Here is a 57,671-nt window from a genome sequence, read left to right on the forward strand (position 1 = left end):
AAACAATTTCGAGCAGACCGGCGAGCACGAGCCAAACCCAGGCTAGTTGATCTTGTTTCATGTCCAACCGACTCCCTTCTTGAAAATCGTGAATGCGGCCCGTTGCCGTTTGACGCGATTCGTCTCAAGCGTGAAGAGCGAAAGAAGCGCCCCGTCTAGAAAACAATAGTACGCGTCATACACGTTCTCGAGTGACTGTTCGGGTAAGGCCCCTTGCTCCATCGCCAATCGAAACTGTTCTTTCTCGAACGCTTGCAGTTCCGTCTCGACCGAACCGAGCGTCGTCTCGATGAATGATCGCAACTCGGGCGGTGGGACGAGCAACATCCGCTTCGTCAGCATCCATGTCTCCTCTTCTTCAAAGAAGCGAATCAACGCCTCGACGATCGCCTCGATCCGCTCGAGCGGCGCAGCGTCAACGGAAGCGTCCCGTGCCTCCTGCCAGATGTGTGCATAACGGTTCCCCATGTCCTCGACGACTTGCTTGAACAGTTGTTCTTTCCCTTCGATATGGGCGTATAGCGACGCCTTTTTGATGCCGACATCCTCAGCGAGAGAGGCGAGCGACAAGCCTTCATATCCTTCAAGCGCAAACCGGCGCCGCGCCGCCAGTTCGATTCGTTGTTTCGTATTCATCACAGATCGTCCCCTTTCTCTCTCACCACCTTACCTAACGAACGGTAGGTAGTCAAGTGCGCGGATTGCATTCCCCGGTTCCACCCGGCAAAATGGAGACAGTTGATGGGAAAGGAGCGCTTTATATGCTTGAGCAATTCAGCTTTACGTTACCGACCGAGACGACACGCGGACGGAAACGAATCGTCCGTGTCTATCGTCCCGACTTCGTGTCGGCTGACGAGCGGATCCCGGTCCTCTATATGCACGACGGTCAAAACGTGTTCGACGGCAAGACCGCCACGATCGGCGAAGGTTGGTCAATCGACCGCCACATCGAGGACTTGCAATTGCCGCTCATGGTCGTCGCCATCGCGAGTGCCCCGGACTGGCTCGACCGCTACGATGAGTATTCGTTTTATGAGGATGAGATGCTATACCGGCGGATTGGACCGGAACTCGCCAAGACACGGCCTACGCTCGGGGGTAAAGGGCGTGCTTACGCCGACTGGCTCATGCAAGAGTTGAAGCCGTGGATTGATGAACGCTACGCGACCGACCCGGACGACGTCGGCGTGATGGGCAGCTCGATGGGCGGGGTCATCTCGCTCCATATGATGACGGCCTATCCGTCCATCCGGCGCGTCGGCTCGCTCTCGACAGCCGCTTGGGCCAATCTCGACTCCCTCATTCGGGATGTGAAGCAGGCCGATGTGACGGCGCGTCTCTATATGGACATCGGGACGAACGAGACGAGCGGACCGATCACGCCCGAGGATTACCTCTATACGAACGCGAAACTCGTCGAGACGGTCGCGCGAACAGGGATCGCCTTCCGCTATGAAGTCGAGCCCGGTGCCGTCCACAATGAAATCGCGTGGCGGCGTCGGCTACCGAACGCCCTCGCCTTCCTCTATGAATTGACATAAAAAAGAGACGAATTCCACAAAGGGATTCGTCTCTTGCTTGATTAAATGACCCAGTTGCCGTCACGCATGATGGCTTCGCGTGAACCGTCTTCGAGTTCGCCGTCGATGTTCATCTCGGCCGAGCCGATCATGAAGTCGACATGTGTCATCGAGTCGTTCGCACCGTTCTCGGCGAGCTCTTCGGCTGACATTTGCGGTCCGCCTTCGAGACATGTCGAGTACGCGCGTCCGAGCGCCAAGTGACACGATGCGTTTTCGTCGAACAACGTGTTATAGAAAAGGAGACCCGAGTTCGAGATTGGTGAGTCGTCCGGCACGAGCGCGACTTCTCCGATACGACGCGCCCCTTCATCGAGGTTCAACAACTCATCGAGTGCCTGTTGGCCTTGTTTCGCTTCCGCCTTCACGACTTTCCCGCCTTCGAACCAGAGCGTGAATCCATCGATCAAGTTGCCGCTATAGCTGAGCGGTTTCGTGCTCGACACGTGTCCTTCGACCGAATCTTTATCGGCGAGCGTGAACACTTCTTCGGTCGGCATGTTGGCGATGAAATCGACACCGTCGATGTTCGGACCGCCGCCGCCAAGGAAGACGTGCTTCTTCGGCAAGCCGATCGTCAATTCCGTGCCCGGTGCTTTGTAATGGAGCTTCGTGTACTTCTTGTTCGTGAGTAACGTCGCGCGTTCACGGAGCGATGCGTCATGCGTATCCCACGCTGCGACGACATCCGGTTGGTCCATGCGCGTCGCTTCGAAAATCGCTTTCCAAAGGGCTGGTACGGCGTCTTCACGGTCTGGGAAGACTTTCTTCGCCCATGCTTCCGAAGCGCCAGCAACGATTGACCAGCTGACATTGTCGCTCATGACATATTTGCGCCATTTCGCGAGCGCCACGCCGGCAGCACGGTTCGAGTCCGCGATGCGTGACGACTCAACGCCGTTCAGTGCGTCCGGGTCGTCGCTGACGATCGATAGGAACGCCGTCTTCTCTTCGGCCAATTGCTCAAAGCGGGCCTTGAGCCATTCCGGGTATTCTTTGAAAGCATCCGCCGGGGCGTTGAAGTAACGGACTTTCGTCGTCTCTTCGTCGCTCCAGTTGACATATACTTGTTTCGCGCCAGCTGCGTAAGCTGCTTTCACGATTTGACGGACGAGCGGTGCTTGGCTAATATCAGCTCGGACTTCGAGCTGTTGGCCCGGCTGAATGTTGACGCCTTTTTTGACGGCAAGCTCAGCGTAGCGGGCAAATTCTGCCTCAGTCGGCATGGTTACAGTAGACATATGTACAGTTCCTCCTTTTTCACTTATTTCTATTTTCTTAAATTTTCGGAAAAGTTGCAACCAAATCGCAAAAACGGGCATATTAGTAGATGAAGACAGAAGGAGGAATATACATGTCAGATTGGAAAACAACGTACACACACTTTTTAACGAGCGCGACCGAGGACTATACCGACAATGAAACATTAGGTGACCTTTTGGTCCAAGGCGAACTCGCTCTCGCTAAAGTGACGGTCGACGTCGCTTCAAACGAGATTAGCAATATCGAGCGAGAAGAAGAACTGACGCTCTACTTCCAAATGAAACAGTTACTCAACATGTTGCGTGCCGTCTATAATCACCAGTTCGAGATGCAGCCGGACAAACAACATGCCCTCGTTGCGGCCGTCTTATACTTCGTATCCCCATTCGATGCGATTCCGGACGACGCCCCACTCGGCTTATTCGATGACGCTCAAGTCATCGATTACGTGCATGAACAGCTCGCAAGCGATATCGACCGCTTCCACAACGAATTGTAATCGTTCGGCGCTTGAAATTCCTCCACCATCGGAGTACGCTTGAGTGAGTTTATTTCAAAGGGGGCGTATGGCGCCTAGCCATCATCTATGTACGCAAAATCAAGAAAACGAATCGCCGTCGAGACGACTTTGTTCATCATCGCCGGAACGATTCTACAATCGATCTTTGTCGGCTTATTGCTCAAACCAAACGAGATCGGGACCGGGGGCATCGTCGGGATCACCTTGATCATCAACGAGCTGTTCGGCACACCGATCGGATTCACGCAACTCGTGTTGAATATCCCACTCTTTATCGTCGGGATTAAATATCTGGGGAAACGGTTCATTCTCATGACCGGGCTCGTCGTCGTCTTATCATCTATCTTGATCGATACGTTGCCCGTGCTCATCCCGCCGACCCCGCTCGATGACCCGCTCGTCGCCTCGGTGTTCAGTGGGATCGTTTCCGGCCTCGGGCTCGCCCTGCTGTTATTCGCAGGCGCTTCGACCGGAGGACTCGACATTCTCGGGAAAGTCATTTATACGAACAACCGGAACTTATCACTCCCGAAAATCTTTTTGACACAAGATATCATCGTCTATATCCTCGTGTTCATCACGTTCGACATTAAAGCGGTCATGTATGCGCTCGTCCTCAGTTTCGTCCGGTCGCGGACGTTGTTGACGATTCACCGGTTCTTCTCGGCGCAAAAGCAGTGTTTCATCATCTGTAAGAAAGCCGATGAAATCAACCTCGTCATCAAGCAGAACTTGAAACGCGGCGTCACGATTATGGACGCGACCGGCGGTTACTCGAACGACTCGAAGAAGATGTTGTATGTCGTCATCCAAAACAACGAAATACCAAAACTGCGTCAAATCGTCTCAGAGATTGATTCAGAAGCGTTCGTCACCGTCTCCGAAATCGATTCGGTCGTCGGTAACTTCAAAGAGCATTCGTATACACTTTAATCGACAGCAACTTGCTGTCGATTTTTTGTGTAACAAACGCATGAACAATCCGATAATAATGGTGGGCCTCTTAGACATATACAGAAGGAGGTGCATGAGTTGACCAACCACTCGTTGCGCCAAACAGTCCCCGCTTTGCTCGTCGGGACCTTTTTTCTCGGACTTTTATTGATTCTGTTCACCCCTTACGCCTTGAGGGAGACGAGTTTGTTCGTCTATTTCACGGCGGTCACTCTCATCGCGACCGTCTTTAGCGCGACGGCCGTGTTTCAAAATCGCGGGATGCGACGCTACATCCATTTACTGATTAGCGCCGGCAATGTCTGCTTCATCGCTTATTTGGTCGGACACCATTTTGGCGCATCGACAACAATCAACCATATGCCGTTCATTCAGAACTTTTTTTATTTGATTATGTCGCTGATTGTCATCACGCAATCGATTGAAATTCGGACATTGAAACTGCGAACGTTCGACATTTTCGCCTTGTTCAGCTTCCTGTTGATTGGGGCGTTGCATCTGTTCGTTTATTCGAACGACGGAGCACGTTATGCGGCTCATTTGAACGGGTTTGAAGAACAGATGGTGTTGATTAGTCTCTACATGATGCTCGGCTTCCTGTACTTGAATCGCATCACCTCGGTCGGCCAAACGTTCCGTGTGCTCTTGTTGATCGGCATTCTCGGCTTCACGACTGCCTCGATTTTGAACCAATTGCTCATCTTCAACGGCATCGGCCATGAGTTGGTGCACCTGCTTCAAGTGAGTAGCATCTTTATCATTTCAATCAGCTACGTGTTCGATGAATCGAGAGAAGATGCCCTCGTCTATGACTCCGTGTTCGACTACGTCGTCTATAGCGCAATCGTCATGCTGTTCATGCTCGCCTCGGATCGTTTGCTCGGCACATCTGTGCTCGACTCGATGACGGCGAACGCCGTCTTGTTGCTGCTCATCCGTCAGTTCGTCGTCGCCAAACAAAACGCATTGATCAGTCACCGTTTACATACCGTCAATACCGACCTCGAAGTCGCAGTGACGACGAAAGCACATGAACTTGAAATTCGGGAGCAACAGTATCGGTCCCTGTTCGCCTATCATGCCGAACCGATTTTCTTGTTCGACCTTCACGGTGAAGTGTTGTCCGTAAACGAGGCCGGCAGCTCGGTGCTCGGTCATGACACAGAGACACTCATCGGTTCCAACATATTAGATATCATCGAACAAAAAGACCGGTCCGCCTATGCGACCGTATTGCATGATTTGAAGAACGGTCGCCCGCGTACGCTCGACGTCGATGTCGTCACCGAGGACGGGGCGAAGCGAGTTTGGCAGCTGATGAACATCCCGATGATTATCGACGGGGAAGTCGAAGGCATTTATGCCATCGTCAAAGACATCACCCAAATGATCGTGCAACAAGAACAAATCTACTATCAAGCAAATCATGACAGTTTGACGGGACTACACAACCGTTACGCGTTGCAAGAACAAATCGAACGGCTCATCGCCGAAGGACGACGATTCTCGCTCATGTTCTCCGACCTGGACGGCTTCAAAGAGATCAACGACCAGTTCGGCCATCATATGGGCGATGAATTGCTGCAACACATCGGCAAACGACTAAGAGGTGCCTTATTGCCGAACGAGTACGCGGGACGGCTCGGCGGTGACGAGTTCATCGTCGTCGCCGAACATGATGATGATGAGATGTTAGTCGAACGGTTGCGACGCTTCGTCTATCGCCCGCCTTACTTTATGGGCGGAACGCTCGTCGAGATCCATGCGTCGATTGGCATCGTCCGCTATCCCGACCACGGATCGACGCTCAAGCACTTGCTCTCAAACGCAGACCTCGCGATGTACAAGGCAAAGGACAAGGGACGTAATGAGACCGTCCTGTTCGCGCCAGAGCTGCGTGCGGATAAAGAAGAACGCAAGCTGTTGATGGAAGGGCTCGACACCGCCCTTGAAAAAGGCGAGATCTCGCTTTACCTTCAGCCTCAAGTCGACGCCTCGACGAAAGCCATCATCGGGGCCGAGGCGCTCATGCGCTGGCAACGCGATGGGGTCTTCATCCCGCCGAGCCAATTCATCCCGATCGCCGAGGAGACGGGCCACATCCATGATCTCGGTCGCTGGATGATCCATGAGACGTTCCAATTGATGTACGCCTTCGAGCAAGGAGAAATCAATTTGCCGAAATTGTCGGTCAACCTCTCCGTCCGTCAATTGTTCGATGAACATTTAATCGAGTATTTGACGACTTTGTTTGAGCGGTTTCCAATCGAACCGAGCCGACTCAACTTCGAATTGACCGAGACCGTCGCCGCCCACCATTCCGACCGGGTGTTGACACGGATCCTCGAACTCAAGGCGCTCGGCATCAAACTGTCGATCGATGACTTCGGGACCGGCTACAGCTCACTCGCCTACCTCGTCCGCTATCCGATTGACGAGTTAAAGATTCCGCGCGAGTTCACGATGCAACTCGAAGAGAACCGGGAGTATCAAACCGTTACCGCGACGATCGTCGCCATGGCCCGACAACTTGGGATGGCACTCGTCGCCGAAGGGGTCGAGACAGAATATCAAGAGAATTTCTTACGAAAGATCGGCTGTGATTCGATGCAAGGGTATCGCTATGCGAAGCCGATGCCGCTCGATGAGTTTGTCATCTACTACATGAAGCAGACGATGTGACAAAAAATGCCCCGAACCGGTAAACCGATTCGGGGCATTTGCTTATTTCATCTCATAAATTTTGACTTCGCCCGGCTTCAAATCGACCCACAGGTCCCAATTCTCATCGAACGAGTGCTCGGCATACGGCCATGACGTCGGTGAGTAGACCATCTCGGCGAAACGGCTTGCGTTCCAGTTACGGCGGCGCACCCCGTCGAGCGGGACTTTCCCCTGCAGCGGATGATGCATGCTCGTGTTGGCAACGACAAGGAGCGTCTCGTTCGTATCCGGACGCAGCCAAGCGAGGCCGATGAACGGCGCATCCATGTGCGTCATCGCGAGCGGTTCGAAATGACTCGGGTTGACGAGGACGTCCAACCAACGACGACGCACTTCGGCAACTTGATGCATGAGTTCGATCATCTCGTCTCGTTCCGGGTGATCCCAATGGAACTGATACGCGTCGAAGAAGGCGAGCTTACCAAAGTACGGATCGGTCGGGAAGAGTTGGTACGCTTCTTCCGGGCGGCAGTCGAGCCCGGTGTTCATCGGTTGCGTCTCATACAGTTCGAGCCCCGAGTTCGTCATCGGGACCCCGTTCGGCACGAAGCCGTTCAACACAGTGAGCAAGCGACTCGCTTGCCGTCCCCCGTCCCGTGTCGCCACGCGGCGCGTGTCCGCTGTCTCTCCGGCCGCGAACACCGGCAACGGTAAGAAACGTGAGTCATAAATGAACTGGTGTGTCTCATGCGTATCGAATCGAGGTTCTTTATAGAACCCGTAGCCGATAATCATGTTATAGCCCGCTTCTTTCGCTGCCCACGCTCCGATTTCGATCAATTCTTCAGCGATGAAACTGAAGTTGGCGTCGAGTGCGCGTGGCTGTTGAAGGATCCGTTGTGCCAAATCGACCGGCAAGGCGTGACCCATATCGATGCGGGCCCCATCGATTCCAAATTCGCGCTGGTAGTGCGGGATGATATCGGCGAGCATCGCCCATAGCGGCTCATTGATTTGATCGCCCCGGAATTGATTCGACTTGATCGAATCGAACAGAATGTACGGAGCCAAGTTCGCCTCGCTGACGTAAGGCGCTGCCGCTGTCGGATGATCGAGGAACAGACGGAAGTATGTGACGTCCGACCATGGCGGTTGCGGGTCATTGATACAATCCGAAAAAGCTGGAGCGGTCGTCAAACCGAACTCACGCTCGATGACCGCGAGCAAGTTCTCTTCCGGGTGCTCGAGCAAGTACGTCTTCACCGTCTCCCACTTGTCCGCGTCAACGAGGTTCGGCGCCATCGAGAAGCGACGCAAATGCGCCCAGACGTCTTCCGACCCGTAAATCATTGGCAAGAAAGCGTGCTCTGGTTTTACGTTCTCTCCGATACCGGGCACGTGCGGCGGGTGATAGTAGTCAAGTTCCGTCACCGGGATCCAATAAAACCATTCCGGGTTTTCTAGAATGAGACGGTTGTCACGGGCGCATGTGCGTGGGATGACATCGATGACGACACGAATTCCGACCATATGGCATGCCTCGACGAACGCGGCGAACTCTTCTTCGACCGTCAAGCCGTCTCCCGTCAACGTCTCTTTCAGTTCTTCATCGATTCCAAAGAAGTCTTGCACGGCATAAGGAGAACCAAATTCGCCTTTTTTATTTTTGTGGCTATGTTGCGAGATCGGCAATAGGAACAACGTGTCAATTCCCATATAAAGCAAGTGCGGGATTAGCGCGAGCGTTTTGACGAACGTTCCCGTGTCCTTCATCCCGACCGAGTTTTCCATCTCGACATAACCTGAACCGTCATGATCCCATGACGTCGAGGTCCGGACTTGCATCGAATAGACGGAGGCACGCTTGATCCAATCGCCGCCCGTTTGAAGATATCCATCCGCTTGGGCGACCGATTGATGATAATCCCGTCCGTCGACCGCATGCGGGAGAATCGCTTTTTCAATCGTCTCGATTAAAAAATCGTAAGGATTGACCCGTTCGACGCCATCTCGGACAGGCTCTGAAGGGAATTGCAGGCGGTTCCACAAGGCCGGAATGTCGTATTCCATGTTCGTTCGTTTTTCTTTCAAGACCTGGTGTAACTTGCGTAACGATGAGTTCTCTGGCATGTGTATTCTCCTTATAAATGAAATCGTTCCTCATTTCATTGTAAACGATAACAAGAAACGCTTTACTATGTTTTTATACCTTTACCCGAAATTTTCCTTTTCCAAAAAAATATTTTGCGACGAAATCGGTAAATATTGTACGATTGTATGGAAGGAGGGATGACCGTGTCCCAACAGAAATGGCTGACCTTACTCATCTTGTTGTCACTTTTATCCGTGCTGATCCTTGCGGGTTTTGGGTTTCAACTTCGAGACACGAGACATCAACTCGAGTCGATTCATAGTCAACGCCTCGATTCCTATGATGCCATCGAAGAGATCATGTATTTTAACATTGAACGAGCCAACGCCATTCGCGGGTTGCTCGCCTACGAAGACCGGCGTTTTTTAGAATCGTATTACAGTATGTCCCAGCAAGCTGAAGAGTTGAAGACGTCGATCACGAACGACCCGCACACACCGAGCTCGCTGATTGATTTGCTTTACCGTGACGGAATATGGGAGCAAGGCGCCGCCGAAGTGCTTGTCTTTTATGAGCGCGGCGATCTCGAGGCCGCGACCGAGCTAGCCGAGACGATGACCGATCAGCGCCAAACGATCCTCGAAGATTTGCGCGCATTGAAGAAACTACAGTATGAAGACATCCGCAAACAACTCGTCGCGACCGAGAATCAAATCGATGTGTTGATTCAAGCCCTCACGTCGATTGCCATCTTGCTCATCGCCGCACTGCTCGTTTTGCTGTTTCTCCTCTTCAAAACACGAAAAAAAGACCGTCTCCAATGAGACGATCCCTCGACCTCAATTTCCATTGTGAGGTCTTTTTATTTGGAATGAATGAGACGTGCGGCGTTCCCGATGGCGAGCAAGGCAACCCCGACGTCAGCAAACACGGCTTCCCACATCGAGGCTAGTCCGAAGAGACCGAGCAAGAGGAAGAGCGCCTTCATACCGAACGCGAACGTGATGTTTTGCCAAACAATCCGCCGTGTCCGCTTACTTAATTCAATCGCTGCCACGACGTCTCGCGGAGCGTCGTTCATCAGCACGAGGTCGGCTGCCGTGACCGCTGCATCACTCCCGACGCCGCCCATCACGAGTCCGACATCGGCTCGTGCGAGCGCCGCCGCATCGTTCAATCCGTCACCGACAAAAGCGACCTTGCCAGTTGCCGCCAACCGTTCGACTTCTGCGACTTTTTGATGCGGAAGCAATTCGCTTCTCACTTCATCGATTCCAATTGCCGAACCGACGGCGGCTGCGACTTCTTGCCGGTCCCCGGTCAACATGACCGTCTGATAACCATAGCGCTTCAAAGCTTGAATCGTTTCTTGCGCATCTGGCTTCACTTGGTCTCTCAACTCGATTCGGCCGAGCCAACGGTCATTTTTGACGATATGGACGATCGTCCCCGATGTCTCCGCCGGGGTTGGATAACCCAATTTTTGAACATAGCGGGCGCTGCCGACGTAAATGCGGTTTTCACCGTCGATCGCCATCAACCCGTATCCCGGTTCTTCTTGAATCATCGAGAACGGTGCGACTGGACCCGCATGCTCGACGATTGCTTTTGCGAGCGGATGCGTGGAGGCCATCTCAACACGGGCGGCAAGCTGAAGCAACTCGTCTGTCGTCAGCTCCCCGTTTGTCACGACATCGGTCACTTCAAAGCGGCCGGTCGTGAGCGTACCGGTCTTATCGAATACGACCGTATCGACTTCGGCGAGCACATCTAAATATTCGCCGCCTTTCACTAGGATGCCCCGCCGTGAACCTGCTCCAATCCCACCGAAATAGCCGAGTGGAATCGAGATCACCAAGGCGCATGGACAACTGATGACGAGGAAAATCAAGGCCCGGTATACCCATTCCTCGAGATTTCCGACAAACAGTGGTGGAACAAATGCGACGACCGCCGCGAGCACGACGACGACCGGCGTGTATACTTTCGCCAACCGCGTGATCATCTGTTCCGTTCTCGCCTTGTTCATGCTCGCTTGTTCGACGAGGGCAATCATTTTTTGCAGGCTCGATTCAGTCGCCGGGCGTTCGACTCGTATTTCGAGCCGCCCGTCAAGGTTGACCATTCCCGCAAGGACGTCTTCCTCGGGACCGATTGGGCGTGGTAACGACTCACCTGTCAGCGACGCCGTATCCAATGAGCTCGAGCCTCGCAGCACACGACCGTCCATCGGGATCTGTTCGCCTGCTCGAACGATGATGATGCTACCGGTTGCGACCTCTTCAGGACGTTTTTCTACTTCTCGTCCATCTTCGAACACGCGCGCAATCGTCGGTTTCATGTTCAACAGCGATTGAATCGACCGTCGCGAGGCGTGGACGGCCCGCGCTTGGAAGTATTCACCGAGCTGGTAGAACAGCATGACGGCGACCGCTTCCGGATACTCCGCAATCGCAATCGCACCGATCGTCGCAATCGACATTAAAAATTTTTCATCAAACCATTCCCGATGCCATACGTTGCGAATTGCGGCATAGACGACGTCATAGCCTGCGACCACATAGGCAATCGCGTACACAAAGAGCAAATCGGTGTACAGACCGACGAGCAGCAGGGCGAACGCGACGCCAAACCGCCACAATAAGCGACCCGACATCGGCACTTCCGCCTCGTCTTTGACAAAATGTGCTCCCGGTTCAATTCGCCCCATCGTCGCTTCGATGGCGCGGAGCGTCTTCGTGTGATCCTTCGAATCATCCCATTCGATAATCATTCGACTTGTCGCAAAATCGATTTGACAAGCGGCGACACCGTCCTCTCCCGTCACGCTTTTCTCGATTTTGGCGGCACAGTTCGTACATGTGATCCCTTCGACAGGTAATACATCCCGTTTCATAATTATCTCGCCCCTTTACATTCAAATGTTCATTTGAATATATCGTAACGCTGTTCCATCACAATTACAACCGAAAAAAGAGCCGACTGGAATCCCAGCTGGCTCTTTGTCACGCATCAATTTGTTCGGCACTGTGGGCCATCGCGATCTCGACGAGTAGCCGGACGTGATCATCGTCGAGTGAGTAGTAGACGACTTTTCCTTCTTTTCGATATTTGACAAGCCCTTGCTCGAGCAACGTCCGTAAATGATGCGACGCCGTCGCGTTTGAATGTCCGATCACGGCCGCCACGTCACAGACGCACAGTTCCCGTTCTAACGTCAGGACGTACAACACTTTGAGCCGGGTCGGATCGGCGAACGCCTTGAACAATCGGCTGACTCGAACCGCATCTAGGTCTGTCAGTGCCCGTTGTAACACCGTCACATCTTCACTTTGAATGGCGATTGTTTCACACTGGGGTGCTTTCATCCGTCTCACCTCGTTTTCTGTACTCTCATTCTAACAAAATCCGATTTATAAATCTGTTATATATTATTATTGACTTATACACCACTGTTATAATACAATCAAAACAACATAACAGCTACGTTACTTAAATAAAGGGGGCAGTTACAATGAATGAATGGGCAAGCCGACTTGAATCTTCCGTCGAATTTTATCGGAAGTTACCGGACAAGACATGTCAAGAATGCGGGAAACAGATGGATGAGCAGTGCGAGTCTTACGAGAACACGTGCCCATCCTGTGCTGAAAAACTGCAACTTAGCGAATAAAGCAAATCCCTCGGAACAAGTTTCCGAGGGATTTTTCATGGCAGATGATAACCGAGATAGGCAGCAAACAGACCAAGTACATAGGTCGCAAGCAAATACATCCCGAAACGAAGCCAGTCTTTGGCGACGAACCGCATCACTTCGAGCTTGAACGTCGAGAACGTCGTGAACGAACCGAGAAAGCCGACACCGATACCGAGCATGAGCGTTTGGTGAACACTCGCCCCGTATAAATACCCAAGTCCAAACGAACCAGTCACATTGACGATGAGCGTTGCCCACGGAAACGCCGATGTCGTCCGGGTTTTGACGAACTGACCGACCCCGAATCGCGCCATCGCCCCGAAGAACGCGCCGATCATGATGACGAGAAGCGTCATCGTACTCCCCCCTCTCGCATGACAGCCCGATCGAACCGTCGCCGCCCAAACCAAAATCCGAGCCATGAACTGAACAGCCCAAGTCCGAGACTGAGCGTCACATAAAGCAGAGCTGAACCGAATGCGTCAGCCTCTAACAATTCAATCGTCTCCACACTGAATGTCGAGAACGTCGTAAACGAGCCGATGAACCCTGTCCCGACCGCGGTGACGACACTCGGGGAGAGACGTCCGGACCGAAACAGAAAGTGTGTCAGCCAACCGAGCGCGAAACTTCCTGATAAATTGATGAGCAGCGTCCCGAGCGGAAACAGACCGATCCAAAACGTCTCGATGCCTGTCCCGATCCCATAACGTGCCAAGGCACCGAGCGCTCCCGCCAAGCCGACGTATACATAGAGCATGGCCCCGTCTCCCTTCAAAAAAACACCTGCCGCGAGCACGTCGCGAGACAGGTGTTTAAGTCTGTATTCATTATAACAAGCGATGCGCAATCACGAAATAGCGGCTGGTGCGAACACGGCTGAAATCGCCTCGAACGCCTCATCGAGCTCTTCTTTCGTGATGACGAGTGGTGGCGCCAAACGAATCACCGTCTCATGCGTCTCTTTGCAGAGCAGACCGCGCTCTTTGAGCGCTTCACAATAAGGACGTGCCGCTTCTGTCAATTCGATTCCGATGAACAGACCGCGTCCACGTACATCTTTGATGAGCGGATTGTCGATCAATTTCAATCGGTCCATGAAGTACGTCCCGAGTTCAAGTGAACGTTGTGGCAGTTGTTCTTCCTCTAACACTTCAAGCGACGCGATCGACACGGCTGCCGCGAGCGGGTTCCCGCCGAACGTCGACCCGTGCGACCCTGGATTGAATACGCTCAAGACGCTCTCATTGGCTGCGACACATGATACCGGGAATACGCCGCCCCCGAGCGCTTTTCCGAGAATATACATATCCGGCTCCACATCTTCCCATTCGATGGCGAACCATTTGCCTGAGCGACCGAGCCCCGATTGAATCTCATCGGCCACGAACAAGACATTATGCTGCTGGCAGAGCTCACTGGCACGTTTCAAGTAACCAGCCGGTGGGATGATGATCCCGGCTTCGCCTTGAATCGGTTCGACAATGAACGCCGCCGTATTTTCAGTGATAGCCGCCTCGAACGCATCGATGTCACCGTACGGCACGACTTTAAACCCTGGCAATAGCGGCCCGAATCCGCGTTGATATTCCGCTTCTGTCGACATCGACACCGCCGCCATCGTCCGGCCGTGGAAGTTGCCCGAGCAGACGATGATTTCCGCTTGGCCTGGGATTTGTTTCACTTCATACGCCCAGCGACGTGATGCTTTGACAGCCGTTTCGACTGCTTCCGCACCCGTGTTCATCGGCAACACCATCTGTTTGTTTGTAAGCGCTGCCACTTTTTTGTAAAAACGACCGAGTTGATCATTGTAAAATGCCCGTGACGTCAGCGTAATTTTATCCGCTTGATCCTTGAGCGCTTGAATGATTTTTGGATGACAATGACCTTGGTTGACGGCCGAATAGGCACTCAACATATCCATGTAGCGGTTCCCCTCTGGATCCGTCACCCAGATCCCTTTCGCTTCCGAGATGACGATTGGAAGTGGATGATAGTTGTGCGCCCCGAACTTCTCTGTCAATTCAATCACTTCTTGTGTCTTTGACATTTGATTTCCCCCTTATCAAAAAAACTATCTTACTCCTTCAGTATATGATGACCGTCTTTCTTTTGACAACGACCAACTTGCCCATTCCTCGGGTTGGGAAAATAAGGTACACTGAACGTAGAGTACGATTCATTTGATGTAGATTGGAGGAAATGCTGTGGCTTCATTGCGCGATTTGCCGATTGACGAGTTCATCGATGCTTTATCTGTCCCATGCTGTTACATCAATCTCGATGGCAACGTCCTGCTGTGGAACGAATATGCGGAAACGCTGTTCGGATGGGGACGAGACGAGGTGCTTCACCATCCGCTCCCTGTTGTCCAACACTTACAGGATGCGCTTGAATCCTGGTCACCGATGCTCCTTCAATATCCGTTCTCGACGACGGCGATGACGCCGTTCAAACATAAAAACGGATCAGTCGTCTATGCGACTGCTTATTTACAATCTTTTTCCATCAACAACTATACGGGCTACTTCCTTGCGTTTCTGCCGAAAGGATTTAGTCCGCTCATCAGCACGGAACAGTTCAACTTACTCCATCATTTTCAGGCGATGATTGAGCAGTCGACTTATTATCTGGCTGCGAACGCGTATGGGGAAATCACCGAGGTCAACCCGTTGTTATGCGGATTGATCGGGGCCCCCGACCACCAATTTATCGGTCGTAATTGGTTCGAGCTCATCCATCCGTCATTCGAGAATGACCCGATCGCCGAGGACGTGCTTCAAGCGCTTACGACCGACCGTATTTGGAACGGCGAGATGCCCATCCGCTCGGAACGTCATACGGCGAACACGTGCTGGCTCAATTTGACGGTCGTCCCAATCTTGAGCGAAGAAGGCGAAGTCGTGCAATATACCGCCTTCGGATTTGACGTCTCGGATAAAAAACGGCTCGAGCAAGAGGTCAACTACCTCGCCTATCATAACGATTTGACCGGTCTATTAAATAAAAAAGGGTGGCTTCGCCAATATGCCCACGTCTTGAAAACTGTCGATCAAAGGGATGGTTTGGTCCATGTCGCCTTGTTCGACATCGATCGCTTTAAAATCATCAACGAATCGTTCGGCTCCCGTGTCGGCAACGAACTACTCGTCCAAATCAAAGACCGGGCCACTCAGTTCATGCCTGAGACGAGCGTCATGTTCCATCCGTCGGGCGGCTTGTTTGGACTTCTGTTCTTTGAAGAGTCGAAAGAGGAAGTGTTCCAGTTGTTGCGTCAATTGCAACATGAACTGCAACGACCGTTCCGGATTTATCATCACTCGATCATGGTGTCGATTTCCATCGGTTGTGTCTTCTATCCATCGGCCACATCTTCATTAGAAGAACTTTATACGCGTGCCGAGAGCGCCTTGTTCAAAGGGAAACGGATTGGCGTCGGCACGATTCAGTTCGTCACGAAAGACATGGACGACGCGTTCTCACGTCAAATCCATATCGAAAAAGCGCTCTATCAAGCGCTCGAGGAAAAACACTTTTATTTGGAATATCAACCAAAGTTCGAGTTGAAGACCGACCGGCTCATCGGGTTCGAGGCACTTCTCCGTTGGCATCACGATGAGCTCGGTCAAATCCCGCCGTCGGAGTTCATCCCGCTCGCCGAGGAGATGGCGCTGATCGTCCCGATTAATAACTGGGTCATCCTTGAGGCCGCCAAACAGTTGAAAGCATGGCAACGACTCGTCGATTATCCGTTGTCGATGGCTGTCAACATTTCACCGAACCAATTCCGGAGCGACAGCTTCATCAATACGCTCCGAAATATCAAGCAACAGCTCAATTTAAACCCGTCCGACATCATTCTCGAAATCACGGAAAGTCTCGTCATGCAACAAACGGATGAAATCATCGCCCGGATGAATCAAATCAAGCGGCTCGACTATCGCCTGTCGATTGACGACTTTGGAACTGGATTCTCTTCACTCCAATACTTGAAGTCGTTCCCGGTCGACGAGCTGAAAATCGATAAAGTCTTTTTAGACGATTGGCTCGCCTCGAAGTCGCACTTGCTCGATGTCATCGTCCATCTCGGCAAGAGCCTACATCTGCACGTCGTCGCCGAAGGCGTCGAGGACCAAGAGATGCTCGATCATTTGAAGCAAACTGCCTGCGATTCGTTCCAAGGCTTCTTGTACGCCAAGCCGATGCCTCCGATTGAAGTCGTTCGCCTGTTAACGGGCGGAAAGCAATAAAAAAGTCATCGGACGTCTTCACGACGTTCGATGACTTTTTTTATAGGCTGATCGTGGCCGTCCATAGTCCATAGACGCCGTACGTGGCCGCCAACAGGATGACGACCGCAATCATATATTGCAGACGGCTCAGGAACGGACGGCCCTGTTCACGTTCGGCTAGCATGAAGACGAACACGCCCGGCGCGTAAAGAATCATCGCGATGAGCATATATTCGACACCCGACGCATAGAGGAGCCATGCCGCGTAAACGGTCGCGATGCCCGACATGACAAGCATCGAGCGCGTCCCTGTGCGTCGTGCCTCTTTCCAACCGAACAAGGCGGAAAACAAGTACGGGACGAGGGCCGCGATCCCGGCAATGCTCGAGAGCACCAAATAGGTCTGTTCGGAGAAGAGTGCAATGATAGTGACGAGTTGTGTGAAGACTTGCGTGATGAACAAGGCACTCACCGGCGTCTCATTCCGATTGAGCCGATTGAACAATTTCGGGAACACCCCGTCGCGACTTGCCACATAAGAAATCTCTGTCGCGAGAATCGTCCACCCGAGCAACGCACCTGAGAGCGAGACGAGGAGGCCGATATTGATGAGTGTCGCACCGACGGGACCGACGACCGCCTCAAGCACATACGCCATCGACGGTTCCGCCAGTGACGCGAGTTGCTCTTGGGTCATCACCCCGAACGATAGGATTGAGATCATCATATAAATGACGAGTGTCCCAACCAGTCCGATCACCGTCGCTCGTCCGACATCTCGTTTATGACGGGCCCGTGATGATAAGACGACCGCTCCTTCGATGCCGACGAACGCCCATAACGTTACGAGCATCGTCGATTTCACTTGCGGGAACACCTGTGACCAGCTGAAGCCCGACTGACCCCAAAAGTCGATTTGGAACGTGTCGATCCGGAAAGCGAACAAGATAAGGATGATAAATAAAAAGATTGGGACGAGCTTCGCGATTGTCGTGACGATATTGAGGAGTGCCGCTTCTCTCATCCCTCGCGAGATGATCCAGAACAGCCCCCAAATCACGATCACGCTCATAATCAATCGAAACGCCCGATGCTCTACCGAAAAGATCGGGAAGAAATAACTGAGCGTGCTAAAGATCAACGTGATGTTCGCCACCGTCCCGATCCACGCGGACATCCAATAACCCCACCCGCTGTTGAAACCGACGAACTTGCCGAACCCTTCCTTTGCATAGGCATAAATCCCGCCTTCAAGCTCAGGACGCGTATTCGCTAAAAATTGAAACACGAACGCGAGCATGACCATGCCGATGCCCGTGATCGTCCAACCGATCAATACCGAACCGACCCCGGCACCTTGCGCCATCGCTCCCGGTAAATTAAATGCCCCTCCGCCAATCATCGTTCCGATGACCATGGCAGCGAGTCCAAAAAAGCCGATTCCGGCTGACTGTGACTTCATTCAAAAACCCTCCAAAGCAAGTTGACGTCTGACGAATAACTATTCATCAATAATGTATAATCATTCGATGATTTCCTTATTCTACTGAAACCAAAGGCGTTTAGATAGGTGTTTCACTAATGTTTATATTTTCGAATAATTAAAAAAATTTTATTGCCTATTCATCTTGTTTGTAGTTTAATTGCAATATATTCGAAACAATCAGAATTTTCGGGAGGTAACACAATGCGCAACAAAAAATGGTTAGCTTTATCGGGTGTCGCCTTGCTTGCGACAGCAGCATGTGGCGGCGGAGAAGAATCATCGTCGAGCTCGTCGGACGGATCATCATCGGGTGATGCGAAGAAGGAAATCACGCTCGTCTCGGCGACAGATTTACCACAGCTCGATCCGACGCTCACAACGGACTCGACATCGGTCATCGTGACGAACAACGTCTTCGAGGGACTGTATCGTCTGGATGAAAATAACCAACCGGTACCGGGAATTGCTGAAGACGTAGAAATTTCAGAAGATGGACTTACATACACCTTCAAATTGCGTGACGCGAATTGGTCAGACGGTTCACCGGTCACAGCTGAAGATTTCGTCTACTCATGGAAACGTGCCCTCAATCCTGAGACAGGTGCCGAGTACGCGTATATCCTTCAAGATTTGAAAAACGCCAATAAGATTCTCGCAGGCGAAGAAGAACTCGATACGCTTGGCGCGAAAGCGGTCGACGAGAAGACGCTCGAAGTTCAATTGGAAGCACCAGCCCCTTACTTCCTCGGGTTGACAGGGTTCCCGACGTACATGCCACAAAAGCAAGAATTCGTCGAAGAGCAAGGCGAGTCGTTCGCGAGCGCGGTCGATAAGACGCTCTACAACGGGCCTTACGTCTTAGACAGCTGGCAAGACAACGAAGGTTGGGTGTACAAAAAGAACCCGGACTATTGGGATGCTGAAAACGTCAAGATGGAGACGATCAACGTCAAAGTCGTCAAAGAAGTCGCGACGGGTGTCAACTTGTTCGAATCGGGCGAAGTCGACTACACGCTCTTGTCGTCTGAATTCGTACCACAATTCCAAGACAGCGAAGAGTTCAAGACTCGTGCCGACGCACGCATCAACTTCCTTCGCTTCAACCAGAAAAACGAAGCACTCCAAAACGTCAACATTCGTGAGGCGCTCGCGAAAGGCTTCGATAAGCAAGGTGTCACAGACGTCATCTTGACAGACGGCTCACAGCCGGCCAACTATATCGTCGCGAAAGACTTCACGTTCACAGAAGACGGAGCCGACTTCCGCGAGAAGTATCCAGACCTTCAAAGCTACAACGTCGACGAAGCGAAAGCGGCATGGGATAAAGGTCTTGCCGAGCTTGGCGTCGAAACGATCGAACTTGAATTCCTCTCACGTGATGAAGAAGCGTTCAAGAAAGTCAACGAGTACATCAAAGGTGAGCTCGAGAAGAACCTCCCTGGCCTCACGCTCAACATCAAGCAACAGCCGTTCAAAAACTTCCTTGACCTTGAAGGTAAAGGTGAGTACGACGTCTCAGCTGCTGGCTGGGGCCCTGACTACCAGGATCCAATGACGTACCTCGACATGTGGGTAACGGACGGTCCGTTCAACCGGATGGCCTACTCGAACGACGAGTACGATAAATTGATCCAAAGCGCGAAACAAGAAGCTGATCAAATGAAACGTTGGGAAACGATGCAAGAAGCAGAACGCATCTTGCTCGAAGATGACTTCGCGATCGCACCGATCTATCAAAAAGGTGAAGCGTACCTCGAACGCTCAAACATTCAAAACATGCACCGCCATCCGTTCGGAGCTGACGCTAGCTTCAAGTGGTTGGACGTCAACTAATCAGCAAGCCCTGTCACTCCTGTGGCAGGGCTTGTTTGTGCATCGACACCTATGCCAATACAAAAAAGAGGCGTGCCACGAGCGGTGGCACGCCTTTAATCTAGATGAATTACGCTTCGCGTTCAGCGCGCATATCAGCTGGCACGCGTCCGCGTTTAGAAATGATTTGCGCGATGACAAGGACCACGACAAACGTCGCGAATGCCGCGAAGAAGCCGATCCACATCGAGCCTGTGATCCCGAGGACCAAATACCCGACCGCTGACACACCAGCCGCAATCAACGCGTATGGAAGTTGTGTCAACACGTGGTCGATATGGTGCGATCCGGCACCCGTCGAACTGAGGATCGTCGTATCCGAAATCGGTGAGCAGTGGTCACCGAACACCGCACCAGCGAGCACCGCCGCGAGTGTCGGGAGCAACAGTTCCGGATCGACGGCCATAATCAAGTCTGCCCCGATTGGAAGCATGAGACCGAACGTCCCCCAGCTCGTCCCTGTCGAGAACGCCATCAGACCAGCGATCGCGAACAAGATGAGCGGCAAGTAAGACGCTGCAATCGAATCTGTGACAAAACTTGCCAAGTAGTCACCTGTCTTCATGTCACCGATGACGGCGATAATCGTCCAAGCAAACAACAAGATGAGCACGGCTGGCCACATGGCGCGAATTCCGCCCCATGTCGCTTGTCCATAGTCTTTCGCCGGAATCTTGCGGCCAATCAACAATAAGAGGGCGACAATCAAGCTGATGACAGCACCCGTTACGAGGGAACGTGTCACGTCTGTTGATTCGAACGCTCCGATCAACGAGAAGCTCTGACCGTCAGCGGCAAGCGCCTGTCCACCTGTGTACAACATGGCTGAAACAGTGGCAATGATCAACACGATGATTGGGACAATCAAGTCGCGGACTTTCCCGCCATCGTGTTCTTTAATATCTTCACTCATCCCCATCGGTGCGCCTTTCGATGAATCGTAGAGCTCTCCTTGAAGGGCACGTAGCTCATGTGTACGCATCGGTCCGATCGCGAGTCCCGTGTAAGCGACATACGCCGTCAACATAAGTGCGAAGATGGCATAGAAGTTCATCGGGATGATTTGGATGAACGCTGAGAACGATGAGTAGCTATCAATCGAATACTTCGCCAGGATACCTGCGATGATGGCGATGATATAAGCTCCCCAACTCGAGAGCGGGCTGATGACGCAGACCGGTGCGGCAGTCGAGTCAATCATGTAGGCGAGTTTTGCACGTGATACTTTTTTACGGTCTGTGAGCGGTCGGCTGATGTTCCCGACGGCTAAACTGTTAAAGTAATCGTCGATGAAAATCAAAATCCCAAGTCCGAACGAGACGAGACGAGCACCGCGGGCTGTCTTGACGTTTGAAGCGGCCCATTCTCCGAACGCACGGGCTCCGCCCGACGTTTGAATGATGGATGACAAGATACCAAGCAAGAGCAAGAACGCGATCAACAGCACGTTCCATTCATTGATGGCCCCATCCGCCCAAAATAGCGCGATGATGTTTGACCATAAATACTGAATCGATTCGAGCGGGTTGAAATTGTGAAGCAGTAGCACCCCTGCGATAATCCCGACACCGAGTGACGGAATGACTTTCCGTGTTGTGATGGCCATAATAATGGCGAGTAAAGCTGGTACGAGTGATAGTACCGAAGTTGAATAATCTACCATGCTGATTTCCTCCTCTTCTGTTTGAGATGAGGCCCCCCTATGCTTAAAAAAACGCAAAGCGAGGGCATCGGCAACAAAGCCGACACCCTCGCTGGATGTTCCGTCTTTCTTAGCCGACTTGGAGCGCTCCATACATAAATATGTATGGCAGTCTGACGGGTATTTCCCGTCAGCCCAGCACAAAGTCAGAGACATGACTTTACACTTCGGCGATCTTGCCTTTCTGTAGTCTTCACCGTTGTCATCCTCGGACTACTTACTCATCAGCATCGCACCTCTACCTCATCGATAGCACGAATATTCATTTAAAGTTACGTCTAAATTATCATAGGTCATAGTGACTAATCAATAGTTTTTTTCATCTCGGATGATTTGTTTTAACACAGCGAGTGCGGCTTGATCGTCAGACTCGACCGCTTTGAAGAAATCACTAAAGAAATGATACAAGACGAATCGTTCGGCGTGTGACGATGTATGGTCTTTAATCGTCAGTAAGACGAGTTGACGCAACCGCCGTTTCGTCCGCGTCTCGTCAGGCAATTCTTCACATCGATCCTGGAAGGCACGATACACAGAATTGATCAAATCCTCATGTTCATCATACGACCTGTTGTAAGCAACTTGTTCCATCTGTTATATCCCCCCTTTCCATTTGTACCGATGAAACTTGTCGTAACTATACCAACTTAACCAAGAGCGTTCAATCGTTTCGGGTCGTTCTTAACAAAAATCATACGTTAGACTGACTTACGACTCGATGAATGAGAACGTCGTCACATCGAATAGTCCCATATCGGTCAACTTCAAATCCGGGATGACCGGGAGCGCAAGGAATGACATCGTCAAATAGGGATTGAAATGACGATGGGCGCCGACGACGTCGAGCGCATCGTTCAACTGTTCGAGCACGTCCGCCACTTCCGCATACGGACGTTTCGTCATGAGTCCTCCAATTTCGAGCGGCAAGACCGCCAGCACCTTCCCTTCTGACACCGCGACGACACCACCGCCCACTTTTTCAAGTGTTTCGGCAGCGAGCAACATGTCGTCTGGGCTCACCCCGGCGATGACGAGGTTGTGGCTATCATGGGCGACCGTCGCCGCGAGCGCACCCCGCTTCAAGCCGAACCCTGTCACCGGTGCCAGGGCCATGTGACCCGTCCCGTGATGGCGTTCGATGACGGCGAGCGTGGCAATGTCTTGGGCGAGGTCGGCTCCGGACGCGTCAGGTGTGAAGACAAGACGCTGTCGCTTCGTCAAGAGACTGTTCGGCAATACTTGAATCACATCGACCGCTTCTTCTTTCACGGCTAGACGGAACGAGTCCGCCGTCAAATCGGGTAGTTTGAGCTCACCTTTCATCGGTTTCGGCACTTCAATCCCGTCGGCTTCGAACGTCGCCTTGCCATCTTTGGCGACGACTTCCCCGTTCACGTAGACGGTTTCGATTTTTACCGATTGGACGTCTGACAAGATCACAAAGTTTGCTCGTTTGCCCGGAGCGACGGCACCCACATCTTTGAGTCCGTATGCCTCGGCCGCGTGCAGACTAGCGATGGCATAGGCCGTTTCTGGTTTGACACCTTGTTTGATCGCCATGCGAATGTTGTAGTCGATCCCGCCTTCGGCGACGAGATCGTCCAAATGCTTATCGTCCGTACAGAATAAGAACCGGTGGGCGTTGCTCTCCGTGATGGCCCGGCTGACTTTTTCCACGTTCCGGGCAACCGACCCTTCACGAATTTGAACGTAAAAGCCGCGCCGCACCCGTTCGAGCGCCTCCTCAGCCGTCGTACATTCATGATCGGTCATGATGCCGGCCGTGCGATACACGTTCAACTGATCCGGGCCAAGACCTGAGGCATGACCGTCGACGACTTTCCCGACGTGTTCGGTTTGTGCGATCTTTTGAAGCATATCCGCACTCCCCGACTCGACGGACGGATAGTCCATCACCTCGCCGAGACCGTGGACGCCCGGGTCCCCTAAAAACGGGGCCAAGTCCTCGGCGTATAGCTTCGCCCCGGCGTGCTCGAACGGCGTCGCCGGCACACAGCTCGGGAGCATCATCCGCACGTCGAGCGGCAACCCTTTAGCGTCGGCGAGCATATACTCGATGCCGAGTGCCCCGTTCACGTTCGCAATCTCGTGCGGATCGGCGATGACCGTCGTCACCCCGAGCGGAAGCACCGCTTTGGCGAACTCGTGAGGAGGTACCATCGACGACTCGATGTGGACATGCGCATCGATGAATGACGGTGCGAGCGTCCAAGACGGGTCATGGTATTCGGTCTCCCCTTCGTAGCCGTCCCCAATGGCCACAATATAGCCGGCGTCGACGACGACGTCGGTGCGAATCGTCTCACGGCTGTAGACGTCGATGACCGCCACATCTTTAAAGACGACCGCTGCTTTCTTTTTTTTCGCCGCGACGTCGATCAAATGTTGTTTCTCCATCTGTGTGTCTCCTTTTTTCTACGTATTTTTACTATCTTAACAAGAATAATCTTTCCGGTGCAATTTCTTTTTCAACTTATGCGACAATGAAAGCATATCCGTTTGAAAGGGGTTACACATATGCAATACAAATTAGGAGAATTGATTCCACATGTTGATAAGACGGTGTTCATCGCACCAGGGGCGCACGTCATCGGCGATGTCACTATTGGCGCCCATTCCGGCGTCTGGTTCAACACGGTCATTCGAGGCGATGAGGGACCGATTCGCATCGGTTCTTACGTGAATATCCAAGACGGATCGATGGTCCACCAATATGAAGGTTCCCCGACAGTCATTCATGACCGCGTCTCCATCGGACATATGGCGATGATTCACGGCTGTGAGATTGAAGAAGGTTGTCTCATCGGGATGCATGCCACCGTTCTCGACGGGGCAAAAATCGGGAAGGGCTCGTTCATCGCCGCTGGTGCTCTCGTCACACCGAACATGCAAATCCCGGAGGGCGTCATGGTCATGGGCGTGCCCGCCAAAGTCGTCCGTCCGCTCAATGACGAGGATCGCTTCATCATGGAACGGACCGTCAACAAATACGCGAAACGGGCTGAGCAGTACTTGACGACATGCGAGCCACTCACATCGACACAAAGATTGTGAAAGCGTTTACAAGATTCATAAATTGTTAACGATTATCCCGATTTTTCTTCATGTTTCCTTTGTATACTGAGGATGTAGTCAAGCCGACGTGTCGAAAGGGGCCAATTGTAATGTATCCAAACCATGCCGAACTCATGTTAGACTTGTACGCCTCGTCCATTAACCCAAGCTATTGTCTGCATATCGAGGATTCGTTCGACGATACGCTGCAAGGAACACATCGAGAGGTTTGGGAACGATTGCAATCGGATAATACTAAAGAGGAAGAAACTAAAGTTAAGGGAACGTGAACACAATGATTCCAACGAATGTCATTCAAGACTGGCTCGCAACCAAGTTAAAAAAATAAACTGAGCGCTCACATGAACGGCTCAGTCGCATTGACCTATAAATACTGGTCCGATCGTAGTCACCTACGCTCGGACCTTTTCGTTCACTCAAAAATCGTCAAGCAAGCGTCAATCGATTGACGTTGCTTCGTAGGCGGTACGTCTTCGTAACGACCGAGCTGGAGCAGTCCGACAAACGTCTCACCCTCAGCCCCAATCATCTCTTGAAGCCTGACATCCTCAAAAATACCGCCCGTCCGCCAGACGAGGCCGATCTGTTGCTCACTACATAATAAATGAAAGTTTTGAATCATCGTCGCCGTCGCGAGCAGCGCATCTTTCTTCCCTTTGTCCGTCTCGAAATGCTTCGTCGTCACGTAGACGCAAGCTGCCGCGTTCCGGATGCGTCCCGCGATTTTCTCGCGCTTCGCCTCTGGTCCATCTTGAAACGCCGGTTCGAGCGCCTGAAGCAAGACGTCTTTTCCATCCCCGTTGAACAAATAGAGATTCCACGGTTCGACTTTGTTATGAAACGGTGCCTGATGCGCCGATGCCAACAACTCATAGAGTACTTTCGTCGCAATCGGTTCTTCCGTGAACATCCGAATCGTCCGCCGCGACTCGATCAACTGTTGTCCTGCTGTCTTTTCCATTGAAGTCACTTCCCCCTCTGTTATCTATTCCATCATAATTGAAAACATTTCTCATTTGAAGGAGAATGACTTCGACAAAAAGAACGCATCCCTGAGTCAGGAATGCGTTCGTTCTATCATGTCGATTGCCCGACGACCTCACAGGCGACCAAGTCCTCGAGCGTCTGTCTGCGGACGACGAGACGATGGTTGCCATCTTTCACGAACACGACGGCCGGACGGAGCATCTGGTTATAGTTGCTCGCCATCGAGAAATTGTACGCTCCCGTCGCTTTGACGAGGAGGAGATCGCCAGCTTCGACCGGCGGGATGAGCGAACGGTTCGAGATGATGTCTCCCGACTCGCAACACGCCCCGACGATTTTTGCTTCAATCGTCTTCGGCTCATCCATCCGTGTCGCCACAATCACATCATACTCGGCATCATAGAGGGCGGGACGAATGTTATCCGTCATGCCTCCGTCGACCGAGACGTACGTGCGGACACCGCTCACTTCTTTCACCGTCCCGACTTCATAGAGCGTCGCGCCGGCGTTGGCGACGAGCCAACGGCCTGGTTCGATCCCAATTTTCGGGAGCGGAAAGCCGAAGCGTTCTACTTCCGCGACGAGCGTGTCCATCACTTGTGTCATCGTGTCGGCGAAGTCGAGCGGGTCGTCCGACTCGAGATAGGCGACACCGAAGCCGCCACCGATATTCAAGACGTCGGCCGTGTATCCTGTCTCTTGACGGATCGTCTCGATGAAGTTGACCATCGTCTTGACGGTATTGATGAACAACGTCGGTTCTTGAATCTGCGAGCCGACGTGACAGTGGATGCCTTGCAAATGCAGACGTTCCGCCTGCAGCGTCGCCTTGATCGCTTCGAGATACGTGTCGTCGTGGGTCGGGAAGCCGAACTTCGTGTCGACCCCACCCGTCTGAATCGCCTCATGGGCGCCTCCGACGACTTGTGGGACGATGCGGAGCAGGACGTCGACGTCGACATCGTGTTCGACCGCGAGGCCCGACAACAGTCCGATTTCGCGCATATTGTCAATCGTGAAATGGGTGATGCCGTTCTCGAGTGCGAACGTGATGTCCTGCACCGTCTTGTTCGACCCGTGGACGTGAATCCGGTCAGCCGGGACACCTGCGTGGAGCGCGACGAACATCTCACCGCGTGAGACGACGTCGATGCTTAAGCCCGCTGCCATCACTTTGTCGTACACGGCCGCGATCGACATCGCTTTTGATGCGTAGAGCGCATATGTGTTCGGATACTTGTCGAGGAACGCGTTACGGACGAGGCCGAGGCGACGCTCGAGTTCAGGCTCGCTCATGATATAGAGCGGTGTCCCGTACGTCGCTTGAAGTTCACGGACGGACACGCATTCGATCATACAAACTGATTGGTTGGTGGTGTACATACATTGCCTCCTTCAAAGCGATGCGGGACACGCCATGAGCGTGCGCATAATTGTTCTGAGTTATTGGCGTGCCCGGTGCGGGTCACGTCATCGATTTTCGTGAGATGGCCGTACAGCTCCACACGGTCTCCGACTTGAATCGTGTCATCGACGCGCAAGAAACTGTGGCTCATGAAGATGTTGCTGATGAACGGATAGGCCCGTCCTTCGATGTGGGCCGGTAAGAAGCGCCGGGCTCGCATGAGTCCGTCGCCATAACCGACCGAGAGCACAGCGATGCGTTCATTCGTCTCGGCCGTGTAGCCCGTACCGTAACCGACGTGGGCACCGGCCTCGATGTCATGGACGGCGACGACTTCTGTTTCCCAGTGAAACGCCGGGATGAGCCAATCGACCGGTTCGACCGAAGAGTAGCCATAAAGGAAGATTCCCACGCGCACATGGGTACAATGCCCGAGGCGCGGATCCGCTTGTAGTGTCGCGGCGCTATTGGCCGCATGCACGATGTCGAACGAATGCCGTTCGATGAGACGATTCGACCAGTCGGCGAACCGTTCCACGTGCACACTGTGTTCGATTTCTGCGTTGTCGGCGTCAGCGAGCGGGAAATGAGTACATAACCCGACGAGGTCGAGCCCCTCGTCTTGGCAAAACGCGACGATGGCCAGCGCTTCTTTGAACGTCTTGGCACCGAATCGGTTCATCCCGACGTCAAGCTTTAAATGAAGGCGGACACCGTCCAACTGATCCCGTTGCGAGACGAGCCAGTCATAGGAACCGATGGCGACGTCAAGATGGTCACGATGGACGGTTGCCCAGTCGTAGACCGGGTTCATGACGAGAACGCGCGCTTCCGGAGCTGATGCCCTGACCTCGCTCGCCTCGTCCAGCGTCGTCACCATGAAGTGACGCACCCCTTCTTCATACAGTGTCGTCACAACTGGCTCCATCCCTAAGTTATAGGCGTTGTTTTTCACGACGGCGAACACCGGTCGGCCAAGCGCTTCAATCCGACGTTTGTTTTCGCGAATCGCATTCAAGTCAATTGTGACTCCCATACAAAAAACTCCTTTATTCTTTGACTCCAGCTTTGACGAACGTGATCCAATCGCGGTGTGTCGGAATTTGACCCGTCACAGCCTCACGGTAACGCGCGAGCATATTCGTCGCGACCGTCTGGACGCCGCCGCCGATTGAGATGTTGTCGATTTCGATGACGCTCGTCACTTCAGCCGCCGTCCCCGTTAAGAAGATTTCATCTGCGACATATAGTTCGTCACGTCCGATGTGGCGTTCGATGACCTCGAACCCTTCCTCACGGGCGAGTTCGATCACCGTTTGACGCGTGATGCCGTCGAGCACCGAGCAATCGAGTGACGGTGTGACGATTTTGTTTCCTTTGACGAGGAAGATGTTGGCGACGCTCGCCTCGCTGACGTTTCCGTTCATGTCGAGGGCGATCGCTTCATCATATCCATCGCGCACCGCTTCTCCTTTAAGGAGTTGCGAGTTCATATAGTTCGCCGCCGCTTTCGCTTGCATCGGCATCATCGTCGAAGACACGCGACGATACGAGGCGACTTTCGCGCGAATCCCGACCGTCTTGCTGAAATATTCGCCGAGCGGCCAGCACGAGATCGCGACGTGTACTTTCGTTTCCTGCGTCGGCATGAGTGCCTGCCAAGGTGTGCCGAGGAAAACGAATGGGCGGATGTAACAAGCCTCGAAGCCGTTGCGTTCAATCAATTCGATTGTCGCTTGTTCGAGCTCATCGACCGTGTACGGCAAGTCGACGTGATAGTGTGCACACGAACGAACGAGTCGCTCCAAGTGTTCACGGAGTCGGAAGATGGCCGGGCCTTCCTCTGTATGGTATGCCCGAATCCCTTCGAAGAACCCGCTACCGTAGTGAATCGCGTGTGTCATGATACTCGTGTTCGCGTCACTCGGCTCGATCCAAGCCCCGTCTTGCCACATCCATTGTCCATACTGTTCCATTGTTCAACTCTCCCATTCATTGTTTATATTTTCTGTCTATTATACGTTACAGGGAGCGTAAGTCATCAACAAGTTGTGTTTTTTCTGCGGTTTTTTCATCTTTTTGCTTAATGACACGGGCTGGTGTTCCGGCGACGACGCTTCCTGCTGGGACGTCTTGCGTGACGACACTCCCTGCTGCGACGACTGCGTTTTCACCGACACGGACGCCTTCCAAGATGACGGCGTTCGCACCGACCATGACGCCGTCTTCGATGATGACCGGGTCTTTTGAAGGTGGCTCAAGGACACCGGCGACAACCGCGCCGGCTCCAAGATGGACGTTCTTCCCGAGCGTTCCACGGGCACCGATGACCGCGTTCATGTCGACCATCGATCCGTCACCGATGACGGCACCGATATTGATGACGGCACCCATCATGACGACGACGTTATTGCCGATTTGAACGTGGTCCCGGATGAACGAACCTGGTTCGATGCGCGCGTTCAATTTCGTCGTGTCGAGCATCGGCACGGCGCTGTTCCGGCGGTCGTATTCGAGATGCGTATCTGTGATGACCGCTGCGTTCGCTTCAACGAAAGCGGCTGCGCGTTCGGCCGTCGTGAGGAATAATTTCGATTCGTCGGTCCCGAATGCTTTCGCCCCTTCGATGTCTAGACCGGCCAACTGACCGTTGACGTATAGTTTGACAGGCGTTTCTTTCTTGGCATCTTTAATGTATTGCGCGATTTCATAAGCGTTTGTGAGTAACATGAGTGGCCTCCTCGTATAGGTTCGTTAAATTGTATAATCCGGCCGGGCGGTCGAGAATCGTTGCCGCCGCGGCGAGTGCCCCGTTCGCGAAGACGCGTTTGGACAGGGCCGTATGTTTCAATTCGAGCATTTCGTCGTCTCCGGCAAAGAGGACGGTATGTTCTCCAAAAATCGTCCCCCCGCGTACCGAATGCATGCCGAGCTCATCGGCTGCACGCGCTTCGCGGCGCGGTGTCCGGTCATATACCGGTGTCACGTCGCGTTTCGCCTCGATGGCACGGGCGAGCAGTTCTGCCGTCCCGCTCGGGGCATCCACTTTCTTGCGGTGGTGCGCCTCAATCACTTCGATGTCATAACCGAGCGTGAGCGGGACGAGTTGGTCGAGCAACTGTTTCAGGAGCGCGATCCCATAAGACGTATTATACGACTGGAAAATCGGGATCTCCTGAGACGCCGCTTCAATTTTGGCAAGTTCCGCTTCCGAGAAACCCGTCGTCGCGATGACGAGCGGGATTTGCTTGGCTTTCCCGAAAGCGAGCACATCATCTAACAGTGCCGGGTTCGAGAAGTCGATGACGACATCGACGTCGGCCTCGACGTCTTGCAACGAGACGGGATGCTCCCCTCCGGCCGGTGAGACGATGGCCGCAACGTTCAAGTTTTGTGTCCGGGCGACTTCTTCGACGATCTGTCCCATCGCTCCGTAGCCATGAATGAGTAAGTTCACTGTCTCACCTCATTGAACTGCTCCATTGCCGACAACAAGCGGGCCTCGGCCGTCGCGCTCATCGGGACGAGCGGGAGACGTGGTGCACCGAACTCGAAGCCGCGTGCATTTAATGCCGCTTTGACTGGAATCGGGTTCACTTCCGCGAACAATTCGTCGATGACCGGGAGCAGTCGGAGCTGCCATGTGCGGGCCGTCTCTAAATCTCCGGCGAGGAGCGCTTCGGCTAAAGCGACCGTCGCGCCTGGATAGACGTTCGAGAGGACCGATACGACACCTTGCGCGCCCCAAGCCATATAAGGAAGGATTTGATCATCGTTCCCGCAATAGACTGGGAAGCCTTCCGGCACGTGCGCCATCATTTGAGCCATCACCGAGATATCCCCGCTCGCTTCCTTGAGCGCAGCGATGCGTGGGTGATCGGCGAGTTCCCCAACCGTTGCCGGATCAAGGGCGACGCCCGTCCGCGATGGTACGTTGTAGAGCATGAGTGGAATCGGTGACGCGTCGGCGATCGCTGTGAAGTGGGCGATCAGACCTGCTTGCGTCGACTTGTTGTAATACGGCGTGACGACCATCGCCATCTCGGCTCCGAGCTCGGCGGCCCGTTTCGTCTTTTGAATGCTGAGCGCCGTGTTGTTCGACCCGGTACCGGCAATGATGACGGCACGGCCGGCAGCGACTTCAATCGCTTTGACGAGAAGCGTCTCGAACTCGTCGTCCGTGATGGTCATGCCTTCACCAGTCGTTCCGCCGATGACGAGGCCGCTGACACCTTCTTTAATTTGGTCTTCAATCAACGCTTCCCACGCTGTGAGATGTAACTGACCGTCTGCTTGAAACGGTGTGGCGAGTGCGGTTGCGACTCCTGTGAACATATAATCTCCCCCTTATTTCGTAGCAGTCTGCCCAATCATGCATTGGGCGATTTGGACGGCGTTCGCTGCCGCGCCTTTTCGAACGTTATCAGCGACACACCAGAGATGGAACGTGTTCGGCTGTGACTCGTCGACACGGACACGACCGACGTACACGTCGTCTGTCCCGTTCGCATCGAGCGGTGTCGGATAGACGAGTTCGCCCGGGTTGTCCATGAGGACGACACCTGGCGCGTCCGCGAGCACGGCTTTCACTTCGGCTAGCGTCGCCTCGCGGTCGAGCGTGACCGTGATGGAGACGGCGTGGCTGTTACGGACCGGGACACGGACGCATGTCGCCGTCACCCCGAGGTTCGGCGCGTTCAAAATTTTACGTGTTTCCTCGATCATCTTCTGTTCTTCTTTCGTATAACCGTTCTCTAAGAACACATCGATGTGCGGCAAGACGTTATCGTAAATCGGATACGGATAGTTTTTCGGTTCCTCGCCGCGCGCTCCGCGTTCCAAGTCTTCAATCCCTTTTTGACCCGACCCGGAGACGGCTTGATACGATGTGTAAGCGACGCGCGTCAACCCGTATACTTCCGCAAGCGGCGCGAGTGCGACGACCGATTGAATCGTCGAGCAGTTCGGATTGGCGATGAGTGTCTTGTCCGGGCTCAGTTCGACTCGGTTCACTTCCGGGACGATGAGCGGGATGTCCGCCTGCATCCGGAACGCGCTCGAGTTATCGATGACGATGACCCCTTGTTCACTCAGACGAGGCGCATATTGTTCACTGAGGCTCCCCCCGGCTGAGAAGAGCGCGATATCGATCGGGTCGGCGTAAATCGCGTCCGACAGTTCCCGGATGACGACATCTTTTCCGTTCACGTTCACGGTCTTTCCGGCTGAACGGGCTGAAGCGTAAAGCAATAATTCGTTGATTGGAAACTCGTATTCGGTCAAGACTTCAATCATTTTTTGACCGACGGCTCCGGTCGCGCCGACGACGGCTACGTTATACATGGTGACTCCCCCTTATAAATGGAAACGTTCGGCGATAGCTGCGACCGCCGTTTCAACGTCTTGATCGTTAATCGTGTACGAGATGCTGATCTCGGATGTCGTGACTTGATAGAATGGGATCCCGCTTTCACGGAACGTGGCGAACAATTCGGACGCGACTCCGGTCGCGTCACGCATCCCGATGCCGACGACCGAGATTTTCGCATGTTCGGTATGACGGTCGATTTTGATTTGCGGGAACGTCTCGGTCAATTCCGCGAGCGCTTCTTCGAGGAACGCCTCTTCATCGAGCGGACACGTGAACGATAAGAACACTTCTCCATCGAACGCCGTCTGACTGATCATATCGATATTGACATGACGCTGTGACAACTTCTCGAAAATGTCGGCAACTCCTGCCACCGAATGTGGAATGTGTTTGATTGAGACACTGAGCACGTTTTTCACGACGCTCACGCTCGTCACCGCTTTTTGTTCCATCGCCTGTGTCATATCCATGATCCATGTTCCTCCTTCGCTTGCAAGCGTCTTCCCTACAAAAATGTTCACATCAAATTTTTTCGCGAGCTCTACACTCCTCATCTCCATCACTTTCGACCCGAGCGCGCTCATCTCCATCATCTCGTCATACGAGACCGTGTCTAGTCGGCGTGCCGTTTTGTGGATACGTGGGTCAGCCGTGTAGACCCCGGCGACGTCTGTATAGATTTCACAACGTTTGCTGAGCACGGCGGCCAAGGCGACGGCCGTCGTGTCCGACCCACCCCGTCCGAGCGTCGTCACATCACCGAACTCGTTGACACCTTGGAAACCGGCGACGATGACGACGTCATACGTCCGAAGTTTTTCTTCTAACACTTCTTTTCGAATCGCTTTGATTTTACTTTTCGTGTGAATGCCCATCGTGTCGATGCCGGCTTGTTGTCCGGTGAGCGAGATGGCGGCCACGCCCCGAGAGTTCAAAGCGATGCTGAGCAGGCTGATCGTCTGCTCCTCACCGACCGCGAGCAAGCGGTCAAGTTCACGAATCATCGGACGTTCCGTGATTTGTTTGGCGAGTGACAAGAGTGAGTCCGTCGTTTTCCCCATCGCGGAAACGACGACGACGAGCTTTTCACCGGCGGCGGCCCGAGTCTGTAAATATTCAGCAATGGCCTGGATTTGTTCAATCGTGGCAACGGAGCTGCCTCCGAATTTCAATACGGTTGTCATCAGGTTCCCCACTTTCAAGATGTCCACCAACAGAAAAAGCGGCAGACCGGTAGGAAGCACTCTCCCTACGGTCTGCCGCTTGTACGCGCAGTTGAAAAACGATTAAAGAATCGTTCCGTAGATAGCGCTCCATGGCATTTCATCCATGGCAGTGTAGGCGTTATTCACGACTACCCCAGCCTTCGTTCGTACGCATGCGAACGTCGACTTCGGCGAATTTCCCCTTTCGGCTCGATCCGGAATGCGTCCGTGTCGATCAAGCTTACTCATGTCATTCGCAACCTCTATCTGTCAGTTGTTAGTTTTAGTTATAACAAATGCTTCCCGGCTTGCCAACCTTTTTTTAGAAAAAAGGAAAATTTCAAACAATGGTCACCACGCCTTGTGCATCATCCGATGTGGAATGTCAGCATCTAAAAATTCATCGCCGTACGCCTCGTACCCGAGTCGTTCATAGAACGGGAGTGCCGTCAGTTGCGCCCCTAGTTTGAGCTCGTGTAACTCCCTCGCCCGCGCGACAAATTCGATGGCGAGCATGATCTCCTTGGCATACCCGTTACCGCGTTTCGCGGCAAGTGTGGCGACCCGTTCGACTTTCCCGACCCCGTCACCGATTGGGCGCAGACGTGCCGTCGTGACAGGCTCAGCGTCCACCATTCCGACAAAATGGATACAGTCCGGGTCGAGTTCATCATACTCAAGTTCCGGCGCGATCCCTTGTTCGCCAATAAACACCGTTTGCCGCACAGACCGGGCCAGTTCAATCAGTTTCGAGTCGTTCCCGTGTTCAATCTTCAACATGATACCATTCCTTCCTGTAGCCGCTTCACAATCTCCGCTGTCGCTCGTTCTAACTCGAGGACAGACTCGAAGCGGGCTTGCGCTTGTTTGTGACTGCCGCCCCCTCGACCGATGCCGAGGTCGTCGAGCGTCCGTTTCAAAAACTTACCGATGGCGATGTCGTGTGTCCCGTCATGCATGAGCCACAGCTTTTGACCCGTATGATTGGCTCCGACGGCAATCCGTCCGGTCGCGGCGATCCGTTCGACGATCGTCGTCGTGAGCGTCTCTGCTTCCGTCTTGCCGATGTGGGTGATGACATAATTGTCTTCTTGCAAGAAGGCAGCGACTTTCGCTTTCGCGACGCGGGCCTCGAGCGCCTTCACTTCTTTGTCCCGCTCGAGCCGAAGATTCCGTTCTTCGATGACACGGGCGGCGACCGTCTCGTTCGTCGTCGACAACGTTTGATGAATCGTCCGTAGCGCGGTCCGGGACGAATGGACCTCGGCCAAGGCCCGAAGACCGGCGACGTACGTCAAACGGACATTACCGCGAACTTTCTTCATCGAGGTCACATGGACGATTCCGAGTTGACCCGTTGAATCCGCATGGGTCCCGCCACAGGCGTTGTAATCGAGGCCGTCGATGGCGACGATGCGGACGGTTCCGGTGCGGTCGGTCGCTTTTCGTAAACGGTCTTGTTCGACTTCTTCGGCTGGGAATTCACGCACATGGACCGGACGGTTTTCAAAGATGATGCGTTGCACGTCCCGTTCTAGCGACTCGATTTGATCCCAATCGAATGTATCCGTATCGATTTCAAGCGAAGACTCGGCTGGCCCAATCCCGAAACTGAGCGTCTGAATACCGTACTCATCCTCTAGCAAAGCCGTCAACACGTGCTGGGCCGTATGTTGAATCGAATGGTCGCGTCGGACAGCGTCGTTGACGATGCCGGTCACAAGCGTTCCAGGTTCAAGCGCACGTTCGATCAAGTGCCAGACGATCTCGTCGACCCGTTGCACATCGAGCACGGGCTCTCCGTTAAGTGTCCCGGCATCCGGTGGTTGTCCCCCGCCTTCTGCATAAAATAATGTGGATTCAAGCGCGATCCATGTCCCGCGCGCATCGGTGCGAGTCTCGGTCACCGTCGTTTCAAATTGCCATGAATTCATTACTGTCGCCGCCTTTTCTGTAGGATATGTTCAGACAACTAGTCTAATTTGGTCTATAATAAGAAACACTTACTTTCGAAGTCAGGAGCGATATGCATGTTACAGATTGATAAACAATCACCGCTACCTATTTATTATCAAATCGAAGCCTATTTAAAGCAACAAATAGATGCCGGCGAGCTTCAACCCGGAGAATCGATCCCATCCGAACGGGAGTTTTCCGAGCGCTATAACGTCAGTCGGATGACGGTTCGACAAGCGATCACGAACTTGGTCAACGCCGGTTACTTAAGCCGGCAAAAAGGCCGGGGAACGTTCGTCGCCAACAAGAAAATCACGATGGCACTGTCTGGATTGACGAGTTTCTCAGAAGAAATCAAACATCGAGGCATGCGACCGTTCAGCCGCCTGTTATCGTTCCAGACGATTCCAGCCCCGGCGAAAATCGCTCAAAAGTTGAGCGTGTCCCTCGATACCCCCGTCTATGAGATGCGACGGTTGCGTCTCGCCGATGAGAACGTGCTCGCCCTCGAGACCGCGTATATCCCGGTCGCCTTGTTGCCAGAACTGACCGAGACGGTTGCCGTCGGTTCAATCTATGAGTTTGCCGAGCAATCCGGCCTTCGATTAAAGAACGCGACCCAAACGCTCGAGGCACGGAGCGCAGGGCCGGAAGAAGCGAAGCTGTTGACGATTTCCCCGAACGCCCCTGTCCTTTTGATCGACCAACGAACGTATCTCGAAAACGGAGACATGTTCGAATATAGCCGTTCCTTGTTCCGTGGTGACGCCTACTCGTTCACCGTCTCCATGGATCGGACGTAAAAAAATGGTTTGCCGCGGACGGCAAACCATTTTTTATTGTGCTTCGTACGTGATGCCGGCAGGGTCATACATATACGTTTCGAGCTCTGTATCGGTCATCGGCTCCACTTCATTGCCCGCATCGGCCTGTTGGACACGATAGCGGACTTCTTCGAGTAACGGCTCGTTCAAGAAGTAATAGAAATGGCCGTCGTTGCCGCGGGCCCCTTCACCGGTCAACTGATACTGGACCGTGTTGTTGAGGGCACCGACGTCTTCGATCAGGCGCATATAGTCGTTTGGACCGAGCGTCGTCTGCATGTTGTCACCGACCGCCTTCAACACCTTGTCATAGTTGTTGATGAGTGAGGTGCCGAGCGCTTGGTCAAGGACCGCGTTAATGACTTCCATCTGGCGCTGTCCGCGTCCGATGTCACCGCGTGGGTCGTCATAGCGGTTCCGGACGTAAGCGAGTGCCTCTTCACCTGACAACTGTTGCAATCCTTCTTCGACTTGGACGACTTCACGGGAAGCGTCATAACTCTTCTGTTCCGACGAGAACGGGACATCGATTTCGACGCCGCCGACGGCATCGATGAAGTCGACGAACCCTTGGAAGTTGAGCGAGACGACGTGATCGATATCGATGCCGACCAAGTCTTCGATCGTGTTCGTCGCTACTCGCATCCCGTTGTTCGGGTTCGATTCATCCATCGATCCGAAATAGTACGCATGCGTAATCTTATCTTGATCGAGACCGGTCTTGCCGTACGGGATGTTGAAGCCCGTGTAGTCGATATTGACGTACGAGTCACGCGGGATGCTGAGCATCGTCGTCTGCTTGTTCTTCTTGTTCAAAATGACGACGATCATGACGTCTGAACGACCGTACTCCCCGCGTGCTTTCTTTTGCGGGGACAAGTCCGTCCCGAGTACGAGGAAGCTCTCGGTATCCTCTTTATCGAATCGCGTCGGTTCGAGGGTCGGATCATCCTCAAGTATCACTTGCGTACCGGACAACATGTTATGTGCTTTATAAAACGCTGTCCCATACATGCTCGAGCCAACGATGACGGCGATCAATACGAGGGCGCTGAACAGCTTATAAAACGCAGACGGGCCTTTGCGCCGTCTACGAGCCTGAGTTCTTGAATTCATGAGTTTCTCCTTCACGGTCGAATGATATGAGCTTCACCTATTATAGAGGAATCCTCGACTTTTGTCGAAAACGTTTTGATTACAAATCCATTTCCATACAATTTCCCACAGTTGGCCATAAAAAAACCTGGAGACACTTGTCTCCAGGTCGTTAAGCTCGGATGGAAAAGAATCGATCAGCCGCTTCGCTGCCACGTGCCTGTAATACGTCACTGCATCCTGAAGCCGCTTCGGCGTCGAGCACGATGGTGACGCTTGGATGCGCCTGTAAGATGGAAGCCGGCCACTCGATCGTCGGTACGCTCTCAATCATGTGGTGCACGGCTTCCGCTTTACGAGCACCTGTTGCGACGAGTACAATTTCTCGCGCGTTCATGATCGTATCGAGCCCCATCGTGATGGCATGTGTCGGCACTTCTTCAATCGTGTCAAAGAAACGACGGTTCGCTTCCCGCGTCGACTCGGTCAGTTCGGTCACGTGCGTCTTCGCATCGAGCGCGGTACCCGGCTCATTGAAGGCGATATGTCCGTTCTCTCCGATGCCGAGCAATTGAAGATCGACCCCAATCGATCGGACGAGCTGTTCGTATCGTGCCGCTTCCGCTTCCGGATTTTCCGCGTCCCCACGAGGCAGATGGCTCTCTTTGAACGGGACGTCATTGAACAGGCGTTCTTCCATGAAGTGATGATAACTTTGCGGATGACTCGGTGCGAGTCCGATGTACTCATCTAAATTGACGCTTGTCACATGACTGCAGTCAAGCTTGTCACGTTTGAACATCTGATACATGCCGACCGGCGTGCTCCCCGTCGCCAGCCCGAGCACGAACTCTCGTTTCCCGGCCAATCGTTCAGTGATGAGTGTATAAGCGATCGTTTCTGCATCTGTCGGTGTTTTCGCAACTAGTATGTTCATTCCATATCCTCCTTCGAATAAGCGATACGTCCTTGAAGAATCGTTGTCGTGACCGACAGCGCATCGTCCCAAATGACGAGGTCCGCATCAAAGCCGGCCGCAATCGATCCTTTTTTCGTCAATCCGAATTCACGCGCTTGGTTCGTCGACGTCATCTTCACCGCTTCAGGTAATGTGCATCCTGTGAACGTGACCACGTTTCGGAACGCCGCGTCCATCGTCAAGACGCTACCGGCCAAGTTTCCGGCTTCAAGGCGGGCTGCCCCGTCCGCAACGATGACCGGTTGGCCTCCGAGTTCATAGCGACCGTCCGGAAGCCCTTTCGCCCGCATTGCGTCTGTAATGACGACGAGCCCGTCCGCCCCTTTCATGCGATAGGCGAAGTCGACCATCTCGTGACGGCTGTGAATCCCGTCTGGAATGATTTCGACCATGACGTCCCGCTCCAATAAACAATAGCCGACCGTTCCCGGCTCCCGATGGTGAAGTCCGCGCATCTGATTGTATAAGTGCGTCGCATGTTTGACGTTCGCTTCCTTGTTCTCGGCGAACGTGGCGTTCGTGTGCCCGGTCGACCCGACCGCCCCGGTCTCAAGCATCGCTCGTTCGAGTTCACGTGCCCCTGGACGTTCCGGCGCATACGTGACGAGACGGATGTGCCCGCCGGCCTTTTGTTGCCATGTCCGGAACCGCTCCGCGTCGGGGTCGATAATATATTCTGCAGGTTGCGCCCCCGCGTTATCGACGTTGACGAACGGTCCTTCTAGATGGATGCCGACGAGCGACGTGTCTCCCGCCTCGATGACAGTCCGGGCTGATTGTAGCGCCTTCGTGATGGCAGTCGGTGACTGCGTGATCGTCGTCGCAAAGAATGATGTCACTCCTTCAGCGAGCATCGACTTGGCGAGATGACGCAATCGGTCTTCATCCGCATCCATCGTGTCGACGTCATACCCGCCGTGGATATGAACGTCGATCATGCCCGGCGTCACAAGCGCCCCGTCCACATCGAGCTCCGTCTCACCTTCTGCTCTATACTCATCCATCGAACCGACGCTCTCAATCGTCGCTCCGTCGAACCGGATATATCCTCGTTCCCATGTCTTGTCCCCCGAAACGATCTGTGCGTTGATGATCACCATGATTGGTCATCCACCTTTCCTCAAGTAGCTTCATCGTCATCATAACAAAAATTAGTATAGTTGTATAGACCAATTTTGCTTTATAAAAAGGATTGATTCCCTCAATCCTTTGCCCGACTTATTCATGCCTAAAACAACAAAAGTTGACGTCAGTGACGTCAACTTTTGCAGGTTATGAGATTTCGTTCGTGAGCGGTTTCCCCTCATACCGTTTGACGATATGAATGAGACGCATGAACAACAAGACGGCGCCTGCCGCAAGACCTGCGATCAACCCGATCCAGTAACCATCCGGTCCGAAGCCGAACTGTTCGGCGAGTGTATAGCCGAGCGGGAGACCGATCACCCAATAGGCGATAAGCGACAAGACGAGCGTCACGTTCACGTCTTTGAAGCCACGCAAAATCCCTTGAATCGGTGCGGCGACCGCATCCGACAGTTGGAAAAAGACCGCGAAGATCATGAAGTGGGCCGCGAGTTCCACGACGGCCGCGTCGTTCGTATAAATCGCGGCTACCCGTTCATTTTGCCAGAACAAAAGACCACCCGAGAAGAGCGAGACGGCCAGACAGAGTACAATCCCGATTTTAGCATAGCGCACCGCATCCTTGAGTCGCCCGGCCCCGAGTTCGTACCCGACGACGATCGTGAGCGCGCTCGATGCCGACAACGGCAACATATAGACGAACGAGGCGAAGTTGATGGCCGCTTGGTGGGCCGCGACGATATTGTCACCATAGGCGCTAAGGAGCAATGTCACTGCCGCGAAGATGCTGACTTCGGCAAAAATGGCGAGACCGATCGGCGTGCCGAGCTTGAGCAACTCTTTTTGTCTCGGCCACATGAGACGTTCCACCGAGCGCAGGAAGCGATATTCGAGGAACGGTTTTCCGTTCCGGACGAACGCGAACGCCATAAAGAACAGCAACCAGTAGGTGATCGCTGAGGCAATTCCGGCCCCGACGCCGCCATATGCCGGCACACCAAGTTTTCCAAAGATGAAGATGTAGTTTAACCCGACATTAATGGGTAACCCTAATAATATAAGCAGCATCGAGATCCGTGTCTTGCCGAGCGAGTCCATGAGTGTGCGCAACACGTTGAACAGGAACATCGGCAACACTCCGAATCCGAGTGCGAGCAAATACCCTTTGGCAATTCGTTTACCTTCTTCGCTCAGCCCCATGCCGTCAACGGCCGTCGGGACGAGCCAGAACCCGAGGATGAGCGTCGCGACGCTCAGGCCGATCGCTAAGTATACACCTTGATACAGTGTTCGTTGAATCTGTTGGATGTTACGGGCCCCGAGCGCCTGCGCGACGATCGGTGCGACAGCGAGCAAAATCCCGCTTAACCCCGTATAGACGGGCATCCATAGACTCGACCCGACGCCGACACCTGCCAAATCGACGGCACCGGCACGGCCTGACATGACCGTGTCAAAAAAGCTGATTAAGTAAAAGGACACTTGTGTCACCAAAATCGGGAAGAAGATGGTGAAGAACAGTTTAATTTTTTCATTAAGTGAATGTGTTTGATACATGGACAACATCATCTCATTTCAGAAAGGAAAAATTAGAATGAATCAACGGAATGCGGAGAAATTAAAATACGAGCTTTTGGAGACGTGGAACACATTCAATCATTATATGACCGAGGCGCTCACGTTCCAAAACAGCGAAGACATCCACCAAGCGCGGGTCCATCTGCGGAAACTATTGACGTTCATGCAACTGTACGACACGAAACCTTCCACGTATCGTCAGTTGAAACAGTTGATGGAGGCGCTCGGTGCAGTGCGTGACGGGGACGTTCTTCTCGAAGGGCTCGCTGTCGAGACCGAGCTCGAGCAGGCTTTCGCCGATCACGTCGAAGCGAGCCGCGCCAAAGACCGCACGATTTTATATACGCGCGTCACGGAGAAGATGACCCCATCGCTCGACCAACAAGTTCGCCGCTTTATCGGCGGACAGTTGTTCCGTGCCTTCAAAAAGCAGGACGCCTCGTCATTTATCGATAAAGCGAGGAGCGACCGCAAACGACGGATCGACGCCCATCACGACGCGACGGAGATGTCCGACCGGCTCGAGACGCTCCACAAGGTCAGGCTCGCCGTGAAACGCGAGCGCTATTTGAACGAGTACTTATTGAACTATGAGACGAAAGCCTCAAAAGATCAAATTCAAAAACTGAAGCGGCTCCAGACCGAGCTTGGCGACATGAACGATCGCCATCAACTGTTACTGCGTTGGAGCGATTTCACACCACCCGCCGCCTTGGCCGACGATTACGAACAAGTCGTGCACGAGCTGCAATCTCGGCTCGACGAATCGGTCGACGCCATCCAGCTTTAGCGGGACGTGTAGCGTTCGACGAGCAGTTCGAGCAGTTTCATCCCGGCAATTGAGTTCCCTTTCGAGTCGAGCGCCGGTCCGAAAATCCCGAAGCCGACATCGCTCAGTCCGAGCTCGTGTTTCCCGGTCGCAAGGATGGCCCCGGACACCCCGCTCTTTCCCGGGAGACCGACACGGACGGCAAATTCCCCAGACGCATCGTACATGCCGCACGTCGTCATGATCGCTTTGACGATTCGGACGACGCGACGCGGGATCAGCTCTTCGCCCGTGACCGGGTCTTCCCCGTTGCCCGACAAAATTCGGCCAATGCGGGCCAAGTCAAAGCAGTCGATTTCAATCGCACACTGCTTTGTGTACACGTCGATGATTTCATCGACATCACCCTCGACAATCCCGTGATGGCGCATGAAATAGAGCAAGGCCCGGTTCAAGTCGGTCGTCTCGTATTCCGAGCGGGCGACTTTTTCGTTATACGTGATTTCCTCCACCGGCACGTCGAGCAACGTCGCCAAAAACTGGCGGAACTGATAGATTTTCAGTTCCGCCGTGTCCCCTAAAATCATGCTCGTGACAGCGAGCGCCCCTGCATTGATCATCGGATTGAGCGGCTTTGACGGCACCGTCTCTTCAAGCTTGGCAATCGAGTTGAACGCGTCGCCGGTCGGCTCCATCCCGACTTTCGAGAACACGTAATCTTCTCCAAACTCCATCAAGACGTAACAGAGCGTCAACGCCTTCGAGACGCTTTGGATTGTGAACTTGTGGTGGACGTCCCCCGCATGAATATATGAACCATCAGGCAAACAAATCGCCACGCCGAGCAAATCATCCTGTACATGCGCGAGCTCAGGAATATAGTCGGCGACTTTCCCTTGTGCTGTGTACGGACGACACTCATCGACCAAATGCGCCAACTGTTGCTCCAATACTTTCATCCAATCACCCCATGTCCGATAGTTTTCAACCGGGTCATCTTATCATATTCGAAGACGGTTAACCATCAAGTGGTCCGTCTTTCTTTTCTGGCTTATACCATTCCTCATCAGCCCAAAGGACCGACGGGCTGTCTTCATCTCCGTCGAGCTTCTCCCTGTACCGATTCATCGATGCAATGAAGGCAATAATGCCGACCACGACGACTGTCGCCGTTATGCCGAACCAAACCATATGGAGCCTCTCCTTCCCAATCGTGACGAATTTGTCTAGAACCATGTGAGACTTATCCTATGTCTACGTCAATATTCTCGGTACCGTTAGGAAGAACACTACATAGAAATGGGTGAATGGATTGAACAAAATTGCAATTATCGGTGGAGGAATTACAGGCATGGCCGCCGCCTATTACGCGAAACAAGCCGGGGCGCACGTCACCATGTACGAAGCGAGCGATCGAATCGGCGGAAAAATCAAGACCGTCTATCAAGACGGCTTCGTCTTAGAATGTGGGCCGGACGGATACATGGCCCGAAAACCGACATTGACCGAACTGATCACCGAGCTCGGACTCGACGATCATCTCGTCCGGTCGATGACCGGGACATCGTACATTTATGTCCGCCAACAGCTTCGACAAATGCCAGACGGATCGGTCATGGGCATCCCGACCAAGTTTTGGCCGATGGTCAAGACCGATTTGTTCACGTGGCGCGGTAAACTTCGGGCCGGGATGGACCTCGTGCTGCCACGCGTCTATACGGGGACAGACATCTCGCTCGACAAATTCTTCCGGACCCGGCTCGGATCAGAAGTCGTCGATGCGATGATTGAACCGCTTCTCTCGGGAATCTACAACGGGACGCTCGACGATATGAGCATCGAGTCTACTTTCCCTCAGTTTATCACGATTGAACAAAAAACACGCAGCCTGATTCTCGGTATGAAAGCATTGACACCACCTGTTCAAGCCGGCGTCAAGCCACGTGAAGCCGGGAAGTTTCTATCCCTTCAGCAAGGTCTCGGTGTCCTCATCGAGGCGCTTCGCCCGTCGATTGACCGCCTCTATACAGAGACGAAGGTCGCGGCGGTCCGGCCCCATGAAGTCACCCTCGCCGACGGGACGTCCGAGTCGTTCGACGGCATCATTTTGGCCACTTCGCCGAATGCACTCGGTCCGATTCTCGGTCTCCCGGAAGCAGAAAATTTGTCCGATTTGAAACGGACGTCTTCCATCACCGTGCTCGCGGCGTTCGATGAAAAAGAGGTCGCGGCACTCGACGGGACCGGTTACGTCATCGCCAAAGCGGAAGGGAACGCCTTGACGGCCTGCAGTTGGATGCATAAGAAGTGGCCCCACATGGCACCAAAACATAAGGCGCTCTTACGCGTCTACATCGGATCTGAGTTCGTTCCCGACTTGTTGACGGAATCCGACGAGGCCATCGCCGACTTCGCGCTGCGTGAACTGCGGAAGATTCAACACGTCGGTACCCCGATTTTCACAAAAGTCGAACGGCACATCGATACGATGCCGCAATATGAGGTCGGTCACAAACAATACGTGCGCGCTTTCGAAGAGCAGCTGTCCACACTCGACGGGATCGAGGCATGTGGTGCCATCTTGCATGGCGTCGGTCTCCCCGACTGCGTCGACTCGGCCAAACAGGCCGTCTCCCGGGTGATGGCGAGACAGGCGGTGTCCGTATGAAACGAGTCGACTACAACGAAAATCCATTCATCGTCATCTGGGAAGTAACACGTGCCTGTGCGCTATCGTGCGTCCATTGCCGAGCCGAGGCCCAGTTCCATCGGTATCCGGGTGAACTCGATACCGAGCAAGGCAAGGCACTCATCCGAGACATCCAGGCGATGGATAATCCGATTCTCGTCTTCACCGGGGGCGACCCGCTCATGCGTGAGGACTTGTTCGAACTGACCGAATATGCCGCCTCGCTCGGCATGCGTGTGTCGATGACCCCGTCGGCGACACCTCGCGTGACCCATGACGCCGTCAAACGGGCGAAAGACGCCGGCTTGACGCGCTGGGCGTTCTCACTCGACGGTCCGGACGCCAAATCACACGACTACTTCCGGGGTACGCGTGGCAGTTTCGAACGGACGCTGCGTGGCATCTCTTACTTCCGAGAAGAAGGGATGTCATTCCAAATCAATACGACGGTCACGGAGTATAACGTCGACCAACTCCCGGAAATCGCCAAACTCGTCGGTGAACTCGGCGTCTCGGTATGGACGTTGTTCTTCCTCGTGCCGACCGGTCGCGGGTCACTCCTCCAGCCAATCTCGCCAGAACGGCATGAAGATGTACTCCGTTGGGCGTTCGCGTTGCAAGAGCACGTCCCGTTCATCATCTCGACGACCGAAGCCCAGTTTTATCGGCGCATCGCCCGGCAAGAGAATTTGAAGCGAAAACAAGTTGGATTGCCGCCCATCGGCCATCCGCATGACGACCTCGCCAAGGCGCCCCGCGGCACGAATGACGGGAACGGCTTCGTGTTCATCTCGCATACGGGCGACGTCCAGCCGTCCGGCTTTTTGCCGATCACGTGCGGCAACGTAAAAGAGACACCGCTCGCTGAGATTTATCGACACCACCCGGTCTTCCAATCGCTGCGTGACCCTGATACACACCACGGGAAATGCGGCTACTGTGAATATCGATACGTCTGCGGAGGGTCTCGGGCCCGCGCTTATGCCGTCACCGGCGACTATAAGGCCGAGGAACCGTACTGCGTCTATCAACCTGAACCGATTGCATAAACAAAGAGCGCCGGCGTCAGCCAGCGCTCTTTTGTGATTCAGTGAGTGACCGTCGCGGGACGAAGCGTCAACTCGTCGTTCTCGACGTCGATGACGACCGTCTGGCCGTCCTCGATGTCTCCGGCGAGAATGCTACGGGCGAGTTTCGTCTCAATCGTCCGTTGTACGTACCGGTTGATTGGACGGGCCCCGAACTGTGGCTCATACGCCTCATCGGCGATGAATACCTTCGCGGCATCCGTGATCTCGATTTGAATCGAGCGCGCCGTCAAGCGACTGCCCATGCGTGCGACCGCTTTTTCGACGATTTGGCCGATTTGAGCCCGCGTGAGCGGATGGAACAAAATCGTCTCATCAACCCGGTTTAAAAACTCGGGACGGAAGTGGCGGCGGAGCCGCTCGATGACTTGGCGTTCTTCCGCCTCATCGATGACGCCATCTTTCGCCGCTTCGAGCAAGATGTCGGCCCCGATATTCGACGTCATGATGACGATCGTGTTTTTGAAGTCGACGACACGCCCGTGTGAGTCGGTCAAGCGACCATCGTCGAGCAGTTGCAGCAAGATGTTGAACACATCGGCGTGCGCTTTCTCGACCTCGTCGAGCAGGAGAACCGAGTACGGGTTGCGGCGGACCGCTTCCGTCAACTGGCCGCCTTCTTCATAGCCGATATAACCCGGAGGTGCCCCGACGAGACGCGACACAGCGTGTTTCTCCATATACTCGCTCATGTCGAGGCGAACGATATGGTCCTCCGAGTCGAACATCGCTTCGGCGAGCGCTTTCCCGAGCTCGGTCTTCCCGACACCGGTCGGTCCGAGGAACAAGAACGAGCCGATCGGACGGTTCGGATCTTTGATGCCGGCCCGAGCCCGAATGACGGCGTCGCTGACGAGCCGAATCGCATCGTCTTGTCCGAAGACGCGTTGATGAAGTACCGTCTCGAGGTTGAGCAACTTATCTCGTTCTCCTTCGGTCAATTTCGTCACAGGGATGCCCGTCCATTTCGAGACGACCTCGGCAATCTCTTCCTCGGTCACTTCTTCCCGGACGAGTTCACGTGTCACCGAACCAGCGAGCCGCTCTGCTTCTGCAAGCTCGCGCTCGAGTTCCGGGATGCGGCCATATTTGAGCTCGGAGGCCCGGTTCAAATCGTAACGGCTCTCGGCTTCTTGCAGTTCAAGTTTCACTTTTTCTAAATCCCCACGGATATGTTGGACACGATGGGTCGACTCTTTCTCGTTTTCCCAGCGGAGTCGGAGCGCGTCCGACTGTTCACGGATCGAGGCGAGTTCTTGCTGCAACGCATCGAGTCGTTTCTTCGAGGCATCATCGCTCTCTTTCTTCAGGGCCGCCTCTTCGATTTCGAGTTGCATGACGCGGCGCACGAGTTCATCGAGCTCGGCCGGCATCGATTCCATCTCCGTCCGAATCATCGCACACGATTCGTCGACGAGGTCGATCGCCTTGTCCGGCATGAACCGGTCGGTGATATAGCGGTTCGATAACACGGCCGCTGCGACGAGCGCGTTGTCGTGAATGCGGACACCGTGGTGAATCTCGAAGCGCTCTTTTAATCCACGCAAGATCGACACCGTGTCTTCGACGTCCGGTTCGTCGACGAGCACTTGTTGGAAGCGGCGCTCGAGCGCTGGATCCTTCTCAATATATTGCCGATATTCATCGAGTGTCGTCGCACCGATACAGTGGAGTTCCCCGCGGGCGAGCATCGGTTTGAGCATGTTCCCGGCGTCCATCGCGCCTTCGGACTTACCAGCCCCGACGATCGTGTGCAGTTCATCGATGAAGAGGATGATTTTCCCTTCCTCTTCTTTCACTTCGTTCAAGACGGCTTGGAGCCGCTCTTCGAACTCGCCGCGATATTTGGCCCCGGCGACGAGCGAACTCATATCGAGACTGAAAATCGTCTTGTCTTTCAGGCTCTCCGGCACGTCGCCGCGGACGATGCGTTGGGCGAGCCCTTCGACGATCGCCGTTTTCCCGACGCCTGGTTCCCCAATCAAGACCGGGTTGTTTTTCGTCTTCCGGCTCAAGATGCGGATGACACGCCGAATCTCGCTATCGCGCCCGATGACGGGATCGATTTTTCCGGTCTTCACTTCTTGGATCAAGTCGCGTCCATACTTCGTCAAGACGTCATACGTCGCTTCCGGTGATTTCGACGTAATCCGTCGATTGCCCCGGACGGCGACGAGTGCCTCACGCAATCTCTCCTCGGTCACACCTTTGCGTTCGAGCATGTTCTGTGCTTGACTCTTGTTCATGATGATTCCAAGCAGAATATGCTCGACCGAGACGTATTCATCGCTCATCCCTGTCGCTTCACGTTCCGCCGTCGTCAACACGTTCAACAGCGAGGCCGAGATCATCGGCGTCGTCGGCGTTTGAAGTTTCGGTGCGTTCTTGAGCGCCATCGCGACCTCGGCCTCGATATCGGCGACGCTCAGTTCCATTTTTTGCAGTAGGAGCGGCGCGATGCCGTCCGTTTGTGAGATCATCGACGCCAAGACGTGCCATTCGTTCATCTCGCTATGGTGGTACTGTTTCGCAAGTGCCTGCGAGCTGACGATGCCTTCATGTGCTTTATCGGTAAATCGATTGAAATCCATTCTGCTTCCTCCTTAGGCTCAGCGTTCGAGTTGTTCGTAAACAGATCGGTGGGCGGCGTCTAGCGGCAAATCGACTTCAAGTTGGACGAATAGATCCGTTCGGACTTTCGAAGCGGTCATGAATCCACGTCCCGGGATGCGCATCCGTTGACCAGGCCGCGACCCCGGTTTGACTTTCAGCTTGACCCGACCACCATCGAGTGTCGCCACGACGACTTCCGCGCCGTCGAGGAAAGCGAGCGGACGCAACCGTTTGACGGTGATGACGTTCGCCCCTTCGCGCCGGTACGTGTCGTCATCGGTGAAGTGGAGCTCGACGTACACATCGCCTCGATCGCCCGACTGTCCGACTTTACTGCTCTTGCCTTTGAGACGCAGCTTTTGTCCTTCATGGGCGCCTTGCGGGATTTTGACGTTGACCGTCCCCGTCTGTAGGCGCAGGCTCACTTTGGCCTCACTCGTCAATTGACTGAGCGGGACATTGACTCGGACCGTCTCATCGAGGTCTTCTTCGACCGCCTGGTCAAAGAAGCTGCCGAACATATCCTCAAAACCGAATGTGCGCGACGTCGTTCGTGACCCACCGCCGAATTGACGGAACAAGTCCTCGAATTGGGCCGATCCTTCCCCGTGCCCATCACCGCTGTACCCTCCGCCGAACGTCGGCCCTTCCGGACTTCCGTAACGGTCATAGTTCGCTTTTTTGTCAGGATCGCTCAACACGTCAAAAGCCTCTTGGATTGCTTTGAACTTGTCTTGGGCACCCGAGTCTTTATTCACGTCCGGATGGTATTGTTTTGCCAACTTTCGATACGCTCGTTTTATGTCTTGGTCGGATGCCTGCTTCGGCACGCCAAGGACATCATAATAGTTTTTTGCCATCTCGTTTCACCTCACCTATCCCTTTCCCGATTCTGTTAAGTCTATTCTACCTATTTGGTCAAAGAAGGTCAAAGAATTTCCTCGTTACTAGTCATACGAAAAAAAGAAGGCATTCGTTTCATCACGATGCCTTCTTATCGGTTAGAAATATACTTTCGGACTATCCATGCCCTCTTCAAACACGATCGTCACTTCTTGTTCGCCACCGAGCGAGGTGACGTTGATTCGGACGGGTACGTTCCGGTTGTATTCCCAGCGGTTCTCGAGCAGGCCGACGACGTGCTGCGTGAAGCCGACGAGTTCGGCCCGGCTATAGAACTGGATCGGAATATCGATCTCAATCCGTGACAATTCCCCGTTCTGATAAAAACCTTTCCCGATCATCCCGCTGAAATCTGGGAACACATCAGCGATTCGGTCGCTGAAGAGGGAGAATTTTTGAGCGTCATCGCGCACTTCCGTCGTCGCTTTGGCGGACGGGAAGTAATAATACGTCTCGTCGACATCTTTCCAATCACTCGCCGTCACCTCGCCAGCCGTGCCAACGAATGCCGATTTGACATAGTTCCCCGGCGTCGGTGACCCTTGCGACGCTTTCATATACAATGCGACGTTGATATCGAGATCTTTGAAGTCCTCGCGCTTGCGCAGTTGGGCGACGAGTTCATTCGCCATACGCTCTCCTTCAGCGATGACTTTCTTCTCGTCCAACTTTTCCGTATACGTCGGACCGAAATTCGGCGCTTGGAACACGTACTCCCGGTTCAAAATCAAAGCGAACGAAACACCGCCGAGTTGATAGCCGTTATCCGTTTTCGTCATATAGTTCTGTTCGACGAGCGACGCCAAATAGAGTGGCGACTTTTTATTCTCCTCGACGAATTGGTCTTCAGCCACTTCGGCCGTGCCGTTCGCATACGCCGGGTTGAGCGGGACGAGCCCTTCTGCCGTCTTGTCTTTACGGCCAAGCAGACGCGAGACATCTTCGCTCGTCAACAGCTGTCCTTCTTGATACGCATAGTTTTCCGGTTTGAACGCGCCGGTCGAGTGACGCATGAGGCCGAGCTCCACTTCTTCAAGTTCGAGCGATGAGCTCACTTGGCGCTGGGCCAAACCTCGGGCTGCCGCCGGTTTAAATGGAATGACCATCTGGTAATATGAATCACGCGCTTGAATCGCTTCTGTGACGCCTTCGGCTGCCGTCTCTTCACCCGTCGGTGTGACATCCTCTTCCCCCATCGGGATTTTCATCGAGCACCCGCCGAGGAAAACCGTCGCGGCGAGAGCTGGGATAATCAATTGTTTCCATTTCATCTATGTCTGAACTCCTTTGATGATTCGATTCGTTACACTTCGTCCATTATAACAAAATCGTCCGTCGAAAAAAGTGTCGAAGCGGAATCAGTCCCGATTCAAAGAAAAGCACCCCCCGACTCGTGTCGGAGGGCGCCTGCAATCATGCTTTTGTGGATGGACGGCGCTGATACGTCACGAACAAGAGCCCGAGCACGATCAAGACGAGTCCGAGTACCGTTCCCCACGTTTTTGTCGTGCCGGTCATCGGAAGGGTCGCTTGGTCTGGCGTCACCGGAGTCGTTGGTTCCGGCACATAAACCGATTCATCTTGGTCATCACGGTTATCGTTGCCCGGTTTTGGAAGGCTTTGCTTCACGTGCACCGTCGCCTCGGCCGTTCGGGACACACGCGCTTCACGATTGACCTCGAACGTGAACGTCGTCCGGTTCGTCAATACTGCGCCCGCTCGCACATCATAGGATGGCAAGAGTACTTTTTCCATCTCGAGCACGACTTCCTCACCTGGGATGAGTCCGTTCTCGACTTCAGCGAGAGCCTGCATGCCGTCTCGAAGCGTCTCGGTCGTCTCGCGCTGTTCTTTGGTCGTCAACGCCCCGCTCGTCCATTCATCGATGACATCGACAAAGTACAAGGTGACATTCGACGTGTTTGTGATTGTATACGTATAGCGAATCGCCTCGCCCGGGTGCACCGCCCTTGGGCTCGCCACTTTCGTGACCGTGAAATCAGCTTGGTTCAATAAGACGATCTGTTGACTCTCGGCATCGACGACCCGTCCATAGGAATCGGTCGCGCCGACCCGGAACACGTTCCCGATCTCAGGAGCGTTCGTCCGGTCATAGTCGCTCGGGATTGTTAAGTTGACCGTCGCCTCGACGCGTTCACCTGCCGCGAGGCCGTTCTCCCCGATGAGCGCCATCAACTGCTCACGCACGTCGGCATTGAATGCTTCGACCTTATCAGCATCGATGTCGCCGCTAAAGAACTCATCTTCGATGGAGGTGATCGTGAGCGCTGTCTCGCCTGTGTTCTCGATGACGAACGTATACGGAATCACTCCGCCGACGACGGCTTGATCAATATTTGCCTCTTTACCGACCTCGAGGCCAATCGTCTCATTCGGTATGACCGTGACGGTCGCCTCGGCACATTCGGCCGGAATCAATTCATCTGCTCCTTCAACACCGATACAAAACGTATTCGTCACCACCGTCTCATCTGTCACGTCTGGTGCGAACACATCGAACTGGATTGTCGTCGTCCCGACCGGTATCGTCGGAAACGTCCAATCGAAGGCGGGTGGTCCACTCACGGTCGTCGGGGGTACCGAACCTTCCGGACCGAGAACTTCAACCGAGTCCGCGACGACGGTCAACGCTTCCGGGACCGTGTTGGATACGGAAAAATTCTCGACAGGGGCGCCCGTCACATCGATGACGAGCCGATACGTCACTAAATCTCCGCCTAACACACGCTCGATTGGCCCGTCGGCACCGAGCACCAATTGATCGATGGCAACTACTGGGGTGGCGGAGGGTGCAGTCACTTCTTCTGTGACAGGTTCTTCTGGCGATGGCTCTGATTCAACGAGCGGAGGCTCGACCGGTGTTTCAACGTCTGGAACTGTCTCTGTCCCGTCATCACCCGGCTCAGTCGACTCGCCCGCAAGTTCCTCAACATGAAATGCATAGACCGCGTCCGGGAACGAATAAGGAACGCCCTCACCATTATATAACGTGACTTGATCGATGGTCGTAACGTCAACGTCGGCCGCATCCACCATGAACCGCCAAATCGTTGACGATTCACGCGCCCCGTAGTACGTCACGTCGTCGTAAATCAGGCTTGCGTCGTCGTACGCTTCGATTTCTTCAGGGCTCAAATCAATTTGTGCATAAATTGGCGTTGGTGTCATTGTCGTGTTCGCGTAAACGCCATTCGGTGCCCACATGCCAATGAATACGAGGACGAATGTGATGAGTGCAAAGATGCGTCGGTTAGTGTTTCGCATAATGGTCCCCCTCCTCTAAGGTGTCTGCCAAACTGTGACGAATGTCTGCGATGACACGCTCCGGCACGGGAGAGGGATAGAGGATGATTGTGCGCGAGTCGTGGTGTTAGTTCTTGGTGTCAAAAAGTATTTGTAGATACTATTCATTACCCTTCGCACGTTCCCACGAATCCGCCGTCATCCTAAAACAGTTGAAAATTAGGTCAATGAAAAAAGGCCTTCCACACGGAAGACCTTTCCTTCAAGATTGTTCTGCCAAGAAGGCGAGCAACGCCGCCTCATCCCACACTTCGATGCCGAGCGACTCGGCTTTCGTCAATTTCGACCCGGCTTTCTCGCCGGCGACGAGGAGATCGGTGTTCTTGCTGACGCTGCCCGTGACGCTCGCACCAAGCAATTCGAGTTGCTTCCCGGCTTCGCCACGTGTCATCTCATGCAGTTTCCCGGTCAAAACGACTGTCTTTCCGGCGAGCGGCGCATCGGCGTCGACCGGTCGTTTCGCACCTTTGAACGTCAGGTTGACACCTGCCGCGCCGAGGTCACGGACGAGGTCACGCGCTTCCGGCTTCTCGAAGTATAAGACGATCGATTCAGCCATCTTCGTACCGATGCCATCGATTGACGTCAAGTCGTCGATCGAGGCCTCCATGACCGCTTCCATCGTCTCGAACCGTTCCGCAATCAACGCGGCCGCTTTTTGTCCGACAAGGCGGATACCGAGCGCGAACAAGACGCGCTCGAGCGAGTTCTGTTTCGACTGCTCAATCGCCGCGAGCAAGTTCGTCACCGACGTTTCGCCCATCCGGTCGAGCTCGAGGAGCGCGTCCCGGTCGAGACGGTACAGGTCGGCCACGTTATGAACGAGCCCGGACGCGTGGAGTTGTGTGATTACTTTCTCGCCGAGCCCATCGATGTTCATCGCCGGGCGTGACACGAAATGAATCAGCCCTTCGAGCAGTTGGGCCGGGCATTCGGGATTGACGCAGCGGTGGTCCGCCTCTCCTTCTAAACGCACGAGTTCAGATTCACAGGCCGGGCAATGCGTCGGGAAGACGATTTCTGTCTCCTCCCCGGTACGCTCACTGACGAGCGCCGAGACGACGGCCGGGATGACGTCCCCGGCTTTCTTGATGACGACACGGTCTCCGATGTGGAGGTCCTTCTCTACAATGAAGTCCTCGTTGTGGAGCGTCGCATACGTCACGGTCGATCCCGCGACCGAGACCGGTGCGAACCGTGCGCGTGGCGTGACTTTCCCGGTCCGCCCGACACTGAAGTCGACGTCTTCAATCGTCGTCACGACTTCCTCGGCTGGGAACTTATAGGCGACGGCCCAACGCGGACTCTTCGCCGTGAAGCCGAGCTGTTCTTGTTCTTCGTAGGCTGCGACTTTGATGACGATACCGTCAATCTCATACGGCAGTTCGGACCGCTTCGTCACATACGTTTCAATATAGTCCCATAACTCATCAGCCGTATGACACGTCGTGTACTCTTGGCTGACGGCGATGCCGAGACGGCGCAAATATTCGAGCGACTCGTCATGCGAGGCGACGCGGTCGTCCGTCGAGACGAGCCCGTAGGCGAAGAACGCCAAGTTCCGCGACGCCGCGATTTTCGAGTCGAGCTGTCGGAGCGAACCTGCCGCCGCATTGCGCGGGTTGGCGAATAAAGGTTCCCCAAGACGTTCTCGCTCGTCGTTCAAATGTTCGAATGACCGTTTCGGCATGTACGCCTCACCGCGCACCTCGAACGTGACGTCCTCGTTCAACCGAAGCGGAATCGAGCGGATCGTCCGCAAGTTTTGTGTGATGTCTTCCCCGGTCGTCCCGTCACCGCGCGTCGCACCGCGGACGAACCGTCCGTCCTCGTATTTAAGCGACACGGCGAGACCGTCGAACTTGAGCTCGGCGACGAACAGCGGACTGTAGCCGAGGTCTTTCTCGATCCGTTCGACCCATTCGACGAGCTCTTCTTTAGAGAAGACGTTGCCGAGTGATAGCATCGGCGTGTCATGCGTCACTTTGACGAACGCATCGAGCGGGGCGCCGCCGACACGTTGCGTCGGCGAATCCGGACTCCGGAGTTCCGGATAGTCCGTCTCGATTTCAATCAATTCGTTCATGAGACGGTCGTATTCCGCATCCGGGACGCTCGGTCGGTCGAGCACATAATATTCATACCCGTATTGATTTAACTTTTGACGAATCGCTTCAACGCGTTCTGCCATCTCCATATAATCACCTCACGCTTTTTCGATTGGGGCAAACTTGGCGAGTAGGCGCTTGATGCCAACGGCCGGGAAGGCGATATCGAGTTCGAGCTGGTCGCCTTCGCCACGAGTCTGTACGACCGTGCCTTGTCCCCATTTTTTATGATTGGCCTTATCCCCGACGTTCCAACCGATTGATTCGGCGCCGGACGACTGGGCGAGTTTTGGTTTCGGTTTCGAACTGAAGCCGTTCACCGGAAGTTTCCCTGGTGACTCGACCGGATTCCATGGCATCGGCTTCTTCGCTTTGCCCGAACGCTCCAAGAGCGTCTCTGGCAACTCGTGCAAGAAGCGCGACTCCGGGTTGTTTTGGAAACGCCCGTACAACATGCGGGACTGGGCCCGCGTCAAATAGAGACGTTTCTCAGCCCGTGTGATCCCGACGTAGGCGAGGCGACGTTCTTCTTCCATCTCTTCCGGATCGTTCAAGGCACGGCTGTGTGGGAACAGCCCTTCTTCCATCCCAATCAAGAAGACGACTGGGAACTCGAGCCCTTTGGCCGAGTGGAGCGTCATGAGCGTGACTTGGTGCAACTCGTCGACTTCTTCGAGCGTGTCGAGGTCCGAGACGAGCGTCAAGTCGGTCAGGAAAGCGACGAGCGTTTGTTCATCGCTCTCTTTCTCGAAGTTTTGCGCGACCGAGAGGAACTCTTGCAAGTTCTCGAGGCGGCTCTCGGCTTCAAGCGTCTTCTCGATTTTGAGCATCTCTTCGTAGCCTGACTTCTTCAGCACTTCTTCAATCAATTCGGAAATCGACAAGTAGTCGGCCATTTGACGCAAATCGACCATCAATTGACGGAACTCGGCAAGCTTCGTCGCTGTGCGTGGGGCAATGCCCGACAGCTCGATGTCACGAATCGCTTCCATGAGCGACACACCCTGCATCCCGGCGAAGTCGCCGAGCTTATCGACCGTCGCGGCGCCGATGCCGCGCTTCGGTTCGTTGACGACACGGACGAAGGAGATGTCCTCGTCCGGGTTGGCGATTAAGCGCAAATACGCCAAGATGTCTTTGATTTCTTTTCGTTCATAGAACTTTGTCCCGCCGACCATCTTATACGGGATGTTCGACTTGAGCAGCATCTCTTCAAGTCCACGCGATTGAGCGTTCGTCCGATACAGAACGGCCATTTCGCCGTAATCGACACCCTCTTGGCGGAGTTCTTTCATCTGATTGATGATAAAGAACGCTTCATCCCGGTCATCTGAGGCGACGTGAAGGAGCAGTTTCTCCCCTTCGACGTTCTCGGTCCATAGCTTCTTATCTTTTCGGCTCGAGTTGTTTTGAATGACACCGTTCGCCGCTTCCAAAATCCGTTTCGTCGACCGATAGTTTTGTTCGAGCAAGATGACGTGCGCACTCGGGTAATCTTTCTCAAACGTCAAGATATTGGCGATATCGGCCCCGCGCCAGCGATAGATCGACTGGTCCGAGTCACCGACGACACACAAGTTCTCATGCGCTTGCGCGAGCAGTTTAACGAGCGTATATTGGGCCCGGTTCGTATCTTGATACTCGTCGACGTGGATGTATTGGAACTTCTTCTGATAAAACGCGAGCACGTCCGGCGCTTCTTGGAACAACTGAATCGCCTTCATGATCAAGTCATCAAAGTCGAGCACGTTGTTTTGCTTCAACTTTTTCTCATACGCCGTATAGACGTCCGAGATGACTTTCTCGTATGGGTTGTTACCGACGAGTCCAGCCGCGTCTTGCGGCGTACGGAGTTCGTTCTTATGGTTCGAGATCATGCCGAGGAGCGTCCGCGGCTCATATTTTTTCGGGTCAAGGTTCAGCTCTTTGAGCACTTGCTTGATTGCCGTCAACTGATCGGATGAATCGAGAATCGAGAAGTTCCGGTCATAGCGGATGCGATCGATGTCGCGGCGCAAAATCCGGACGCACATCGAGTGGAACGTCGAAATCCAAATATCGTCCGCGACACCGCCGACGAGGCGGGCGATCCGGTCTTTCATCTCACGGGCCGCTTTATTCGTGAACGTAATCGCGAGAATGTTCCACGGCGCGATCTGTTTCGACGCCATCAAGTACGCGACGCGATGCGTCAAGACACGTGTTTTCCCAGACCCCGCCCCTGCCATGATGAGCAACGGGCCGTCCGTATATTTGACCGCCTCCGCTTGCGGAGGGTTCATGCCTTTGACTAGTTCTTCACTCAAGTTATACATAATCGTTTCCTTTCTCTATCCAAACATTTGTTCTTATTTTATCGGAGTGCTGCGACAGTCGCAAGCGCTCCTTCGAAATTGTCATAAATCACATTGCCGACGACGATCGTATCCACATGTTCTGCCATCATTCGGGCCGACTCATATCCGGTGATACCGCCCCCATAAAACAGATGGGCGTCCGGCACGGCCAGCCGTAATTCTTGGACGAG

At 53.9% G+C, this 57,671-nt stretch carries 50 protein-coding genes, 1 pseudogene and 2 riboswitches (2 of these 53 cut by a window edge); of the genes and pseudogenes, 13 read left to right on the plus strand and 38 right to left on the minus strand.

What is annotated here, in order from left to right:
- Together KNP64_RS10455 and KNP64_RS10460 are read right to left on the minus strand one after the other, a co-directional pair.
- A protein-coding gene (locus KNP64_RS10455) for a DMT family transporter (RefSeq protein ID WP_167491846.1) crosses the window boundary here: on the minus strand, positions 1 to 61 show its beginning. 284 nt of this gene lie to the left of the window's left edge; only the first 61 of its 345 coding nucleotides appear in the window; its start codon is at positions 59 to 61; its stop codon lies off the left edge, out of view.
- Complete coding sequence (locus KNP64_RS10460; protein ID WP_214793133.1) at positions 58 to 636, minus strand: TetR/AcrR family transcriptional regulator; 579 nt, start codon at positions 634 to 636, stop codon at positions 58 to 60. Before KNP64_RS10460 ends, KNP64_RS10455 begins: the two co-directional genes overlap by 4 nt.
- Before the next feature lie 125 nt (positions 637 to 761).
- Between KNP64_RS10460 and KNP64_RS10465 the strand changes: the two genes are divergently transcribed.
- Positions 762 to 1,544: an alpha/beta hydrolase gene (locus KNP64_RS10465; RefSeq protein ID WP_214793130.1), complete on the plus strand. Its 783-nt coding sequence runs from the start codon at positions 762 to 764 to the stop codon at positions 1,542 to 1,544.
- A gap of 41 nt (positions 1,545 to 1,585) precedes the next feature.
- On the opposite strand, the gene KNP64_RS10470 is transcribed toward KNP64_RS10465, so the two are convergent.
- On the minus strand, positions 1,586 to 2,824 hold the full coding sequence (locus KNP64_RS10470; RefSeq protein ID WP_200860057.1) for an aminopeptidase: 1,239 nt from the start codon (positions 2,822 to 2,824) through the stop codon (positions 1,586 to 1,588).
- A 113-nt stretch (positions 2,825 to 2,937) separates the two neighbouring features.
- Here KNP64_RS10470 and KNP64_RS10475 point away from each other — a divergent pair, with 113 nt between their 5' ends.
- The 3 genes from KNP64_RS10475 (at position 2,938) to KNP64_RS10485 (ending at position 7,002) form a co-directional block, all read left to right on the plus strand.
- Complete coding sequence (locus KNP64_RS10475) at positions 2,938 to 3,345, plus strand: YkvA family protein (protein WP_034781220.1); 408 nt, start codon at positions 2,938 to 2,940, stop codon at positions 3,343 to 3,345.
- 87 nt (positions 3,346 to 3,432) lie between these two features.
- Positions 3,433 to 4,299, plus strand: coding sequence for a YitT family protein (locus KNP64_RS10480; protein WP_214793127.1), 867 nt, complete (start codon positions 3,433 to 3,435; stop codon positions 4,297 to 4,299).
- Between the two features lie 99 nt (positions 4,300 to 4,398).
- The gene (locus KNP64_RS10485; RefSeq protein WP_251126402.1) at positions 4,399 to 7,002 is read left to right on the plus strand and encodes a putative bifunctional diguanylate cyclase/phosphodiesterase; all 2,604 of its coding nucleotides are present in this window, start codon (positions 4,399 to 4,401) and stop codon (positions 7,000 to 7,002) included.
- A gap of 42 nt (positions 7,003 to 7,044) precedes the next feature.
- On the opposite strand, the gene KNP64_RS10490 is transcribed toward KNP64_RS10485, so the two are convergent.
- Complete coding sequence (locus KNP64_RS10490; RefSeq protein ID WP_233005449.1) at positions 7,045 to 9,114, minus strand: alpha-amylase family protein; 2,070 nt, start codon at positions 9,112 to 9,114, stop codon at positions 7,045 to 7,047.
- Positions 9,115 to 9,273: 159 nt separating this feature from the next.
- Between KNP64_RS10490 and KNP64_RS10495 the strand changes: the two genes are divergently transcribed.
- Positions 9,274 to 9,900 (plus strand): hypothetical protein, encoded by a 627-nt coding sequence (locus KNP64_RS10495; protein WP_138859985.1) that lies wholly within the window; start codon positions 9,274 to 9,276, stop codon positions 9,898 to 9,900.
- Between the two features lie 38 nt (positions 9,901 to 9,938).
- Here KNP64_RS10495 and KNP64_RS10500 read toward each other — a convergent pair whose 3' ends face one another.
- On the minus strand, positions 9,939 to 11,972 hold the full coding sequence (locus tag KNP64_RS10500) for a heavy metal translocating P-type ATPase (protein ID WP_251126403.1): 2,034 nt from the start codon (positions 11,970 to 11,972) through the stop codon (positions 9,939 to 9,941).
- Positions 11,973 to 12,081: 109 nt separating this feature from the next.
- Positions 12,082 to 12,444 carry an ArsR/SmtB family transcription factor gene (locus tag KNP64_RS10505; RefSeq protein WP_214708921.1) on the minus strand — a complete coding sequence of 121 codons (363 nt, stop codon included), beginning with the start codon at positions 12,442 to 12,444 and terminating at the stop codon, positions 12,082 to 12,084.
- Between the two features lie 146 nt (positions 12,445 to 12,590).
- Between KNP64_RS10505 and yhfH the strand changes: the two genes are divergently transcribed.
- A complete protein-coding gene (yhfH, locus tag KNP64_RS10510) occupies positions 12,591 to 12,749 on the plus strand; it encodes a protein YhfH (RefSeq protein ID WP_021065246.1) in 159 nt (52 codons plus the stop codon).
- 35 nt (positions 12,750 to 12,784) lie between these two features.
- Here yhfH and KNP64_RS10515 read toward each other — a convergent pair whose 3' ends face one another.
- The 3 genes from KNP64_RS10515 to KNP64_RS10525 all read right to left on the minus strand — a co-directional run bounded on the left by KNP64_RS10515 (position 12,785) and on the right by KNP64_RS10525 (position 14,826).
- Positions 12,785 to 13,129 carry a fluoride efflux transporter FluC gene (locus KNP64_RS10515; RefSeq protein WP_214793124.1) on the minus strand — a complete coding sequence of 115 codons (345 nt, stop codon included), beginning with the start codon at positions 13,127 to 13,129 and terminating at the stop codon, positions 12,785 to 12,787.
- The gene (gene crcB / locus KNP64_RS10520; RefSeq protein ID WP_138859989.1) at positions 13,126 to 13,533 is read right to left on the minus strand and encodes a fluoride efflux transporter CrcB; all 408 of its coding nucleotides are present in this window, start codon (positions 13,531 to 13,533) and stop codon (positions 13,126 to 13,128) included. Before crcB ends, KNP64_RS10515 begins: the two co-directional genes overlap by 4 nt.
- 90 nt (positions 13,534 to 13,623) lie before the next feature.
- Positions 13,624 to 14,826: an ornithine--oxo-acid transaminase gene (locus KNP64_RS10525; RefSeq protein ID WP_214793121.1), complete on the minus strand. Its 1,203-nt coding sequence runs from the start codon at positions 14,824 to 14,826 to the stop codon at positions 13,624 to 13,626.
- A 157-nt stretch (positions 14,827 to 14,983) separates the two neighbouring features.
- On the opposite strand from KNP64_RS10525, the gene KNP64_RS10530 reads away from it, so the two are divergent.
- Positions 14,984 to 17,026 (plus strand): EAL domain-containing protein, encoded by a 2,043-nt coding sequence (locus tag KNP64_RS10530; protein WP_214793118.1) that lies wholly within the window; start codon positions 14,984 to 14,986, stop codon positions 17,024 to 17,026.
- A gap of 40 nt (positions 17,027 to 17,066) precedes the next feature.
- On the opposite strand, the gene KNP64_RS10535 is transcribed toward KNP64_RS10530, so the two are convergent.
- Positions 17,067 to 18,470 (minus strand): basic amino acid/polyamine antiporter, encoded by a 1,404-nt coding sequence (locus KNP64_RS10535; RefSeq protein WP_214793115.1) that lies wholly within the window; start codon positions 18,468 to 18,470, stop codon positions 17,067 to 17,069.
- A 225-nt stretch (positions 18,471 to 18,695) separates the two neighbouring features.
- Here KNP64_RS10535 and KNP64_RS10540 point away from each other — a divergent pair, with 225 nt between their 5' ends.
- A complete protein-coding gene (locus KNP64_RS10540; RefSeq protein ID WP_138859993.1) occupies positions 18,696 to 20,327 on the plus strand; it encodes a peptide ABC transporter substrate-binding protein in 1,632 nt (543 codons plus the stop codon).
- Positions 20,328 to 20,436: 109 nt separating this feature from the next.
- Here KNP64_RS10540 and KNP64_RS10545 read toward each other — a convergent pair whose 3' ends face one another.
- The 3 genes from KNP64_RS10545 to ade all read right to left on the minus strand — a co-directional run bounded on the left by KNP64_RS10545 (position 20,437) and on the right by ade (position 24,486).
- Positions 20,437 to 22,029: a Na+/H+ antiporter NhaC family protein gene (locus KNP64_RS10545; RefSeq protein WP_214793112.1), complete on the minus strand. Its 1,593-nt coding sequence runs from the start codon at positions 22,027 to 22,029 to the stop codon at positions 20,437 to 20,439.
- Between the two features lie 113 nt (positions 22,030 to 22,142).
- Positions 22,143 to 22,317, minus strand: a riboswitch (Lysine riboswitch).
- Positions 22,318 to 22,374: 57 nt separating this feature from the next.
- Positions 22,375 to 22,659 (minus strand): hypothetical protein, encoded by a 285-nt coding sequence (locus tag KNP64_RS10550; RefSeq protein WP_138859995.1) that lies wholly within the window; start codon positions 22,657 to 22,659, stop codon positions 22,375 to 22,377.
- A 117-nt stretch (positions 22,660 to 22,776) separates the two neighbouring features.
- On the minus strand, positions 22,777 to 24,486 hold the full coding sequence (ade, locus tag KNP64_RS10555; RefSeq protein ID WP_138859996.1) for an adenine deaminase: 1,710 nt from the start codon (positions 24,484 to 24,486) through the stop codon (positions 22,777 to 22,779).
- A 120-nt stretch (positions 24,487 to 24,606) separates the two neighbouring features.
- On the opposite strand from ade, the gene KNP64_RS10560 reads away from it, so the two are divergent.
- Positions 24,607 to 25,143 carry a gamma carbonic anhydrase family protein gene (locus tag KNP64_RS10560; protein ID WP_214764255.1) on the plus strand — a complete coding sequence of 179 codons (537 nt, stop codon included), beginning with the start codon at positions 24,607 to 24,609 and terminating at the stop codon, positions 25,141 to 25,143.
- A 433-nt stretch (positions 25,144 to 25,576) separates the two neighbouring features.
- Here KNP64_RS10560 and KNP64_RS10565 read toward each other — a convergent pair whose 3' ends face one another.
- From KNP64_RS10565 to KNP64_RS14930, 12 genes and pseudogenes are all read right to left on the minus strand, one after another.
- On the minus strand, positions 25,577 to 26,125 hold the full coding sequence (locus KNP64_RS10565) for a nitroreductase family protein (protein WP_138859999.1): 549 nt from the start codon (positions 26,123 to 26,125) through the stop codon (positions 25,577 to 25,579).
- 116 nt (positions 26,126 to 26,241) lie between these two features.
- Positions 26,242 to 27,534 carry a diaminopimelate decarboxylase gene (gene lysA / locus KNP64_RS10570; RefSeq protein WP_251126404.1) on the minus strand — a complete coding sequence of 431 codons (1,293 nt, stop codon included), beginning with the start codon at positions 27,532 to 27,534 and terminating at the stop codon, positions 26,242 to 26,244.
- Positions 27,504 to 28,592 carry an alanine racemase gene (alr, locus tag KNP64_RS10575; protein ID WP_034781251.1) on the minus strand — a complete coding sequence of 363 codons (1,089 nt, stop codon included), beginning with the start codon at positions 28,590 to 28,592 and terminating at the stop codon, positions 27,504 to 27,506. Before alr ends, lysA begins: the two co-directional genes overlap by 31 nt.
- Before the next feature lie 13 nt (positions 28,593 to 28,605).
- Entirely contained in the window at positions 28,606 to 29,532 is a 927-nt protein-coding gene (locus KNP64_RS10580) for a branched-chain amino acid transaminase (protein WP_214793109.1), read from the minus strand.
- A gap of 46 nt (positions 29,533 to 29,578) precedes the next feature.
- A complete protein-coding gene (gene dapD / locus KNP64_RS10585; RefSeq protein ID WP_034781255.1) occupies positions 29,579 to 30,286 on the minus strand; it encodes a 2,3,4,5-tetrahydropyridine-2,6-dicarboxylate N-acetyltransferase in 708 nt (235 codons plus the stop codon).
- On the minus strand, positions 30,264 to 31,013 hold the full coding sequence (gene dapB / locus KNP64_RS10590) for a 4-hydroxy-tetrahydrodipicolinate reductase (RefSeq protein ID WP_128123933.1): 750 nt from the start codon (positions 31,011 to 31,013) through the stop codon (positions 30,264 to 30,266). Before dapB ends, dapD begins: the two co-directional genes overlap by 23 nt.
- Positions 31,010 to 31,891, minus strand: a complete 882-nt coding sequence (gene dapA, locus KNP64_RS10595) for a 4-hydroxy-tetrahydrodipicolinate synthase (RefSeq protein ID WP_138860001.1) — start codon at positions 31,889 to 31,891, stop codon at positions 31,010 to 31,012. The genes dapB and dapA overlap by 4 nt, the downstream gene beginning before the upstream one ends.
- 12 nt (positions 31,892 to 31,903) lie before the next feature.
- Positions 31,904 to 32,899, minus strand: coding sequence for an aspartate-semialdehyde dehydrogenase (locus tag KNP64_RS10600; protein WP_034781260.1), 996 nt, complete (start codon positions 32,897 to 32,899; stop codon positions 31,904 to 31,906).
- A gap of 12 nt (positions 32,900 to 32,911) precedes the next feature.
- Positions 32,912 to 34,111: an aspartate kinase gene (locus KNP64_RS10605; RefSeq protein ID WP_034781262.1), complete on the minus strand. Its 1,200-nt coding sequence runs from the start codon at positions 34,109 to 34,111 to the stop codon at positions 32,912 to 32,914.
- Between the two features lie 114 nt (positions 34,112 to 34,225).
- Positions 34,226 to 34,406, minus strand: a riboswitch (Lysine riboswitch).
- Between the two features lie 77 nt (positions 34,407 to 34,483).
- Positions 34,484 to 34,912 (minus strand): GNAT family N-acetyltransferase, encoded by a 429-nt coding sequence (locus KNP64_RS10610; protein ID WP_214793106.1) that lies wholly within the window; start codon positions 34,910 to 34,912, stop codon positions 34,484 to 34,486.
- Positions 34,906 to 35,853, minus strand: a complete 948-nt coding sequence (locus KNP64_RS10615; protein ID WP_371815593.1) for an alanyl-tRNA editing protein — start codon at positions 35,851 to 35,853, stop codon at positions 34,906 to 34,908. Before KNP64_RS10615 ends, KNP64_RS10610 begins: the two co-directional genes overlap by 7 nt.
- Positions 35,845 to 36,072, minus strand: a pseudogene (locus KNP64_RS14930) (alanine--tRNA ligase-related protein); the annotation flags it as partial. The pseudogene KNP64_RS14930 and the gene KNP64_RS10615, both read right to left, overlap by 9 nt.
- A gap of 90 nt (positions 36,073 to 36,162) precedes the next feature.
- Between KNP64_RS14930 and KNP64_RS10620 the strand changes: the two are divergent.
- Positions 36,163 to 36,891, plus strand: a complete 729-nt coding sequence (locus tag KNP64_RS10620; protein WP_034781265.1) for a GntR family transcriptional regulator — start codon at positions 36,163 to 36,165, stop codon at positions 36,889 to 36,891.
- 33 nt (positions 36,892 to 36,924) lie between these two features.
- Here the strand turns inward: KNP64_RS10620 and KNP64_RS10625 are convergent, their stop codons facing one another.
- From KNP64_RS10625 to KNP64_RS10640, 4 genes are all read right to left on the minus strand, one after another.
- Positions 36,925 to 38,028 carry an LCP family protein gene (locus KNP64_RS10625; protein ID WP_138860004.1) on the minus strand — a complete coding sequence of 368 codons (1,104 nt, stop codon included), beginning with the start codon at positions 38,026 to 38,028 and terminating at the stop codon, positions 36,925 to 36,927.
- 151 nt (positions 38,029 to 38,179) lie between these two features.
- Positions 38,180 to 38,944: a glucosamine-6-phosphate deaminase gene (gene nagB / locus KNP64_RS10630; RefSeq protein WP_138860005.1), complete on the minus strand. Its 765-nt coding sequence runs from the start codon at positions 38,942 to 38,944 to the stop codon at positions 38,180 to 38,182.
- The gene (nagA, locus tag KNP64_RS10635; protein ID WP_214793100.1) at positions 38,941 to 40,086 is read right to left on the minus strand and encodes an N-acetylglucosamine-6-phosphate deacetylase; all 1,146 of its coding nucleotides are present in this window, start codon (positions 40,084 to 40,086) and stop codon (positions 38,941 to 38,943) included. Before nagA ends, nagB begins: the two co-directional genes overlap by 4 nt.
- Positions 40,087 to 40,258: 172 nt before the next feature.
- A complete protein-coding gene (locus KNP64_RS10640; protein WP_214793097.1) occupies positions 40,259 to 41,629 on the minus strand; it encodes an MATE family efflux transporter in 1,371 nt (456 codons plus the stop codon).
- Positions 41,630 to 41,666: 37 nt separating this feature from the next.
- On the opposite strand from KNP64_RS10640, the gene KNP64_RS10645 reads away from it, so the two are divergent.
- A complete protein-coding gene (locus KNP64_RS10645; RefSeq protein WP_214793094.1) occupies positions 41,667 to 42,440 on the plus strand; it encodes a CHAD domain-containing protein in 774 nt (257 codons plus the stop codon).
- Here KNP64_RS10645 and glsA read toward each other — a convergent pair.
- Together glsA and KNP64_RS10655 are read right to left on the minus strand one after the other, a co-directional pair.
- Positions 42,437 to 43,378, minus strand: a complete 942-nt coding sequence (glsA, locus tag KNP64_RS10650; protein ID WP_214793090.1) for a glutaminase A — start codon at positions 43,376 to 43,378, stop codon at positions 42,437 to 42,439. The two genes, KNP64_RS10645 and glsA, sit on opposite strands and share 4 nt — an antisense overlap.
- A gap of 58 nt (positions 43,379 to 43,436) precedes the next feature.
- Positions 43,437 to 43,610 carry a hypothetical protein gene (locus tag KNP64_RS10655; protein WP_214793087.1) on the minus strand — a complete coding sequence of 58 codons (174 nt, stop codon included), beginning with the start codon at positions 43,608 to 43,610 and terminating at the stop codon, positions 43,437 to 43,439.
- Positions 43,611 to 43,722: 112 nt separating this feature from the next.
- Between KNP64_RS10655 and hemG the strand changes: the two genes are divergently transcribed.
- Both hemG and KNP64_RS10665 read left to right on the plus strand, forming a co-directional pair.
- Positions 43,723 to 45,087, plus strand: coding sequence for a protoporphyrinogen oxidase (gene hemG / locus KNP64_RS10660; RefSeq protein WP_138860009.1), 1,365 nt, complete (start codon positions 43,723 to 43,725; stop codon positions 45,085 to 45,087).
- The gene (locus tag KNP64_RS10665; RefSeq protein WP_214764263.1) at positions 45,084 to 46,157 is read left to right on the plus strand and encodes a TIGR04053 family radical SAM/SPASM domain-containing protein; all 1,074 of its coding nucleotides are present in this window, start codon (positions 45,084 to 45,086) and stop codon (positions 46,155 to 46,157) included. The genes hemG and KNP64_RS10665 overlap by 4 nt, the downstream gene beginning before the upstream one ends.
- A gap of 38 nt (positions 46,158 to 46,195) precedes the next feature.
- Here KNP64_RS10665 and clpB read toward each other — a convergent pair whose 3' ends face one another.
- The 7 genes from clpB to pcrB all read right to left on the minus strand — a co-directional run.
- Positions 46,196 to 48,787, minus strand: a complete 2,592-nt coding sequence (gene clpB / locus KNP64_RS10670) for an ATP-dependent chaperone ClpB (RefSeq protein ID WP_214793084.1) — start codon at positions 48,785 to 48,787, stop codon at positions 46,196 to 46,198.
- Positions 48,788 to 48,805: 18 nt separating this feature from the next.
- The gene (locus tag KNP64_RS10675) at positions 48,806 to 49,669 is read right to left on the minus strand and encodes a DnaJ C-terminal domain-containing protein (RefSeq protein ID WP_214793081.1); all 864 of its coding nucleotides are present in this window, start codon (positions 49,667 to 49,669) and stop codon (positions 48,806 to 48,808) included.
- 141 nt (positions 49,670 to 49,810) lie between these two features.
- Positions 49,811 to 50,983, minus strand: a complete 1,173-nt coding sequence (locus KNP64_RS10680) for a CamS family sex pheromone protein (RefSeq protein ID WP_138860013.1) — start codon at positions 50,981 to 50,983, stop codon at positions 49,811 to 49,813.
- A gap of 142 nt (positions 50,984 to 51,125) precedes the next feature.
- Positions 51,126 to 52,997, minus strand: a complete 1,872-nt coding sequence (locus KNP64_RS10685; protein WP_214793300.1) for a DUF7507 domain-containing protein — start codon at positions 52,995 to 52,997, stop codon at positions 51,126 to 51,128.
- A 241-nt stretch (positions 52,998 to 53,238) separates the two neighbouring features.
- Entirely contained in the window at positions 53,239 to 55,233 is a 1,995-nt protein-coding gene (ligA, locus tag KNP64_RS10690) for an NAD-dependent DNA ligase LigA (RefSeq protein ID WP_214793078.1), read from the minus strand.
- 9 nt (positions 55,234 to 55,242) lie between these two features.
- Positions 55,243 to 57,459: a DNA helicase PcrA gene (pcrA, locus tag KNP64_RS10695; protein ID WP_214764267.1), complete on the minus strand. Its 2,217-nt coding sequence runs from the start codon at positions 57,457 to 57,459 to the stop codon at positions 55,243 to 55,245.
- A gap of 38 nt (positions 57,460 to 57,497) precedes the next feature.
- A protein-coding gene (pcrB, locus tag KNP64_RS10700; RefSeq protein ID WP_214793075.1) for a heptaprenylglyceryl phosphate synthase crosses the window boundary here: on the minus strand, positions 57,498 to 57,671 show its final stretch. The gene runs 504 nt beyond the window's last position; the window shows 174 of its 678 coding nt (coding positions 505-678); its start codon lies beyond the right edge, outside the window; the stop codon is at positions 57,498 to 57,500.

Source organism: Exiguobacterium sp. s64 (genome assembly GCF_018618035.1).
In the GTDB taxonomy this organism is placed as follows: Bacteria; Bacillota; Bacilli; order Exiguobacteriales; family Exiguobacteriaceae; genus Exiguobacterium; species Exiguobacterium mexicanum_A.

Bases quoted from the DNA above. Each gene is read 5' to 3' on its own strand.
- KNP64_RS10475 (WP_034781220.1), top strand. From the start codon at position 2,938: ATGTCAGATTGGAAAACAACGTACACACACTTTTTAACGAGCGCGACC.
- KNP64_RS10550 (WP_138859995.1), bottom strand. From the start codon at position 22,659: ATGGAACAAGTTGCTTACAACAGGTCGTATGATGAACATGAGGATTTG.
- clpB (WP_214793084.1), bottom strand. From the start codon at position 48,787: ATGGATTTCAATCGATTTACCGATAAAGCACATGAAGGCATCGTCAGC.
- lysA (WP_251126404.1), bottom strand. From the start codon at position 27,534: ATGTACACCACCAACCAATCAGTTTGTATGATCGAATGCGTGTCCGTC.
- KNP64_RS10620 (WP_034781265.1), top strand. From the start codon at position 36,163: ATGTTACAGATTGATAAACAATCACCGCTACCTATTTATTATCAAATC.
- KNP64_RS10560 (WP_214764255.1), top strand. From the start codon at position 24,607: ATGCAATACAAATTAGGAGAATTGATTCCACATGTTGATAAGACGGTG.
- dapA (WP_138860001.1), bottom strand. From the start codon at position 31,891: ATGTTCACAGGAGTCGCAACCGCACTCGCCACACCGTTTCAAGCAGAC.
- KNP64_RS10565 (WP_138859999.1), bottom strand. From the start codon at position 26,125: ATGGAAAAGACAGCAGGACAACAGTTGATCGAGTCGCGGCGGACGATT.
- nagA (WP_214793100.1), bottom strand. From the start codon at position 40,086: ATGGTGATCATCAACGCACAGATCGTTTCGGGGGACAAGACATGGGAA.
- KNP64_RS10605 (WP_034781262.1), bottom strand. From the start codon at position 34,111: ATGACAACCGTATTGAAATTCGGAGGCAGCTCCGTTGCCACGATTGAA.
- ligA (WP_214793078.1), bottom strand. From the start codon at position 55,233: ATGGAGATGGCAGAACGCGTTGAAGCGATTCGTCAAAAGTTAAATCAA.
- KNP64_RS10645 (WP_214793094.1), top strand. From the start codon at position 41,667: ATGAATCAACGGAATGCGGAGAAATTAAAATACGAGCTTTTGGAGACG.
- pcrA (WP_214764267.1), bottom strand. From the start codon at position 57,459: ATGTATAACTTGAGTGAAGAACTAGTCAAAGGCATGAACCCTCCGCAA.
- alr (WP_034781251.1), bottom strand. From the start codon at position 28,592: ATGGGAGTCACAATTGACTTGAATGCGATTCGCGAAAACAAACGTCGG.
- KNP64_RS10580 (WP_214793109.1), bottom strand. From the start codon at position 29,532: ATGGAACAGTATGGACAATGGATGTGGCAAGACGGGGCTTGGATCGAG.
- KNP64_RS10525 (WP_214793121.1), bottom strand. From the start codon at position 14,826: ATGTCAAAGACACAAGAAGTGATTGAATTGACAGAGAAGTTCGGGGCG.
- KNP64_RS10675 (WP_214793081.1), bottom strand. From the start codon at position 49,669: ATGGCAAAAAACTATTATGATGTCCTTGGCGTGCCGAAGCAGGCATCC.
- KNP64_RS10600 (WP_034781260.1), bottom strand. From the start codon at position 32,899: ATGTATAACGTAGCCGTCGTCGGCGCGACCGGAGCCGTCGGTCAAAAA.
- KNP64_RS10495 (WP_138859985.1), top strand. From the start codon at position 9,274: ATGACCGTGTCCCAACAGAAATGGCTGACCTTACTCATCTTGTTGTCA.
- KNP64_RS10490 (WP_233005449.1), bottom strand. From the start codon at position 9,114: ATGCCAGAGAACTCATCGTTACGCAAGTTACACCAGGTCTTGAAAGAA.
- KNP64_RS10460 (WP_214793133.1), bottom strand. From the start codon at position 636: ATGAATACGAAACAACGAATCGAACTGGCGGCGCGGCGCCGGTTTGCG.
- KNP64_RS10655 (WP_214793087.1), bottom strand. From the start codon at position 43,610: ATGGTTTGGTTCGGCATAACGGCGACAGTCGTCGTGGTCGGCATTATT.
- KNP64_RS10480 (WP_214793127.1), top strand. From the start codon at position 3,433: ATGTACGCAAAATCAAGAAAACGAATCGCCGTCGAGACGACTTTGTTC.
- nagB (WP_138860005.1), bottom strand. From the start codon at position 38,944: ATGAACATACTAGTTGCGAAAACACCGACAGATGCAGAAACGATCGCT.
- KNP64_RS10545 (WP_214793112.1), bottom strand. From the start codon at position 22,029: ATGGTAGATTATTCAACTTCGGTACTATCACTCGTACCAGCTTTACTC.
- KNP64_RS10540 (WP_138859993.1), top strand. From the start codon at position 18,696: ATGCGCAACAAAAAATGGTTAGCTTTATCGGGTGTCGCCTTGCTTGCG.
- KNP64_RS10640 (WP_214793097.1), bottom strand. From the start codon at position 41,629: ATGTATCAAACACATTCACTTAATGAAAAAATTAAACTGTTCTTCACC.
- yhfH (WP_021065246.1), top strand. From the start codon at position 12,591: ATGAATGAATGGGCAAGCCGACTTGAATCTTCCGTCGAATTTTATCGG.
- KNP64_RS10515 (WP_214793124.1), bottom strand. From the start codon at position 13,129: ATGACGCTTCTCGTCATCATGATCGGCGCGTTCTTCGGGGCGATGGCG.
- ade (WP_138859996.1), bottom strand. From the start codon at position 24,486: ATGGAGAAACAACATTTGATCGACGTCGCGGCGAAAAAAAAGAAAGCA.
- KNP64_RS10665 (WP_214764263.1), top strand. From the start codon at position 45,084: ATGAAACGAGTCGACTACAACGAAAATCCATTCATCGTCATCTGGGAA.
- KNP64_RS10505 (WP_214708921.1), bottom strand. From the start codon at position 12,444: ATGAAAGCACCCCAGTGTGAAACAATCGCCATTCAAAGTGAAGATGTG.
- glsA (WP_214793090.1), bottom strand. From the start codon at position 43,378: ATGAAAGTATTGGAGCAACAGTTGGCGCATTTGGTCGATGAGTGTCGT.
- KNP64_RS10500 (WP_251126403.1), bottom strand. From the start codon at position 11,972: ATGAAACGGGATGTATTACCTGTCGAAGGGATCACATGTACGAACTGT.
- KNP64_RS10680 (WP_138860013.1), bottom strand. From the start codon at position 50,983: ATGAAATGGAAACAATTGATTATCCCAGCTCTCGCCGCGACGGTTTTC.
- KNP64_RS10470 (WP_200860057.1), bottom strand. From the start codon at position 2,824: ATGTCTACTGTAACCATGCCGACTGAGGCAGAATTTGCCCGCTACGCT.
- dapD (WP_034781255.1), bottom strand. From the start codon at position 30,286: ATGTTACTCACAAACGCTTATGAAATCGCGCAATACATTAAAGATGCC.
- crcB (WP_138859989.1), bottom strand. From the start codon at position 13,533: ATGCTCTATGTATACGTCGGCTTGGCGGGAGCGCTCGGTGCCTTGGCA.
- KNP64_RS10610 (WP_214793106.1), bottom strand. From the start codon at position 34,912: ATGTTGAAGATTGAACACGGGAACGACTCGAAACTGATTGAACTGGCC.
- KNP64_RS10685 (WP_214793300.1), bottom strand. From the start codon at position 52,997: ATGCGAAACACTAACCGACGCATCTTTGCACTCATCACATTCGTCCTC.
- KNP64_RS10535 (WP_214793115.1), bottom strand. From the start codon at position 18,470: ATGAAGTCACAGTCAGCCGGAATCGGCTTTTTTGGACTCGCTGCCATG.
- KNP64_RS10625 (WP_138860004.1), bottom strand. From the start codon at position 38,028: ATGAATTCAAGAACTCAGGCTCGTAGACGGCGCAAAGGCCCGTCTGCG.
- KNP64_RS10465 (WP_214793130.1), top strand. From the start codon at position 762: ATGCTTGAGCAATTCAGCTTTACGTTACCGACCGAGACGACACGCGGA.